Source organism: Aromatoleum sp., from assembly GCF_035254505.1.
Classification (GTDB): domain Bacteria; phylum Pseudomonadota; class Gammaproteobacteria; order Burkholderiales; family Rhodocyclaceae; genus Aromatoleum.
The window spans coordinates 55,425-110,801 of sequence record NZ_DATFAO010000064.1 but is presented as its reverse complement, the minus strand read 5'-3'; the positions used below and the strand labels follow the sequence as shown (position 1 = coordinate 110,801).

General features: G+C 67.6%; 52 protein-coding genes (1 of these 52 cut by a window edge). 16 read left to right on the top strand and 36 right to left on the bottom strand.

Annotation, left to right across the window (positions count from 1 at the left end; translation table 11 throughout):
• Positions 1-186: 186 nt before the first annotated feature.
• The 4 genes from ribBA to cutA all read right to left on the bottom strand — a co-directional run bounded on the left by ribBA (position 187) and on the right by cutA (position 4,541).
• Positions 187-1,275 (bottom strand): bifunctional 3,4-dihydroxy-2-butanone-4-phosphate synthase/GTP cyclohydrolase II, encoded by a 1,089-nt coding sequence (gene ribBA / locus VJ673_RS12920; protein ID WP_324126517.1) that lies wholly within the window; start codon positions 1,273-1,275, stop codon positions 187-189.
• Complete coding sequence (locus tag VJ673_RS12915) at positions 1,272-1,877, bottom strand: riboflavin synthase (protein WP_324126516.1); 606 nt, start codon at positions 1,875-1,877, stop codon at positions 1,272-1,274. Before VJ673_RS12915 ends, ribBA begins: the two co-directional genes overlap by 4 nt.
• A gap of 326 nt (positions 1,878-2,203) precedes the next feature.
• Positions 2,204-4,048: a protein-disulfide reductase DsbD gene (gene dsbD / locus VJ673_RS12910; protein ID WP_324126515.1), complete on the bottom strand. Its 1,845-nt coding sequence runs from the start codon at positions 4,046-4,048 to the stop codon at positions 2,204-2,206.
• 136 nt (positions 4,049-4,184) lie between these two features.
• Positions 4,185-4,541, bottom strand: a complete 357-nt coding sequence (cutA, locus tag VJ673_RS12905; RefSeq protein WP_324126514.1) for a divalent-cation tolerance protein CutA — start codon at positions 4,539-4,541, stop codon at positions 4,185-4,187.
• 167 nt (positions 4,542-4,708) lie between these two features.
• On the opposite strand from cutA, the gene VJ673_RS12900 reads away from it, so the two are divergent.
• Positions 4,709-5,764: a porin gene (locus VJ673_RS12900; RefSeq protein ID WP_324126513.1), complete on the top strand. Its 1,056-nt coding sequence runs from the start codon at positions 4,709-4,711 to the stop codon at positions 5,762-5,764.
• 92 nt (positions 5,765-5,856) lie between these two features.
• Here VJ673_RS12900 and VJ673_RS12895 read toward each other — a convergent pair whose 3' ends face one another.
• Positions 5,857-6,927, bottom strand: a complete 1,071-nt coding sequence (locus tag VJ673_RS12895) for a PA0069 family radical SAM protein (protein ID WP_324126512.1) — start codon at positions 6,925-6,927, stop codon at positions 5,857-5,859.
• 92 nt (positions 6,928-7,019) lie between these two features.
• Entirely contained in the window at positions 7,020-8,144 is a 1,125-nt protein-coding gene (locus VJ673_RS12890) for an ABC transporter substrate-binding protein (protein WP_324126511.1), read from the bottom strand.
• A gap of 115 nt (positions 8,145-8,259) precedes the next feature.
• On the opposite strand from VJ673_RS12890, the gene VJ673_RS12885 reads away from it, so the two are divergent.
• From VJ673_RS12885 to VJ673_RS12870, 4 genes are all read left to right on the top strand, one after another.
• Positions 8,260-8,937, top strand: coding sequence for a response regulator (locus VJ673_RS12885; protein ID WP_324126510.1), 678 nt, complete (start codon positions 8,260-8,262; stop codon positions 8,935-8,937).
• A gap of 13 nt (positions 8,938-8,950) precedes the next feature.
• The gene (locus VJ673_RS12880; protein ID WP_324126509.1) at positions 8,951-10,342 is read left to right on the top strand and encodes a sensor histidine kinase; all 1,392 of its coding nucleotides are present in this window, start codon (positions 8,951-8,953) and stop codon (positions 10,340-10,342) included.
• A 69-nt stretch (positions 10,343-10,411) separates the two neighbouring features.
• A complete protein-coding gene (locus VJ673_RS12875) occupies positions 10,412-10,957 on the top strand; it encodes a DUF2946 family protein (RefSeq protein WP_324126508.1) in 546 nt (181 codons plus the stop codon).
• Positions 10,958-10,971: 14 nt separating this feature from the next.
• Complete coding sequence (locus VJ673_RS12870) at positions 10,972-11,712, top strand: Mut7-C RNAse domain-containing protein (RefSeq protein WP_324126507.1); 741 nt, start codon at positions 10,972-10,974, stop codon at positions 11,710-11,712.
• Positions 11,713-11,789: 77 nt separating this feature from the next.
• Here VJ673_RS12870 and VJ673_RS12865 read toward each other — a convergent pair whose 3' ends face one another.
• Together VJ673_RS12865 and VJ673_RS12860 are read right to left on the bottom strand one after the other, a co-directional pair.
• Positions 11,790-12,902, bottom strand: coding sequence for a DUF3108 domain-containing protein (locus VJ673_RS12865; protein WP_324126506.1), 1,113 nt, complete (start codon positions 12,900-12,902; stop codon positions 11,790-11,792).
• Between the two features lie 160 nt (positions 12,903-13,062).
• Complete coding sequence (locus VJ673_RS12860; RefSeq protein WP_324126505.1) at positions 13,063-13,974, bottom strand: LysR family transcriptional regulator; 912 nt, start codon at positions 13,972-13,974, stop codon at positions 13,063-13,065.
• A 120-nt stretch (positions 13,975-14,094) separates the two neighbouring features.
• Between VJ673_RS12860 and VJ673_RS12855 the strand changes: the two genes are divergently transcribed.
• The gene (locus VJ673_RS12855; RefSeq protein WP_324126504.1) at positions 14,095-14,733 is read left to right on the top strand and encodes an NAD(P)-dependent oxidoreductase; all 639 of its coding nucleotides are present in this window, start codon (positions 14,095-14,097) and stop codon (positions 14,731-14,733) included.
• A 32-nt stretch (positions 14,734-14,765) separates the two neighbouring features.
• Here the strand turns inward: VJ673_RS12855 and VJ673_RS12850 are convergent, their stop codons facing one another.
• The 3 genes from VJ673_RS12850 to VJ673_RS12840 all read right to left on the bottom strand — a co-directional run bounded on the left by VJ673_RS12850 (position 14,766) and on the right by VJ673_RS12840 (position 16,749).
• Positions 14,766-15,134, bottom strand: coding sequence for a hypothetical protein (locus tag VJ673_RS12850; protein WP_324126503.1), 369 nt, complete (start codon positions 15,132-15,134; stop codon positions 14,766-14,768).
• Positions 15,135-15,281: 147 nt separating this feature from the next.
• The gene (locus tag VJ673_RS12845) at positions 15,282-15,548 is read right to left on the bottom strand and encodes a MoaD/ThiS family protein (RefSeq protein ID WP_324126502.1); all 267 of its coding nucleotides are present in this window, start codon (positions 15,546-15,548) and stop codon (positions 15,282-15,284) included.
• A gap of 79 nt (positions 15,549-15,627) precedes the next feature.
• Positions 15,628-16,749: a WD40/YVTN/BNR-like repeat-containing protein gene (locus tag VJ673_RS12840; protein WP_324126501.1), complete on the bottom strand. Its 1,122-nt coding sequence runs from the start codon at positions 16,747-16,749 to the stop codon at positions 15,628-15,630.
• Between the two features lie 126 nt (positions 16,750-16,875).
• Between VJ673_RS12840 and VJ673_RS12835 the strand changes: the two genes are divergently transcribed.
• Entirely contained in the window at positions 16,876-18,081 is a 1,206-nt protein-coding gene (locus VJ673_RS12835; protein WP_324126500.1) for an MFS transporter, read from the top strand.
• 48 nt (positions 18,082-18,129) lie between these two features.
• On the opposite strand, the gene VJ673_RS12830 is transcribed toward VJ673_RS12835, so the two are convergent.
• Together VJ673_RS12830 and VJ673_RS12825 are read right to left on the bottom strand one after the other, a co-directional pair.
• A complete protein-coding gene (locus tag VJ673_RS12830) occupies positions 18,130-18,447 on the bottom strand; it encodes a hypothetical protein (RefSeq protein WP_324126499.1) in 318 nt (105 codons plus the stop codon).
• A 163-nt stretch (positions 18,448-18,610) separates the two neighbouring features.
• Positions 18,611-19,387 (bottom strand): ferredoxin--NADP reductase, encoded by a 777-nt coding sequence (locus VJ673_RS12825; protein ID WP_324126498.1) that lies wholly within the window; start codon positions 19,385-19,387, stop codon positions 18,611-18,613.
• Between the two features lie 185 nt (positions 19,388-19,572).
• Here VJ673_RS12825 and VJ673_RS12820 point away from each other — a divergent pair, with 185 nt between their 5' ends.
• Positions 19,573-21,141 (top strand): SagB/ThcOx family dehydrogenase, encoded by a 1,569-nt coding sequence (locus VJ673_RS12820; RefSeq protein ID WP_324126497.1) that lies wholly within the window; start codon positions 19,573-19,575, stop codon positions 21,139-21,141.
• Here VJ673_RS12820 and VJ673_RS12815 read toward each other — a convergent pair.
• From VJ673_RS12815 to VJ673_RS12800, 4 genes are all read right to left on the bottom strand, one after another.
• Entirely contained in the window at positions 21,138-23,507 is a 2,370-nt protein-coding gene (locus VJ673_RS12815; RefSeq protein WP_324126496.1) for a penicillin-binding protein 1A, read from the bottom strand. The two genes, VJ673_RS12820 and VJ673_RS12815, sit on opposite strands and share 4 nt — an antisense overlap.
• 111 nt (positions 23,508-23,618) lie before the next feature.
• On the bottom strand, positions 23,619-24,074 hold the full coding sequence (locus VJ673_RS12810) for a ferritin-like domain-containing protein (RefSeq protein ID WP_324126495.1): 456 nt from the start codon (positions 24,072-24,074) through the stop codon (positions 23,619-23,621).
• Positions 24,075-24,164: 90 nt separating this feature from the next.
• On the bottom strand, positions 24,165-24,605 hold the full coding sequence (locus tag VJ673_RS12805; protein WP_324126494.1) for a universal stress protein: 441 nt from the start codon (positions 24,603-24,605) through the stop codon (positions 24,165-24,167).
• Positions 24,606-24,616: 11 nt separating this feature from the next.
• The gene (locus VJ673_RS12800; RefSeq protein WP_324126493.1) at positions 24,617-25,360 is read right to left on the bottom strand and encodes a TerC family protein; all 744 of its coding nucleotides are present in this window, start codon (positions 25,358-25,360) and stop codon (positions 24,617-24,619) included.
• A 181-nt stretch (positions 25,361-25,541) separates the two neighbouring features.
• On the opposite strand from VJ673_RS12800, the gene VJ673_RS12795 reads away from it, so the two are divergent.
• The 3 genes from VJ673_RS12795 to VJ673_RS12785 are packed head-to-tail and all read left to right on the top strand — an operon-like array spanning position 25,542 to position 29,450.
• On the top strand, positions 25,542-26,636 hold the full coding sequence (locus tag VJ673_RS12795; protein WP_324126492.1) for an ABC transporter substrate-binding protein: 1,095 nt from the start codon (positions 25,542-25,544) through the stop codon (positions 26,634-26,636).
• Positions 26,633-28,372, top strand: a complete 1,740-nt coding sequence (locus tag VJ673_RS12790; RefSeq protein ID WP_324126491.1) for an ABC transporter permease — start codon at positions 26,633-26,635, stop codon at positions 28,370-28,372. Before VJ673_RS12795 ends, VJ673_RS12790 begins: the two co-directional genes overlap by 4 nt.
• Positions 28,365-29,450: an ABC transporter ATP-binding protein gene (locus tag VJ673_RS12785; RefSeq protein WP_324126490.1), complete on the top strand. Its 1,086-nt coding sequence runs from the start codon at positions 28,365-28,367 to the stop codon at positions 29,448-29,450. The genes VJ673_RS12790 and VJ673_RS12785 overlap by 8 nt, the downstream gene beginning before the upstream one ends.
• 16 nt (positions 29,451-29,466) lie before the next feature.
• Here the strand turns inward: VJ673_RS12785 and acuI are convergent, their stop codons facing one another.
• Together acuI and acuR are read right to left on the bottom strand one after the other, a co-directional pair.
• Complete coding sequence (acuI, locus tag VJ673_RS12780; protein WP_324126489.1) at positions 29,467-30,450, bottom strand: acrylyl-CoA reductase (NADPH); 984 nt, start codon at positions 30,448-30,450, stop codon at positions 29,467-29,469.
• A 58-nt stretch (positions 30,451-30,508) separates the two neighbouring features.
• On the bottom strand, positions 30,509-31,144 hold the full coding sequence (gene acuR / locus VJ673_RS12775; RefSeq protein ID WP_324126488.1) for an acrylate utilization transcriptional regulator AcuR: 636 nt from the start codon (positions 31,142-31,144) through the stop codon (positions 30,509-30,511).
• A 144-nt stretch (positions 31,145-31,288) separates the two neighbouring features.
• Between acuR and VJ673_RS12770 the strand changes: the two genes are divergently transcribed.
• Positions 31,289-31,603 carry a DnaJ family domain-containing protein gene (locus VJ673_RS12770; protein WP_324126487.1) on the top strand — a complete coding sequence of 105 codons (315 nt, stop codon included), beginning with the start codon at positions 31,289-31,291 and terminating at the stop codon, positions 31,601-31,603.
• Between the two features lie 3 nt (positions 31,604-31,606).
• On the opposite strand, the gene VJ673_RS12765 is transcribed toward VJ673_RS12770, so the two are convergent.
• The 10 genes from VJ673_RS12765 to VJ673_RS12720 all read right to left on the bottom strand — a co-directional run bounded on the left by VJ673_RS12765 (position 31,607) and on the right by VJ673_RS12720 (position 39,646).
• Positions 31,607-32,404 (bottom strand): ABC transporter permease, encoded by a 798-nt coding sequence (locus VJ673_RS12765; RefSeq protein WP_324126486.1) that lies wholly within the window; start codon positions 32,402-32,404, stop codon positions 31,607-31,609.
• Positions 32,405-32,408: 4 nt separating this feature from the next.
• Positions 32,409-33,401 (bottom strand): ATP-binding cassette domain-containing protein, encoded by a 993-nt coding sequence (locus VJ673_RS12760; protein WP_324126520.1) that lies wholly within the window; start codon positions 33,399-33,401, stop codon positions 32,409-32,411.
• 14 nt (positions 33,402-33,415) lie between these two features.
• A complete protein-coding gene (locus tag VJ673_RS12755) occupies positions 33,416-34,027 on the bottom strand; it encodes a glutathione S-transferase (protein WP_324126485.1) in 612 nt (203 codons plus the stop codon).
• Between the two features lie 28 nt (positions 34,028-34,055).
• Positions 34,056-34,703, bottom strand: coding sequence for an alpha/beta hydrolase (locus VJ673_RS12750; RefSeq protein ID WP_324126484.1), 648 nt, complete (start codon positions 34,701-34,703; stop codon positions 34,056-34,058).
• Complete coding sequence (locus tag VJ673_RS12745; protein ID WP_324126483.1) at positions 34,700-35,020, bottom strand: (2Fe-2S) ferredoxin domain-containing protein; 321 nt, start codon at positions 35,018-35,020, stop codon at positions 34,700-34,702. The genes VJ673_RS12750 and VJ673_RS12745 overlap by 4 nt, the downstream gene beginning before the upstream one ends.
• A 61-nt stretch (positions 35,021-35,081) precedes the next feature.
• Entirely contained in the window at positions 35,082-36,170 is a 1,089-nt protein-coding gene (locus VJ673_RS12740; protein WP_324126482.1) for a VanZ family protein, read from the bottom strand.
• A 106-nt stretch (positions 36,171-36,276) separates the two neighbouring features.
• On the bottom strand, positions 36,277-36,786 hold the full coding sequence (gene ubiT, locus VJ673_RS12735; protein WP_324126481.1) for a ubiquinone anaerobic biosynthesis accessory factor UbiT: 510 nt from the start codon (positions 36,784-36,786) through the stop codon (positions 36,277-36,279).
• A gap of 23 nt (positions 36,787-36,809) precedes the next feature.
• Entirely contained in the window at positions 36,810-37,706 is an 897-nt protein-coding gene (locus VJ673_RS12730) for a U32 family peptidase (protein ID WP_324126480.1), read from the bottom strand.
• An 8-nt stretch (positions 37,707-37,714) separates the two neighbouring features.
• A complete protein-coding gene (gene ubiU, locus VJ673_RS12725; RefSeq protein WP_324126479.1) occupies positions 37,715-38,728 on the bottom strand; it encodes a ubiquinone anaerobic biosynthesis protein UbiU in 1,014 nt (337 codons plus the stop codon).
• Between the two features lie 96 nt (positions 38,729-38,824).
• Positions 38,825-39,646: an ABC transporter substrate-binding protein gene (locus VJ673_RS12720; RefSeq protein WP_324126478.1), complete on the bottom strand. Its 822-nt coding sequence runs from the start codon at positions 39,644-39,646 to the stop codon at positions 38,825-38,827.
• Positions 39,647-39,995: 349 nt separating this feature from the next.
• Between VJ673_RS12720 and VJ673_RS12715 the strand changes: the two genes are divergently transcribed.
• The 3 genes from VJ673_RS12715 (at position 39,996) to VJ673_RS12705 (ending at position 44,356) form a co-directional block, all read left to right on the top strand.
• Positions 39,996-40,613 (top strand): TetR/AcrR family transcriptional regulator, encoded by a 618-nt coding sequence (locus tag VJ673_RS12715; protein ID WP_324126477.1) that lies wholly within the window; start codon positions 39,996-39,998, stop codon positions 40,611-40,613.
• Positions 40,610-43,141, top strand: coding sequence for a PEP/pyruvate-binding domain-containing protein (locus VJ673_RS12710; RefSeq protein ID WP_324126476.1), 2,532 nt, complete (start codon positions 40,610-40,612; stop codon positions 43,139-43,141). Before VJ673_RS12715 ends, VJ673_RS12710 begins: the two co-directional genes overlap by 4 nt.
• A gap of 111 nt (positions 43,142-43,252) precedes the next feature.
• On the top strand, positions 43,253-44,356 hold the full coding sequence (locus VJ673_RS12705; RefSeq protein WP_324126475.1) for a substrate-binding domain-containing protein: 1,104 nt from the start codon (positions 43,253-43,255) through the stop codon (positions 44,354-44,356).
• Positions 44,357-44,362: 6 nt separating this feature from the next.
• On the opposite strand, the gene VJ673_RS12700 is transcribed toward VJ673_RS12705, so the two are convergent.
• The 7 genes from VJ673_RS12700 to ubiB form a co-directional block, all read right to left on the bottom strand.
• On the bottom strand, positions 44,363-45,358 hold the full coding sequence (locus VJ673_RS12700; protein WP_324126474.1) for an XdhC family protein: 996 nt from the start codon (positions 45,356-45,358) through the stop codon (positions 44,363-44,365).
• Position 45,359: 1 nt separating this feature from the next.
• Positions 45,360-46,346 (bottom strand): 4-hydroxybenzoyl-CoA reductase subunit beta, encoded by a 987-nt coding sequence (hcrB, locus tag VJ673_RS12695; RefSeq protein WP_324126473.1) that lies wholly within the window; start codon positions 46,344-46,346, stop codon positions 45,360-45,362.
• Positions 46,346-48,733, bottom strand: a complete 2,388-nt coding sequence (gene hcrA / locus VJ673_RS12690; protein ID WP_324126472.1) for a 4-hydroxybenzoyl-CoA reductase subunit alpha — start codon at positions 48,731-48,733, stop codon at positions 46,346-46,348. The genes hcrB and hcrA overlap by 1 nt, the downstream gene beginning before the upstream one ends.
• The gene (gene hcrC, locus VJ673_RS12685) at positions 48,730-49,206 is read right to left on the bottom strand and encodes a 4-hydroxybenzoyl-CoA reductase subunit gamma (RefSeq protein WP_324126471.1); all 477 of its coding nucleotides are present in this window, start codon (positions 49,204-49,206) and stop codon (positions 48,730-48,732) included. Before hcrC ends, hcrA begins: the two co-directional genes overlap by 4 nt.
• A gap of 215 nt (positions 49,207-49,421) precedes the next feature.
• On the bottom strand, positions 49,422-50,912 hold the full coding sequence (locus VJ673_RS12680) for a high affinity choline transporter 1 (protein WP_324126470.1): 1,491 nt from the start codon (positions 50,910-50,912) through the stop codon (positions 49,422-49,424).
• A 144-nt stretch (positions 50,913-51,056) separates the two neighbouring features.
• A complete protein-coding gene (gene rocD, locus VJ673_RS12675) occupies positions 51,057-53,210 on the bottom strand; it encodes an ornithine--oxo-acid transaminase (protein ID WP_324126469.1) in 2,154 nt (717 codons plus the stop codon).
• Between the two features lie 89 nt (positions 53,211-53,299).
• Positions 53,300-54,829: a ubiquinone biosynthesis regulatory protein kinase UbiB gene (gene ubiB, locus VJ673_RS12670; RefSeq protein WP_324126468.1), complete on the bottom strand. Its 1,530-nt coding sequence runs from the start codon at positions 54,827-54,829 to the stop codon at positions 53,300-53,302.
• A gap of 124 nt (positions 54,830-54,953) precedes the next feature.
• On the opposite strand from ubiB, the gene argS reads away from it, so the two are divergent.
• Positions 54,954-55,377, top strand: partial view of an arginine--tRNA ligase gene (gene argS, locus VJ673_RS12665; RefSeq protein ID WP_324126467.1) — the beginning only. It continues 1,340 nt past the right edge of the window; the window shows 424 of its 1,764 coding nt (coding positions 1-424); the start codon lies at positions 54,954-54,956; the stop codon falls past the right edge of the window.

The window sequence follows — 55,377 nt, the reverse complement described above, 5'->3', positions numbered from 1 at the left end:
CAGGCCTTCGCACACGTCCTGGTTGAAGCGGCTCATGACGATGCCGACGCGCAGGCCGTGGCCGTTCAGGTCGGGTTCGAATTCGGTGATGTTGTCGTAGCGGGCCATGTTCGGTTCTTTCAAAAGCAAAGAGGCCGGAAGCCCATTGCGGGGCTTCCGGCATGTCAGGTTGTCGAGCTTATCACCTCAGACGGGTTCGACGAAGCCCGTGATCTCGAGACCGAAGCCCGCCATGCTCGGGATCTTGCGCGGGCTCGCGAGCAGCCGCATCTTGCCGACCTTCAGGTCGCGCAGGATCTGGGCGCCGACGCCGAAGAGACGCGCGTCCCATTTCGCCGCCGGGCGGCCGTCGCCACGCAGGCCGGCGAGCAGTTCCGAGCCCGACTGCGGGCGGTAGAGCAGCACGATGACGCCTTGCTCGGCTTGCGCCAGTTGCGCGAGGGCCTGGTTCACGGGGAAGCTGTGGCTGCCGCTTTCGGGGTCGAGGAAGTCGACGACAGAAATCGGTTCATGCACGCGCACCAGCGTTTCGCGTTCGGGGCGGATCTCGCCTTTCGACAGCGCGAAGTGCACTTCGCCGGTCGTCTTGTCTTCGAAGGCCGATAGGCGGAAGCGTCCGTGCGCGGTCTCGACTTCCTTGTCGGCGACGCGCTCGACGAGGTGTTCGTTGGCCGAGCGGTACTGGATCAGGTCGCGGATGGCGCCGATCTTGAGACCATGTTCCTTGGCGAATTCGACGAGGTCCGGAAGCCGTGCCATCGTGCCGTCGTCCTTGAGGATCTCGCAGATCACGGCCGCCGGTTCGAGGCCGGCGAGCGCGGAGAGATCGCAGCCGGCTTCGGTGTGGCCGGCGCGGATCAGCACTCCGCCGTTTTGCGCCATCAGCGGGAAAATGTGGCCGGGCTGGACGATATCGCTGGGCTTGGCGTTGCGCGCGACGGCGGCTTCGACGGTGCGCGAGCGGTCGTGCGCCGAGATGCCGGTGGTGACGCCTTCGGCGGCTTCGATCGAAGTCGTGAAGGCAGTGCCGTGCGGCGAGCGGTTGTCGCGCACCATGAGGTGCAGGTCGAGTTGCTTGCAGCGCGCTTCGGTGAGCGTGAGGCAGATCAGGCCGCGGCCGTACTTGGCCATGAAATTGATGGCTTCGGGCGTGACGTGTTCTGCTGCGAGGACGAGGTCGCCTTCGTTTTCGCGGTCTTCTTCGTCGACCAGCACGACCATGCGGCCGGCGCGGATTTCATCGACGATGTCGGTGATCGGGGACAGTGCGGTCATTGTGCGGCTTCCTCGCGCCAGGCCAGCAGGCGTTCGCAGTAACGGGCGATCAGGTCGATCTCGAGGTTCACGCGGCTGCCCGCCTTGAGGTGCTTGAGATTGGTGACCGCGACGGTGTGCGGGATCAGGTTGATCGAGAATTCGCGGCTTTCGACGCGATTGACGGTGAGGCTCACGCCGTTGATGGTGACGGAGCCTTTGCGCGCGATGTAGCCGGCGAGCGCGGCCGGGGCGCGGATCACGAGGTCGTGGCTTTCGCCGATCGGCGTGAAGCTGACGACTTCGCCGACGCCGTCGACGTGGCCGGTGACGAGGTGGCCGCCGAGGCGGTCTGCGAGGCGCAGGGCCTTCTCGAGGTTGACTTCGTTGCCGACGGCGTCGAGGCCGGCGGTGCAGTTGAGCGTTTCGCGCGAGACGTCGAAGATCGCGCGCGGGCCGTCGAGCGCGACGACGGTGAGGCAGACGCCGCTGTTGGCGATGCTGTCGCCGATCTGCACGTCGGTGAGGTCCAGCCCGCCGGTGTCGACCGTCAGGCGCACCCCATCCTGCAGGGGGTCAATGCGTTCGATTCGGCCGCAGGCGGCCACGATTCCGGAAAACATGAGGCGGGTCCGGGGAGTAGGGAAGGGGCAATTGTAGGCGAAATGCGGTGAAAAGCGGCGATTCGTGGCGGTTGGTGCGGGGGCGGCGCTCGTGCGGGTAATTCGCACGCTGGCGCCTGCACTCCCTCCGGGCAGGCGCTCGCGGCCTTCGGCTACCCGGCCCATGACGGCCGACGGGGGCGGCGACGCAAACTCGGGCGCTACGCGCCCTCAGACATGCGTCGCCTTGTTTCCCCCGTCGCCCGCCACGGCCCGGCGCTCGCGGACAGCCCGGAGGGAGTGCAGGCGCCAGCGTGCTGCTCTGTGCTGGGTTCGTGGCTGTCTTTTTAGCGTAGAGCGCGGTCGAGGACGGTTCCAAAGGCGTCGGCTTTCATAAAGCCGACGACGCGCAGACCGTTGCGTTCCTTGCCCTGGCCGTCGAAGAAGATGATCCCCGGGGGGCCGAAGAGGTTGAAGCGTTTGAGGAGGGCCTTGTCGTCATCGTTGTTGGCGGTGACGTCGGCTTGCAGCAGCAGCATGCGGTTCATGCGGCCAGCGACGGCGGGTTCGCTGAAGGTGAGGTGTTCCATCTCCTTGCAGGAGACGCACCAGTCGGCATAGAAGTCGAGCATCACGGGGCGGTCGGCGGCGGCGATTTTCGCTTCGAGGTCGGCGATCGAGGTGACGCGCTGGAAGGTGGGTTGCGCGGCCGATTGCAGGCCAGGGGCGGCCGTGGCTTCGGAGCGGAGCACGGCGAGCGGCTGCAGGGGGTCGCGCGAGCCGGCCAGGGCGCCGACGAGGATGGCGCCGCCGCCGATCAGGGCGACGATGCCGATGCCTTTCCAGAAGCGTTGCCAGCCGCGGGCATTGGTCGGCAGGGGGTCGAGGGCGCGCAGGAAGACGCCGGAGAAGAGGAGCAGCGCGCCCCAGGCGATCATCGGTACGAGCGGCGGGACGACGGGGGTGACGAGCCAGATCGCGACACCCAGCAGCATCACGCCGAAGGCTTTCTTGACGCCGTCCATCCAGGGACCGGCCTTGGGGAGCACGCTGCGCGCAGCGACGCCGACGGCGATCAGCGGGGCGCCCATGCCGAGGGCCATCACGAAGAGGGCTGCGCCGCCGAGCAGGGCGTTGCCGGTCTGGGCGATGTAGAGGAGCGCGCCGGCGAGCGGGGCGGCGACGCAGGGGCCGACGATCAGCGCGGAGAGCACGCCCATCACGACCACGCCGCCGAGGCTGCCGCCTTTCTGGTGGCTCGCGGTGTCGGAGAGGCGGCTTTGCAGCGCGGTGGGCAGTTGCAGTTCGTAGAAGCCGAACATCGACAGCGACAGCACGATGAAGACGAGCGCGAAGCTGCCGAGGACCCAGGCGTTCTGCAGCGCGGCCGACAGCATGGTGCCGGACATGCCCGCGGCGACACCGGCGAGCGCGTAGGTGACGGCCATCCCGAGGACGTAGGCGAGCGAGAGCAGCAGCGCGCGGCCGCGCGAGATGTGGTGGCCGTGGCCGACGATGATGCCCGACAGGATGGGGATCATCGGGAAGGTGCAGGGCGTGAAGGCGAGCAGCAGGCCGAAGCCGAAGAAGCTGACGAGGATGAGCGGGACGCTCGCGTCGCGCAGCAGGCCGGCGATGCGTCCGCTTTCGTCGCCTTCGAAGTTTGCGGTGCTGCCGGTGCTCATGGCGCCGGTCGTGCTCGCCGTCTTGTCGCTGCCGAGCAGACCGTCGAGGAAGTTGCCGCCGGTCTTGACCGGTTTGGCGAGGAGATCGATGTCCGCGCTCTGCGAGTTGGGCGGGTAGCAGATGCCGCCGTCCCAGCAGCCCTGGCTCGTCGCGGTGAGGCGGAATTTGGTGACGCCTTGCGGGGCGGCGACGGGCAGCAGGATGGTCACCGACTTGCGGTAGGTCTCGACTTCGCCGAAGAACTCGTCCTTCTTGACCTTGCCGGGCGGGCGCTGCGCGGGGCCGAACTCGACGCCGTCCGCTTCGGCGCGGAAGCGGAACTTGTCGCCGTAGAGGTAGTACTCGTCGGCGATCTTGTAGGTGACTTCGATGGTCTGCGGATCGAGCGCCTGGGCCGAGAGTACGTAGGCTTCTTCGGGGCGCATCGGGGAGCCGGCGGCGTGCGCGGCAGGGGCGAGGGCAAGCAGGCTGGCGACGAGCGCGATCAGTGACAGGAGACGGTGCATGGAGCGGTGATGTCGAGGGGATGTTCGGAGGTTCGCTGCGCAGCGGACCGGCACATTATCGGTGCATTGTAGGGCGGCGGGCACGCGCCGCCTTCGACATCGGTCAAGTCATTCGCTTTCTTCTTGCTTCTTGCATTCATTGGGCAGACGGGGGCGGCGCACCTTCGGTGGGTGCCAGTGCCGTCTCTGCAGCGACCCAGTCGAGATACGCCGGCAGTCCCCGCATTACAGGGACAGCAACAATCTCGGGAAGTTCGTAGGGGTGCTCCGCGCGGATGGCGGCTTCGAGCGCGGGGTAGCGCTCGGCGGTGGTCTTCATCAGCAGCGGGATCTCTTCGGCGCGCTCGACCGCGCCCTGCCAGCGGTACACGGAGCGGCAGGAGGCGAGGACGTTCACGCAGGCGACGAGCCGCGCTTCGACGAGGCTCGTCGCAAGCGCGTCGGCCGCGGCGGCGTCGGGCAGGTTCGTCAGCACGATCAGGGTGTCGGTCATCGCAGGGCTCCGCGTTCGGTAAACGGCGATTTTCCCAGAGTCCGCACGAGCGGGCGAGGACCGAAAGCCGATCGAAAGCTTCTTTGCGTCCAATCGCCTCGTCGGCGCCGCGATCTGTCCCGCGCGGCGAGACGCGCAATCCACATTCCAAGATGGGAGGAGGCTTCATGCAAAGGAATACCTTGACGGCACTCGCGCTGGCGCTCGCCGCGGCCGCGCCGCTGGCCGCGCAGGCGCAGTCGAACGTGACGATCTACGGGCTGATCGACATCAACCTGTCGACCGAGCACTCGGGCGACCAGCGTTTTCAAGGGCTCGCGCACAGCGAGCTGAACGGCACGCGCTGGGGTTTGAAGGGGAGCGAGGATCTGGGCAACGGACTGAAGGCGATCTTTACGCTCGAAAGCGGTTTCAACCCCGGGACCGGCACGTCGGAGCAGGGCGGGCGGCTTTTCGGGCGTCAGTCCTTCGTCGGCCTGGAAGGCAACTGGGGGCGCTTCACGCTCGGCCGCCAGTACTCGCCGGCCTATGTCGCGATCGACCCCTTCGATTCGACAGGGAGTTCGGATCGCAGCGCCGGCTTGCTGTCGCGCAAGACGGGCGGCGTGAAGCCGGCTTATGAGCCACGTTTCGACAACATGGTGAAGTTCCGTTCGGCCGACTACTCGGGCTTCTCGGTCGATACCGGCTACTGGTTCGGGGAAAAGCCGGAGAACGCGGCGGGCGACGCGTCGCAGCGGCGCGAGGGCGACGGTTACGGTATTACCGGCCTGTATAGCAACGGCCCGCTGTCGGCGTCGCTCACGACGCAGACGGTGTTCCGCGACAAGACGAGCGGCAAGGTGCGCACCAACGGACTGGGCCTGTCGTGGGACTTCGGCCCGGCGAAGGCTTTCCTCGCTTACACGCAGGACCGCGAGCTCGGCAGCCAGGGCGAGGGCAAGGCGCGCACCTACGACGTCGGCGTCGCGATCAAGGCCGGCTCGCAGGGCACGGTCGCGGTCAGCTACGCGAATCGCAACGAATCGAACGATCCGGCGGCCGAGGACGCGCATGGCTGGTCGCTGTACTACATGCATGACCTGTCGAAGCGCACGACGCTGTACACGGGCTATTCGCAGCTCAGCAACAAGGACGACGCCAACTACTCGATCGGCAACCTGACGCCCGTCGCCGGCGACGATCACCGGGTGATCATGGCGGGCATTCGCCACAAGTTCTAAGCACCCCAGTTTCTCCTCTGCGGCCGCGAGGCGGTCCGCTTGATCGACCCCGAGCGGCCGCTGCGGCTGTCGTTCGGGGTCGTTTTTCCTTGTCAGAACAGCGCGAGCTGGGGCGAGGGCGGGGCCGGCCGGTGGAAGAGGTCGGTGCGCAGATCCAGCGCGCGCTCGTTCAGCCCGTGGCGGCGGCATGCGAGCTGGAAGCGCTGGCGGATGAGATCTGCGTAGTTGCCGGCGCCGCTCATGCGGCTGCCGAAGCGGGCGTCGTAGTCGCGCCCCTCGCGCGCCTGTCGCACGAGGCTCATCACGTGGTTCGCACGATCGGGGTAGTGCTGCTCCAGCCACTCGACGAAAAGGTCCCGCACTTCCCGCGGCAGGCGCAGCAGCACGTAGGCAGCCTGAGAAACGCCGGCTGCGGCGGCCGTGTCGAGGATGTGCTCGATCTCATGGTCGGTCAGCGCGGGGATTATCGGCGCGACGAGCACGGCGGTCGGGATGCCGGCCTCGGCCAGCCGACGCAGGGTCTCGACGCGGCGATGCGGGGCGGTGGCGCGCGGTTCGAGGCGGCGGGCGAGTTCTGGATCGAGGGTCGGCAGCGAGATATTCACCTGCGCGAGCCCTTGCGCGGCCAGGGGCGCGAGCAGGTCGATGTCGCGTTCGACGAGCGCGCCTTTCGTCGTCACGGACACCGGGTGCTTGAACTCGGCCAGCACTTCGAGGATCTGGCGCGTGATGCCGAGTTCGCGCTCGAAGGGCTGGTAGGGGTCGGTCGCGGCGCCGAGCGCGAGGACGCCGGGGCGGTAGCCGGGCCGGCTGAGCTCCCCGCGCAGCACGGCCGCCGCGTCGCGCTTGACGAAGATCCTAGTCTCGAAATCGAGGCCGGGCGAGAGGCCGAGGTAAGCGTGCAGCGGCCGCGCATAGCAGTAGATGCAGCCGAGTTCGCAGCCTTTCGCGGGGTTCACGGACCGATCGAAAGGGATGTCGGGCGACTGGTTCCAGCTGATGACGGTCTTCGCGCGGTCATCGAACAGCGCCGTCGGCACGCGGCCTTCGGGCGGTATGTCGTCGTTGGGCTCGGCTTCGCGCGTCCATTCGAGAAAGCGCGACGGGGCGTTCGATGCGGCGCCGCGTCCGCGCATTCCCAGCCCCGGTTTGTCCTTGTCCACGTGTTTCCTTTGCCGCTCGTCTCCTGCCTGAGACTCTCGGGCGGGTTTCCGGTTCGACTTCCTGAGTCGGCCTCACCCCGGGCTGGGACGATTCATCGGGGAGACGGCGTGGCGGACCTCCCTGTCGATGAGGCGGCGCTCGGGCGGCGCATCGCGTCGTCCCATTCGTGCAGGAAGTCGCGGCGCTTGATCTGGTCGAGGTAGGCGAGGAGCGACGTGCCCAGCGCGATCGGCCGGAACGCGCTGCCCAGTTGGTGGCGCAGGCTGGAGGCGGCCTTGCCGGGAGCGTCCTCGCGCACCGTGAAGAGGCCCGCGCCCTGCGCGAGGATCTCCTGGCCGTGGGCCGAGAGCAGGAAATCGAGCCACAGCCGGGCCGCTGCCGGATGCTGCGCCTTGCGCGCGATGAAGGCGACGCGGCTCAGCACCAGCGTGTAGTCGCGCGGCCACACGACGCCGATTGCCGGATCGCGCTGCGCCCGCGACTGGGCGTAGGAGCCGAGGAGGTTGTAGCCGATCAGGACTTCGCCCGAGGAGATGCGGTCGAGCATCGCCGAAGTGCTCATATGGCGCTCGACGCCTTCGCCGCCCATCGCGCGGACGAGCTGCCAGAAGGCCGTCGGATTCGCCTGCGCGTCCTGGCTGTGTAGCAGCAGGCCGAGACCGGAGCGCTCGGGGTCGTAGGTCGCGAGCCGGCCGCGGAAGCGTGCGGGCTGTTCGGTGAGCAGCCGGATCAGCGCGGCGTGCGTGTCCGGTACTTCGTCGGGGGCAAGGGCACGCTTGTTGTAGACGATGGCGGCGGGCTCGTAGGTCGTCGCGAAGGCCTCGTCCTTCCAGGTCGCCCACGCGGGCAGGGAGGCTGTCTCGGGGGAGCGCCAGGGCTGGGCGTAGCCGTCGTTGACGAGCTTCACCTGCAGGTCCATCGCCGAACTCCATAACACGTCGGCGCTCGCGCCGCGTTCGCTCTCGGTGATGACGCGCTGGTAGAGCTCGGCCGAGTTGATGTCGTGGTAGTCGACGTGCAGGCCGCGGTAGCGGGCCTCGAAGGCGGCGATGACGGGCTGCACGACGTCGCGGTCGGTCGCGCCGTAGACGACCACCGTGCCGCCTTCGCGCAGCGCCGCCCCGAGACGGTCGGGCGTGACCTGCGCCCCGGCCTGTACCGCCAGCGCCATCGTCGCGACGATCGCGGTGCGCAGCATCCGTCGGATCCGGCTCATGAGGTCTCCCGTTCTGTCATCGTGCCGTCTTGGCTTGGCCCGGTCGGCGTTTTACGACAATAATCGTCTTCCAAGCTTTCGATTCACTTTCTTTCGATCCACTCCCGAGCCACCCATGCGCCTGCTGCTAGTCGAGGACCACGCCGAACTCGCCGAATGGGTCGCGAAGGCCCTGCGCCACGCCGGCTATGCGCTTGACGTGCTGGACCGCGGCGACCATGCCGACCATGCGCTGAAGAGCCAGAGCTACGATCTCGTGATCCTCGATCTGTCGCTGCCGGGCCTCGACGGCCTCGAAGTGCTGCGCCGCCTGAGGAGCCGCCAGCAGGGCGCACCGATCCCAGTGCTGGTGCTCACCGCCCGCGGCACGACCGAGGAGCGCGTCAAGGGCCTCAACCTCGGCGCCGACGATTATCTGCCGAAACCCTTCGAACTGGCCGAGCTTGAAGCGCGCATCAAGGCGCTGCTTCGGCGCAGCGGCAACCTCGTGCCGATGGTGCGTATCGGCCGGCTGGAGTTCGACACGACGACGCGCATGGTCGCCGTCAACGGCAAGCCGCTTGCGCTGACGCCGCGCGAGCTCGCGGTGCTCGAGGCGCTGCTGTCGCGCGTCGGGCGCCCGGTCGCACGCGAGGCGCTGTTCGAGAAGGTGTTCGATTTCGATGCCGAGGCGCGCGTCGAGGCGATCGAGATCTACGTTTCGCGTCTGCGCAAGAAGCTCGAAGGCTCGGGGGTGGCGATCAGCACCTTGCGCGGCCTCGGCTACGTGCTCGCCGAGCTGCCCGCCGCTTGAGGCCGGGCGTCCGATGAAGCCGCGCTACAGCCTGCGCCGTCGGGTCGGCTGGTGGCTGTTGCCGCCGCTCTTGATCCTGCTCGTGATCAACGCCTTCTTCGCTTACCGCAGCGCGCTGGAGGTCGTGAATCGCGCCTACGACCGTTCGCTCACCGCGTCGATCAAGGCGGTCGGCGAGCGCACGCATTCGCTCGCGGGCGAGATCCACGTCGACATTCCGTACTCCGCCTTCGAGGCCTTCGAGGACAGCGCGCAGGAGCGGCTCTACTACGCGATCGTCGCGCCCGATGGCGCGCTGCTGACCGGCTACCCGGATCTCGCGCCGCAGGAGCTGCCGCCCGAAGGTGGCGAAGTGAAGATCGCGAACGCCGATTACCGCGGCTACGAGGTGCGCCTCGGCGCGATGCGCAAACGCCTCTACGACCCGGCGCTGAAGGGCGGCGACGCCGTGCTGATCGTCTTCGCCGAGACGACCGGCGCCCGCAACCGCCTCGCGCGCGATCTCTTCTTCGACAGCCTGCGGCGCCAGCTCGCACTGATCGGCGTCGGCGCGGTGCTGATCGTGCTCGCGCTGCGTTCGGCTTTCCGCCCGCTGGTTGAACTGCGCGATGCGATCCGCAGCCGCGACGACGAGGACCTCACGCCGGTGCCCGGTGGCAACGTGCCGAACGAGGTCGCGCCGCTGATCGACGCGATCAATCATCACATGGAGCGACTGTCGGCGATGCTGGTCGCGCGCCGTCGCTTCCTCGCCGATGCGGCGCACCAGATCCGCACGCCGCTCGCGGTGCTGACGACGCAGGCCGAATACGGGTTGCGCCAGGAAGATCCGGCCGAGGTGCGCCGGACCCTTGCGAGCCTGCTGGCGAGCATCCACTCGACGCGGCGGCTCGCGAACCAGATGCTCGCGCTGTCGCACGCCGAGGCGGTCAACGGCGTGATCGGCGAGCGCGCGCCGGTCGAGCTCACGGCGCTCGTGCGCGACGTCGCGATGGACCTCGTGCCGCTCGCGCTGAAGAAGCAGATCGAACTCGCCTATGAGGGCCCCGATGCGCCGATGACGATGCAGGGCAACGCCGCGATGTTGCGCGAGATGGTCGCGAACCTGATCGACAACGCGATCCGCTACAGCCCGCCGCAGTCGCAGGTCCTCGTTGCGATTGCGGCCTGGGGCGATGAGGCGGTGATCAGCGTCAGCGACGAAGGGCCGGGTATCCCGCCATCGGAGCGCGAGAATGTCTTCAAGCGCTTCTACCGTATCCTCGGTCAGGGCGACAGCGAAGGCAGCGGGCTGGGCCTCGCGATCGTGCGCGAGATCTGCTGGGCGCATCGCGGCAAGGTCACGCTGAAGGATGGCGAAGGCGGGCGCGGGCTGTGCGTGGAGATCGAGCTGCCGCTCGCGTGATGCGGGTGGGGCTGCGCGCGAGGGCAGGAGCGCGCTATCCTGAAGCTTTCTCACGCACCTGACCTGCACATGGACACCTCTTCCGCCTCGGCCTTTGCGCGCTGGCCTGACGTGCCGGCCTGCTACGACTGGCTGTCACTCGACCGACGCGGGAGCTGGCGCCTGCAGGGCGAGCCGGTCACCCACGGCGGGCTGCTGCGCTTTCTCAACATGCACTACGGCCATGACGACGCCGGCAACTGGCTCGTGCACAACGGTCCGCAGCGTGTCTTCGTCACGCTCGACTACACGCCCTGGGTGCTGCGCCTGCAGCCCGACGGCAGCCTCGTCACGCACACCGGAGCGGCGGCGGGCACCGTCGACGCCGCGCACCTCGACGACGAGGGCAACGTGCTGCTGCATGCCGGAGTGGGAATCGGCGTCCTCGACGACCGTGACCTCCAGGCCTTCCTCGCCGCCTGCGTCGGCGCGGACGGCGCTTCCGTCGAGGACGAGGGCTGGATCGCGTTGATGGCGAGCGAGGGCGAGGTGTTCTGGCAAGGGCTGCGGATCGCCTTCGTCGAGCGCGCCGAGGTCGCGTCGCGCTACGGCTTCCGGCCGCGGCCCACGCCCTGACGCGAGCCGCGGCGATGGCGACGGCGAGCTTCCGCTTCTACGAGGAACTCAACGACTTCCTCGCCCCGGACCGCCGTTACCGCGAATTCCAGGCCGTCTGTGCGAGCGCGGCGACCGTCAAGCACATGATCGAGGCCTGCGGCGTGCCGCATACCGAGGTCGAGCTCGTGCTCGTCAATGGCGAATCCTCGGGCTTCGACCGTCTCCTGCGCGACGGCGACCGCGTGTCGGTGTATCCCAAGTTCGAGGCGTTCGACATCACGCCGCTCCTGCGCGTGCGCGAGCATCCGCTGCGCCACGTGCATTTCGTCGCCGATGCGCACCTCGGTGGACTCGCGCGGTTGCTGCGGATGACCGGCTTCGACACGCTCTACGACAACCATTTCGCCGACGACGCGATCGAGGCGATCGCCGCCGCGGACGGCCGCATCGTGCTGACGCGCGATCGCGAACTCCTCAAGCGCCGTACGATCACGCACGGGTGCTACGTGCACGAGCTCAAGCCCGAGCGCCAGCTGCATGAGATCTTCGGTCGTCTCGACCTCGCCGGAGCCGCGCGTCCCTTCACGCTATGCCTCGAATGCAACGCGCCGCTGCATGCGATCGACAAGGCGCTCGTCGAAGACCGCCTGCCGCCCAATGTGCGCGAGCACCATCAGCGCTTCAGCACCTGTGACGTGTGCCGGCGCGTGTTCTGGGAAGGCTCGCACTGGGTGAAGATGCGCGCCCTGGTCGCACGATTGCTGGGCGGCTGAGCGGCGAGCGGGGGCGCCGAGCTTGCGCCGGGACTTCGACAGGCCGGCGCGCGCTCGGACTACGGCGGCGACGTTCGTCAGCGCGCCGGCATTTGCGCGACCGTATCCCGGCTGATGCGAATGTCGTTCGCGAGCAGGTAGTAGATCACGCCCTTCGGGTCGATCGTGCGGATCTGCACCGGCAGGCTGAAGTGCTCGATCGCGATCCACACATCTGTCATCTCGCGCCCGGTGCCGTAGGACGCGCGCAGGTGCAGCGTGCGCCAGACCTGGCCCCAGGGCATCTGCAGCGGCTCCTCGCCGATCTGCTCGAGGCGGTAGGACTGCAGCGGCCCGCCCGTCGTCACCGCCATGTCGCCGGCGCCGACCGCTCCGGGATAGCCGATCTGGTACAGGAAGGACAGCGTGTCCTGCGCGTTCTCGGGCAGCGGTGCGGTGCCGGCGGCGCTACGGATCTCGCCTTTGTTCCAGTCCATCTCGACCGCGAGTTCTCCGGGGCGGCCTTCCTGGCGTTCGACGAAGCGGTCCGGGCGCAGGCCGGCGGCCGTGAAGTGGCCGGTGCTTTCCCATAGCTTGCGGCCGGGCTGGAACCACGGGATTGGATTGACAGTGACCGGCTCGGACAGCGCCGAGAACTCGTAGCTGCCATCCTCCTTGATCTCCCACTGGTGCGTGTTGCGGCCCATCGGGTAGCGACGCTCGCCCATGAAGGCCGCGTAGCCGATCCGCCCCGCGCGTGGCCAGGCGCTGCTGCCACCGGGGGCGGCGTCGGGCGAGGGCGTCGTGGCGGCGGCCGCGCTGTCCGTGGGGCCAGCGGGCGTGTCTGTCGTCGCGACGTTTTCGGGCGCCGCCGCCGTTTCGGCTGCCGGTTCCGGCTTAGGCGGCTCGGCGGGCGGTTCCGGCGCCTCGATCGGCTTGTCGGTGATCGCGGCCTCGGGTTTCTTCGGCGGCGGCTTCGGGTGCGACGGCTTCTTTTCCGCGGCGGGAGCGGGTTGAGCGGTTGCGGCGAGCGGTTCAGGCTTCGGCAGTGTGCGCACGAGCGTCACGTCGAGCGGCTGCAGGTCCGGTGGCGGGCGCAGGTCGAGGCGCGTGCCGACGAAGAGCAGCGCATGCAGCAGCAGCGACAGTCCGAGGGCGATCAGCAGGCGGCGCGGGACGGCGGGGGAGCGGTACGGCTTGGATTCGTGCATGGATCAGCGCCTGTGCGCCAGTGGAGGTCAGGGCATTCCGGCGCGGGCCGCTATTCTACCGCGACGCGCCCTTCGCTTCAGGCTGCGAGGAAATGCCGAATGCAAAAATCGTATTGTCATGGACGCGGACAGATTTGCTCAAGTCGACCGTGCGCGCGGCTCATGCGGCCGAAGCGTGCAGCGTCGTGCGGTAGAAATCGACGAAGGCCCGCACGCGGGCCGGCAGATGGCGTCCGGGCGGGTAGACGGCATACACCCCGCCGCGCGCGAGCGACCACTCGGGCAGCAGGCGCACGAGGCGCCCGTCGGCGATCGCCCCTTCGGCGCTGAACTGGTCGAGCGCCGAGACGCCCGCGCCGCTCTCGAGCAGCGCCCGCAGCGTCGCCGCCGAGTCGGCGCGCAGGCGGCTGCGCATGCGGACGCTACGCACTTCGCCGCTCGCCGACGTGAACTGCCACGTGAGCGGCGAGGGCAGCAGACTCAGCGCGACCCAGGGGTGGTCGGCGAGCGCTTCGGGTTCTTCGGGGCGCGGCGCACGGCGCAGGTAGTCCGGAGACGCGACGACGCACTGATCGAAGTCTGTGAGCTTCACCGCGCGCTGCGTCGAGTCGCGCAGCCAGCCCATGCGAAAGCTGACGTCGATACCTTCCTCGACGAGATCGACGACGCGGTCGCTGGTGCGCAGTTCGATATGCAGGCCCGGGTGCAGTGCCGTGAACGCCGCGACGACACGCCCGAGCGATTGCACGGCGTGATCGACGGTGCAGCCGATGCGCAGCGTGCCCGTGAGTTCGGCCGGGCTGCTGCCGAGCTGGGCGAGCGCGTCCTCGATGCCGCGCAGGCGCGGCGCGCACTCGTCGTAGAGCATCTGTCCGGCGCCGGTCAGCGCGACGCGGCGCGTGGTGCGTGAGAAGAGGCTCGTGCCCAGACGGGTCTCGAGCCGTCCGATTTCGAGGCTGACCTTGGCCTTCGCGACGCCGAGGCGATCGGCCGCCGCGGTGAAGCCGCCGGCTTCGGCGACTGCGGCGAAGATCGATAGCGCGTTGAGATCGATACGGTCGGAGACGCCCATTTCAATTGTCCAGAATCGGAAAACAGTGAATTTTCACTGTTGCGGTTTTTCTCTGCAATCGGGACTGCGATGATGGCGCCGTTCCAATTTCAAATTGATCCTCCACGAAAGGTGATGCAGATGAAGATTGCTCTGATCGGTGCTTCCGGTTACGTCGGTTCCGCGCTATTGAAGGAAGCGCTTGCGCGCGGGCTGCAGGTCAAGGCCTTGGTGTCGAACCCCGCGAAGATCGCCGCGCAGGCGGGTCTTGAAGTCGTGAAGGTCGATGTCCAGGATACGGCAGCGCTCACGGCGCAGCTCGGCGGCGTCGATGCCGTCGTCTCAGCTTTCAGCGGCCATGCGCAGACCGACGTGTTCGGCTACTACGTGCAAGGCATCCGGTCAGTGATCACTGCGGCGAAGGAGGCCCGTGCGCCGCGCCTACTGGTGGTCGGCGGTGCCGGCAGTCTCGAAGTCGCGCCGGGCGTGCAGCTCGTCGATACGCCGGAGTTCCCTGCGCAGTGGAAGGGCACGGCCGAAGGCGCGCGCGAGGCGCTGAAGCTCCTGCGTGCCGAGGCGACGCTGGACTGGACGATGCTGAGCCCCTCGGCCCATCTCGAACCGGGCGAGCGTACAGGGAAATTCCGCCTCGGCGGCGACCAGTTGCTGATCGACGCGCAGGGCGAGAGCCGGATTTCAGTCGAGGACTATGCGGTCGCGATGATCGACGAAGTCGAGCAGTCCGTGCACTCGCGCCAGCGCTTCACGGTGGCTTATTGAGCGGACCGTAGGCTAGATCGCCCTCGGCGCTTCTATAGACTGCCGACGCAGCCGATCGCGGCCCTGACCGAACTATTGATCGCGGTCGCGTCGTCCAGCTTCGGCTTCGACGCGCCCGCGAGGGCGGTAGCGGTATTCGAGACGTCCTCGAGCTTGTCGATCGCGTCCGCATATTTCTGCAACAGGATCTTGGCTGCGGCGGCGTCAAGCTTGGCGAGCAGGTTGCCCTGGTCTCCGCTCGCATTCTTGCCGAGGAAGAGTCCGGCCATGATCGCGGCCTCCACGGCGTTGAGTTCCGTTCCGCACGCGACGGTGTAGTGGGTCGCGTGCGCCTGCCCGGCGGCGATGGTACCGATCGCGGAAATCAATGCAGCGGCGAGGGTTCTCTTCGCGAATGACATGGTCTTCCTCCTGTTTGGGGTCGATGCGGACACAGCTTTCCCAATATAGGAAGGGATAGTTAAAAACACTACTCAAAGTATGGGTATGTCGCCGCTACGATCGTGATCGGTGTCACGGGCGGTCGGCGACTGAGCGGACGCGGCGGCCTAGCCGCCGCTGAGCGCACCGACAATCACGAGTTCGTCACCCGTCGCCATCGCGTGGGAGAGCGAGCGGGCGTCGGTGCGGTTCACGAAGAAGCGCACGTGTGGCCGGATCGCGCCGTGTTCGTCGACGACGCGAAAGCGCAGCCCGGGGAAGCGCCGGTCGATGTCGTCGAGGACTTCGTCGAGCGTCGCGCCCTCGGCTTCGAGCTGCGACTGGCCGCCTGTGTAGCTGAAGAGCTGGCCGGGGACCCGGACCTGGATGCTCACTTGACTACCCTCCTGGCGCTACGCGACATCCTCCCCGAGGAAAGGTGAGTGCGCCCTTCGGGCGGCCGGCCGGAGGCGCTCATGTGGGCCCCAATGCCGCTTCGACCGAGAAGATCTCCGGCAGGTGCTCGGCGATGCGGCGCCACGAAGCGCCTTCGTCCGTGCTCGCCCACAGCTCGCCGCTGGTCGTGCCGAAGTAGAGCCCGAGCGGATCGCCGGCGTCGGCGCAGAAGGATTGGCGCTTGACGGTCCACCAGGCCCGCTCCGACGGCATCCCGCTGTCCTGGCGCTTCCAGCTCTCGCCGCCGTCGCGGCTGCAGTAGGCGGCAGGACGCCCGCCGGGCGAGGTGCGCGGCCAGTTCTCGGTGCCGTCCATCGGGAACACCCACAGCGTGTCCGGATCGCGCGGATGCAGCACGACGGGGAAGCCGATGTCGCCGATCTCGCTCGGCATCGCCCGGCCGATGCGCTGCCAGGTGTCACCCGGGCGGTCGAGGCGGTAGATGCCGCAGTGGTTCTGCTGGTACAGGCGGTCCGGGGCGAGCGGGTGCAGCGCGACGCGGTGCGGGTCGTGGCCGAATTCGGCGTCGGGGTCGGGCAGGAACTCGGCCGCGACCCCGCGGTTCAAGGGGCGCCAGCTCGCGCCAGCGTCGGTGCTCTCGAAAGTGCCGCCCGAGGACACCGACACGTACAGGTGCTTCGCGTCGCGCGGGTCGATCAGGATGGAGTGCAGCGGCGGGCCGCCCGGAATCGGTCCGACCGCTTCGCGGATGACGGGCATCAGATCGCGGTTGAAGCCCGCGACTTCCTGCCAGGTGTCGCCACCGTCTTCCGAGCGGAAGAGGCCAGGCGGAACGGTGCCGGCGTACCACACGCCCGGTTCCGAGGCGTGGCCAGGCGTGAGCCAGAAGACGATGTCGACGCTCGGCGCCTTCGGGTCGTCGGACGCTGCGAAGGCTGGGGGCTTGGTCGCCTCCTGCCAGGTGTCGCCGAAATCGGTCGAGCGGAACAGGCTGGGGCCGAGGTGGCCGGGGCGCGTGCCCATCAGCAGCGTCTTGCGGTCGCGCGGATCGAGCACCATGTGATGCACGGCCGAGCCGAGGAAGCGGGGACCGGCGAGTTGCCAGTGCTGCCGAGTGGCGTCGCCGCGGAGGAAGAATGCGCCTTTGCGCGTCCCGATCAGCAAAACGACGTGGTCCATGCGTTTGCCCTCCAAGAACTATCAGAATAGAGAGTCTGCCACTGGAAACAAGGCGCCCAGAGGCGGGGCGACACTGCGTTACACTTGGCAGCCGCGCTTCCCGCGTTCCGATTCCCCGAATCCGACATGTCTCACGCCTCCGATCCGCAACACTGGCGGGCCGTCGCCCTGCTTTCGGTCGCCGCATTCGCGAGTGGCGCATCGGCGCGGCTATGCGACCCGATGCTGCCGGATCTCGCACGTACTTTCGGCACGACGGCGACGGCCACCGCGCAGGTCGTATCGGCCTTCGCCGTCGCGTACGGCGTGCTGCAGGGCTTCTTCGGCCCGCTCGGCGACCGCATCGGCAAGTACCGGCTGGTCGCGCTGACGACGCTCGCCTGCACGGTCGGCACGCTCGGCTCGGCGTTCGCGACTTCGCTCTCGATGCTGATCCTCTTCCGCCTCGTGCTCGGCGCGTCCGCCGCCGGCATCATCCCGCTGTCGATGGCGTGGATCGGCGACACCGTGCCCTACGAGCAGCGCCAAGCGACGCTCGCGCGCTTTCTCGGCGGACAGATCCTCGGTGTGATCGGCGGCCAGTTCATCGGCGGCGTGTTCACCGACACGCTCGGCTGGCGCTGGGCCTTCGGCTTCATCGCGCTCGTCTACCTCCTCGTCGGGCTGACGGTGCTCGCCGAATCGCGGTCGAATGTCACCACGCATCACCGCCCCGCGTCCGACGCCCCGCGTGCCGGGATCGTCACGCAAATCAGGAGCGTGCTCGGCATCGGCTGGGCGCGCGTGATCCTGTCGGTCGTCGCGCTCGAAGGCCTGCTGGTGTTCGGCGCACTCGCCTTTGCGCCGAGCTATCTGCACGAACGCTTCGGTCTGTCCTTGACCGCGTCGGGTGGGCTGATGGCCTTCTTCGGGCTCGGCGGCCTGTCCTATATAGGCTTCGCGCGCCACTTCGTGCGCCGCTTCGGCGAAGTCGGGCTCGCGCGCATCGGCGGATCGCTGCTCGGCGCAGCATGGCTCTTGCTCGCGGTGGCGCCGTCATGGATCTGGGCGGCGCCGGCCTGCTATTTCGTCGGGCTGGGCTTCTACATGCTGCACAACACCTTGCAGACCAACGCGACCCAGATGGCGCCGCAGGTGCGCGGCACGGCCGTGTCGCTCTTCGCGTCGGCCTTCTTCCTCGGGCAGTCGCTCGGCGTCGTGCTCGCCGCGGTGCTGCTCGCCGGCATCGGCGCGAACGGCGTGTTCGGACTCGCGGCCTTGCTGCTGCCCGCGCTGGCGCTCGGATTCGGGCACTTGCTGCGCGCGCACCACCGGCTGCGTACCGCGCCGTAAACGAAAAATGCCGGCGCGCGGCCGGCATCGTGGCGCAGTCGGAAGGACTTACTTGGCGGCCTTGGCGTCGGCCATGCACTTCTTCATGAACGAGTTCTTCGCGGCGCCGGCGAGCGGCTTGCCGTTCTTGTCCATGGCCTTCGTGGCGCAGTCGTTCTTTGACATCTTCGACATTTCGCCATGGCACTTTTTCATGAACGAGCTCTTCGCGGCGCCGGCCAGCGGCTTGCCGTTCTTGTCGACCGCCTTCGCCTCACAGCTCGAGTCCGGCGAGGCCTGGGTGGCCGGTTCGGCCGCGGGGGGTTGCGCGAAGGCGCTGGAGGCGACGAAGAGGGAGGTCAGAAGGACTGCGGTCAGGCGGGACATGCGGATTCTCCTTTGTGGTTTGAGTGCGTGTCGCGAAACGGCTGTCTTGCGAGCGGCAATATAGCGCGCTCTTACCCGAATGGGGTAAGGATGTTTCCACACGACACCAAAAAAACAGGGGGCGCCGTAGCGCCCCCTGGTGTCGGAGTGTTGTTCGTCGGTCTTACTTTTCGACGAAGGCGTGCTCGATCACGTAATCGCCCGGCTCGCCGATGCGCTTGGACATCTTGAAGCCGCGGCGGTCGAGGAGCTCACGCGAGCTCTTCAGCATCGCCGAGCTGCCGCAGATCATCACGCGGTCGACCGCGGGGTCGAGCGGGGGCAGGCCGATGTCTTCGAAGAGCTTGCCGCTTTCGATCAGGTCGGTGAAGCGGCCCTGGTTGCGGAAGGGCTCGCGCGTCACCGTCGGGTAGTAGATCAGCTTTTCGCTCACGGCTTCGCCGAGGAACTCGTGCTGCGGCAGCTCGTGGGTGATGTAGTGCTCGTAGGCGACTTCGCTGACGTAGCGCACGCCGTGGATCAGCACGATCTTTTCGAAGCGGTCGTAGACGTCGAGGTCGCGGATCACACTCATGAACGGCGCGAGGCCGGTGCCGGTCGAGAAGAGGTAGAGGTTCTTGCCGGGCAGCAGGTCGTGCAGGACCAGCGTGCCGGTGGGCTTGCGCGACATGAGGATCTCGTCGCCCGGCTGCACTTTCTGCAGGCGCGAGGTCAGCGGGCCGTCCTGTACCTTGATGCTGAAGAACTCGAGGTTTTCCTCGTAATTTGCGCTGGCAATCGAGTAGGCGCGCATCAGCGGGCGGCCATCGACTTCAAGGCCGATCATCACGAACTGGCCGTTTTCGTAGCGCAGCGCGCGGTCGCGCGTGGTGGTGAACGAGAACAGCGTGTCGTTCCAGTGGTGGACACTGACGACCTTTTCGGTGATGTAGGCTGCCATGGCTTTATCTGCGATGATGGAAAGATTGATCGGACGGCGCGCATTGTACTGCTGCGCCGCAGCGACCGGGGCTATATATTCTGGCCAAAAAGTTATATGCAAGGCGCCGTAAGTGGCGAATTCGGCACAAAGAATTGCCGGTCCGCGACCAGCGGCGACCCCCTGCATCGGGCGGATTTCTCATAATGGATATCCCCAGCTACCACCAGCGCAGCAAGCACCGGCTCGACGCCTATGCGCCGGGACCTGGCCGGCTCGACTGGGCGAACCAGCCGGACCCGTGGCGACGCTTCGAGGGCGCGCCGCGCGTGCAATTGCCCTTCGGCGCGGACGGGGTGCAGACGCACTACGAGGACGTCCGGCAGGGGCTTCGGCCGCCAGTCGCTGCGCTGACGCTGCCCAATCTCGCGGTGCTGTTCGAGTTGTCGCTCGCGCTGTCGGCGTGGAAGGAGTTCCAGGGCTCGCGCTGGGCGCTGCGCTGCAATCCGTCGAGCGGCAATCTGCATCCGACCGAGGCCTACCTCGTCGCGCCCACCTTGCCTGGCCTTGCCGGCGGCGTGCATCACTACCTGAGTCGCGACCACGTGCTCGAGCAGCGCACGGCGGGCGGCACGGATTGGGATGCGGCATTCGGCGAGGGAGCGATACTCGTCGCGCTGAGCTCGATTCACTGGCGCGAGGCGTGGAAGTACGGCATGCGCGCTTACCGCTACTGCCAGCACGATTGTGGACACGCGATCGCGGCGATCTCCGTCGCGGCGGCTGCGCTCGGGTGGGCTGTCCGCGTGATCGATCACGCGAGCGACGACGACATCGTGCGGCTCGCCGGGCTCGATCGGGATGCGGATTACGGTGATGCGGAGCGTGAGGCGCCGGACGTGCTGCTGCAGGTCGGCGATGCCGCGGCTCGGGTGGATATCGACGCATTGCTCGCGCTCGCGGCCGACGCGCGATGGCAGGGGCAGGCGAATCGGCTCAGCGAGTCGCACGTCGAGTGGCGCGACATCGATGCCGTCGCGGCGGCCGTGCGCAAGCCTCGTAGCGCACCGGCTGCCGCACCCGCTTGCCCTGCCTTGCCGGCCCCGGCCGCAACGGTACGCGACCTGTCCGTCGCGACGCTGGTCCGGCAGCGCCGCAGCGCAGTGGCCTTCGACGGCGTCACGACGATGAGCTCGGATGCCTTCTTCGCGATGCTCGATGTGCTGCTGCCACGTTCCGGCGTGCCTCCTTTCGACGCCTGGCCCGAGGCGCCGCAGGTGCATCTCGCGATCTTCGCACACCGCGTGACCGGGCTGGAGCCGGGCCTTTACCTGCTGCTGCGCGATGCGGCCGCACTCGACGAGGTGCGCGCGGCGCTGCGCGAGGACTGGCTCTGGGTGAAGACCGGGCCGGCGCATCTGCCGCTGTATCTGCTGATTCCCTACGACCTGCGCGCCTCGGCCGAGCTCGTGTCCTGCCACCAGGAGATCGCGGCCGATTCCTGCTTCGCGCTCGGCATGCTCGCGCGCTTCGGGCTTGCGCAGCGCGAGGCGTGGCGCTATCCGCAGCTCTATCGCGAGTGCGGCATGGTCGGCCACATGCTGTATCTCGAAGCGGAAGCGGCCGGCCTGCGCGGGACCGGCATCGGCTGCTTCTTCGACGACGTGATGCATGAACTCTTGGGGCTTGCCGGCGACGAGTGGCAAAGCCTCTACCACTTCACCGTCGGCGGGCCGGTCGAGGACAGCCGGCTGAGCTCGCTGCCGCCGTACTAGTTCGGCTCTTTCCCAAAGGGCATCAGGGGGGTGCCGGATGTCGCGGGCGTTGGAGCGGGCGACGCCGCGTTTGACGCCGTCGCTGGCGCTTCCATGTCGAGTTCCTTGACCCCGCCGTCAGCGGAAAACTCTTCGTACGTCCAGTCGCCCGTGACCTGGGTGAGACCGGCGGGGACGCTGCGTTCGGCCACCGGTTTGTTGGCGAGCGCCTGGCGCATGTAATCGACCCAGATCGGCAGCGCGAGCGTCGCGCCGAACTCGCGTCCGCCGAGCGAACGCGGCGTGTCGTAGCCCATCCACGCGACGGCGACGACGTCCTGAGCATAGCCGGCGAACCAGCCGTCCAGCGCATCACTGGTCGTCCCGGTCTTGCCGGCGAGATCGGGGCGACCGAGGCGGGAGGCGGCGGCACCGGTGCCGCTGCGCACGACTTCGCGCAGCAGGCTGTCCATGACGAAGGCGTTGCGGGGATCGATCACCCGCTGCTCGTCCGTCCGCGGCGGGGAAGGGGGTGTTTCGACGAGGACCTGTCCGCGCATGTCGGTGATCTTCTGGATCAGCCAGGGCGTGACGCGATAACCGCCGTTGGCGAAGACGGCATAGGCGCCGGCCATCTGCAGCGGTGTGACCGAGCCGCTGCCAAGGGTCAGCGTCAGGTTGTCAGGATGCTTGGAGATGTCGAAACCGAAGCGTTCGAGATAGTCGCGCGCATAGGACGGCGTGATCGCCCGCAGGAGGCGGACGGCGACGACGTTCTTCGAGCGCGCGAGCGCACGGCGCAGGCTGATCGGGCCGTCGAAACCGTCGTCGTTCTGCGGCTCCCAGTCGTCGCCGGCACGGCCGCCGGGCAGCGACAGGGGAGCATCATTGACCAAGGTCGCCGGCGAGAACCCCTTTTCGAGTGCCGCCGAATAAACGAAGGGCTTGATGCTGGACCCCGGCTGTCGCCATGCGCTGGTCACGCGGTTGAAGGGCTTGCGTCCGAAATCGAAGCCGCCGACGAGGGCCCGATACGAGCCGTCCTCGGCGTTGAGCGCGACAAACGCCGCATCGACTTCGGGCAATTGCGCGATCATCCAGTGGCCGCGGGCGTCGCGGCTGACGCGGATGACGGAACCGGGGCGGATCTTCATGTCCTGCTTGGCGTTCGACTGCAGGGCGGCGGCCGCGAATCGCAGTCCGTCGCCGGTGATCTCCACGGTGTCGCCGAAAGCCGGCTCGGCGACGACGCGCTTCGGGGACACCTCGGTCGCCACGGCCGAAATCAGGTTGTCGCTGTTCGGATGGCGCGCGAGGATGGCGTCGATGGCGTCGTCCCGGTCATCGGCGGCGTCGGGCAGGCTGAGGAAATCCTCGGGCCCGCGATAGCCGTGGCGTTGGTCGTAGGCGAGCACGTTGCGGCGCAGCGCCTCGTAGGCAGCGTTCTGTTCGGCCTTGATCAGCGTTGTATAGACCTTGATGCCCTTGGTGTAGGTATCGACGCCGAATTTGGCGAAGACGTCCTGCCGGACCATTTCGGCGACGTAGTCGGCATGGACCTCGAACTGCTGGCTCGCGCCGACTTTCAGCTTTTCATTGATCGCCTGGGTGTATTGCGGCTGCGTGATGTAACCGAGGTCGAGCATGCGCTTGAGGACCAGTTCCTGGCGTTTCTTTGCGCGCAGCGGATTGACGCTCGGGTTGTGTTTCGCCGGATTCTGCGGAATCCCCGCGAGCATCGCGGCTTCGGCAATGGTCAATTCGCCGAGCGGCTTGCTGAAATAGGTACGCGCCGCGCTCGAGAAACCGTAGGAGCGCTGGCCGAGGTAGATCTGATTCATGTACAGCTCGAGAATCTGATCCTTCGACAGCGCGCCTTCCATGCGATAGGCGAGCACGATCTCGGTCAGCTTCCGCTTCAGCGTCTTGCTTTGCGAGAGGAAGAAGTTGCGCGCGACCTGCATCGTGATGGTCGAGGCCCCCTGGCGGTATCCGCCGGCGAGGTTTGCCAGCAGCGCCCGCGACACGCCCCGATAGTCGATGCCGCCATGCTCGTAGAAGCGCGAATCCTCGATCGCCAGCAAGGCATCCTTCAGGACTTTCGGGATCTCCGCGATGGGTACGAAGTCGCGATGTTCCTCGCCGAATTCCCCGAGCAGCGCGCCGTCCGCGGTATAGACCCGCAAGGGCACCTTGGGCTGGTAATCGGTGGCGCTATCCAGCGATGGCAGGTTCGGCAGGATGCTCAGCAGCGTCGCGCCGATGATGGCGGCGGCGACCAGCGTGGCGTCCACGCCGGCTGCGACGAGCGTTCGAAGGAGGCGTTCGCGGTAGTTGGCGACGGCCAGCGGCAGCGCGAGAAACTTGAGGGCGGAGAGAAGGCTCACGAAGCGGCGGCCAAATTGCGCATGGTACACGCATGCGAGTCGGCCGTTACATCTCCCGCGGAGCCGAGTTGACGGCTCGCGGAAGAGGACGCTTTGAACGCAGCCGCCGAACTAGGGCGCGAAGGCCTGCAGATCGCCCGGCTTGCGCAGCATCTTGTCGACTTCGGCGAGGTGGGTTTCCTCGATGCGGATCATGTTGCGTGCGTATTCCTCGAGCGCCACAGAGCGGTCGACGACCACTGCGAGGAGATCGCGGTAAAGCTGCAACGCGGCACGCTCGGATTCGAGCGATTCGCGCAGCATTGCGCCGATGTCGTGCTGGTGTGAATCGAGCAGCTGGCCGATCGCGAGCGAGGGATGGGCGCCGAGCGTCGTGACCCACTCGCCGGCGGTGCGCGCGTGCATCAGGGATTCGTCGGCCTGGGCGTTGAGCCAGGACACGATCGGGATGCGGCCGAAGCCGAAGACCAGGAAGGAGTAATGGGTGTAGCGCACGACGCCGGCCAATTCCGCTTCGAGGATGCGGTTTAGCGCGGCCACCGTTTGCGCCTTGTCGAGTTCCGCCATGGCGAGTCTCCTATGCCGTTTGGTTCCCCCTTTGAGGAAAACAGCCTCGCTTCACTGTAGTTCATGGCGGCCGGACGTGCCGACGCGTGATCAGGGCTTGGGGTCGGGCTTGACCAGCGTCACCGGGACGGGCGAACGCTCCAGCACGGCCTTGGCGACCGAGCCGAGCAGCGTCTGCAGCAGCCCGCCGCCACCATGCGTGCCCATCAGGATCTTGTCGAAGTGATGTTCGGCCGCGTAGCGGACGATGGTGTCGGCGACGTGACCGACGGCGATGTGGGGCGTGTAGGGGATGCCGGCCGCGTCGAGCCGGGCACGTGCGCTGGCGAGCGCCTTCTGCCCTTCCTCGCGGTGCCAGCCTTCGATGTCGTCATGGCTCACGAACATTCGCGCGTGGCCTGAGTCGATCGGGATCTGCACGTTGAGCAGATGGATGTCGAGCTCGCTGTGGTTCGCGTGCAGCGTCAGCAGGTGATCGAGCGCCCGGTTGCTGTTGTCCGAGCCATCGATCGGTACCAGGATCTTCAGCATCGTCTTCTCCCTTACTCGCTGTGGCGGCGGCTGTTGCTGGGGTTTTCGACGGCGAGGTCGACGAGTGGCGCCTCCTCGGCCTGGCGTTTCGCGATCCATGCACCGACCGCGACGACGAGGACCGCGCCGACGACCGAGGTCGCGTAGTGGAGCCAGCCCGGCGCGTCGTCGACAATGTCCTCCAGCGCCGCGTCGCCGACCAGCATGCCGCCGGCGATCCAGCCGAGGAGTGCGGCACCGAAGGTGATCACGACCGGGAAGCGGTCCATCAACTTGAGCACGAGCTTGCTGCCCCAGACGATGATTGGAATGCTGACGACGATGCCGAAAACCACCAGCATCAGGTCGCCCTTGGCCGCGCCGGCGACCGCGATCACGTTGTCGAGGCTCATCACGGCGTCGGCGACGACGATGGTCTTGATGGCGCCGAGCAGATTGGTGCTGCCCTGGATGTTGCCGTGGCCATCGTCGTCCTCGGGCTGCATCAGCTTGACGCCGATCCACAGCAGCAGCAGTCCGCCGACGATCTTTAGAAAGGGCAGCGCGAGGAGCTGCAGCGCGAAGAAGATCATCACGATGCGCAGCGCGATCGCACCGACCACGCCCCAGGCAATGCCCTTGTTGCGCTGATGCTCGGGCAGCTTGCGGCACGCGAGCGCGATCACGACGGCGTTGTCGCCGCCGAGCAGGATGTCGATGGCGATGATCTGGGCGACCGACACCCAGAAGGCGCCGCTCATCATCGTTTCAAGCACGGGCAAATCTCCATTCATAGCGCGGCCCCGGCGGCCGTGCCCTCCATTGTCGCAAAGATCGCTGGCCCCGGCACTGAAGGCTTATTGAAAGCTTCTTCGCCCAATCTTGCGACCGTGGCGAAGCGCTCGGATTCAAAAAACCGGAAAGCCGCCGCCAATTTCACAGACCGAGGAGACCCAGATGAAACCCCTGAACCGCTTGCTTGGCGTCGCTTTGTTCGGAACCGCCTGCGCGGCTTTCGCCCAGGTACCCGCCAGCTACCCGGCCGACTATTCGAAGATCGTCGACGCGGCCAAGAAGGAAGGCAAGGTCGTCGTCTATGGCGCGACCGACACCAACGCCGTGGCCCCGCTGATGAAGGACTTCCAGGCGCTCTACCCGGGCGTCACGGTCGAGTACAGCGACATGAACACGACCGAGGTCTACAACCGCGTGATCAGCGAGCAGGCTGCCGGCGCCGGCTCGGCCGACGTCGTCTGGAGCTCGTCGATGGACTTGCAGGTGAAGCTCGTCGGGGACGGCTACGCGCTCACCTACGCCTCGCCCGAAATCCCCAAGCTCCCCGACTGGTCGGTGTGGAAAAACGAAGCCTACGGCATCACCTACGAGCCGATCGTCTTCGCGTACAACAAGCGCCTCCTGAAGCCCGAGGAAGTGCCGCAGTCGCACGCCGAGCTCGTGACGATGCTCAACGCCAACGCCGAGCGCTTCAAGGGCAAGGTCACGTCCTACGACATCGAGAAGTCGGGCGTCGGCTTCATGCTGGTCACGCAGGACGTCAAGGCCAACCCGAATTTCTGGGACATCCCGAAGACTTTCGGCAACGTCGGTGCGCGTTTCCAGTCGAGCTCGGGCACGATGATGGAACGCCTCTCGTCGGGCGAGAACCTGCTCGCCTACAACCTGATCGGCACCTACGCGATCCTGCGTGCGAAGAAGGATCCGAGCATCGGCGTCGTGATGCCCAAGGACTACACGCTGGTGATGTCCCGCGTGATGTTCATCTCGAAGAGCGCGAAGAACCCGAACGCAGCCAAGCTGTGGCTGGACTACCTGTTGTCGCAGCGCGGCCAGAAGATCATAGCGAACCAGTCCGACCTCGGTTCGATCCGTAGCGACGTCGAAGGCGAAGTCACCGCGGCCGGCCTGCAGAAGACGCTCGGCGCGAGCTTGAAGCCGGTGCCGGTCAACCCGACGCTGCTGACCTACCTCGACCCGGCCAAGCGCCTCGACTTCCTCAAGCAGTGGCAGTCGGCCGTCAAGGGAACCAAATGATGTCCGCCCCCGCACAACCGACCATGGTGGCGGGGCCCGTGCCGGCGCCCGCCCGGCGGCCGGCGCGTAGCGGCGGGCTGCCTCGCTACGCCGTGATCGGGCTCACCGCGCTGCTGGTCTTCCTGCCGCTCGGCCTGATCCTGTTCCAGAGCCTGCTGGATGCGCCTTTCTTCGCGCCTGCCAAGCACTTCGGGCTCGGCGCCTTCGAGTTCATCTTCGCCGATTCCGACTTCTGGTTGGCTTTCCGCAACTCGATGGTGATCGCGCTGGGCATGACGCTGATCGCGGTGCCGACGGGCGGCGTGCTCGCCTTCATGATGGTGCGTACGGACCTGCCGGGACGCGCCTGGATCGAGCCGCTGCTGCTCGTACCGGTGTTCGTGTCGCCGATGGTGCTCGCGTTCGGCTACGTCGTCGCCGCCGGCCCGGTGGGCTTCTACTCGGTGTGGTTCAACGGGATCTTCGGCGGCGTGCCGTGGAACGTCTATTCGCTCACCGGGATCGCGATCATCGCCGGCCTCACGCACGTGCCCCATGTGTACCTATATTCGGCCTCCGCGCTGAAGAGCCTGGGCTCGGACGTCGAAGAAGCCGCACGGATGACGGGTGCGAGCCCGCTGCGGGTCGCGCGCGACGTCAGCCTGCCGATGGTCACGCCCGCGGTGCTGTTCTCCGGCGTGCTGGTGTTCTTCCTCGGCTTCGAGATCTTCGGCCTGCCGCTGGTGCTGGGCGATCCGGAAGGCCACCTCGTGCTCGCGACCTACCTCTACAAGCTCACGAACAAGCTCGGCACGCCGTCCTACCACCTGATGGCCGCGGTCGCCGTGTGCCTGATCGCGGTGACCTTCCCGCTGGTGATGCTGCAGCGCTATCTGCTGCGCGGTGCCTCGAAGTTCGTCGCCGTGAAGGGCAAGGCCGGACGCCAGCGTCCGCTACCGCTGGGCGCGTGGCGCTGGGTCGCGGTCGCGATCCTCGGCCTGTGGCTCTTCCTGACGGTGTTCGTGCCGCTGTCGGGCATCACGCTGCGGGCTTTCGTGTCCTTCTGGGGCGAGGGCGTGAACATCATGGAGGTGCTGACGCTGGATCACTTCCGCGAAGTGTTCGAGCAGCCGGCGCTGGTGCGCGGGATCATCAACACCGTGTTGATCGGCGTCATCGGCGGCGCGCTGGCGGTCGCCTGCTACACGGCGCTGGGGCTGGCGACGCACCGCAAGGCCGACGGCTGGACGCGCTTCGTCGATTACCTGGTGCTCGTGCCGCGTGCCGTGCCCGGGCTGCTTGCCGGTCTCGCCTTCCTGTGGGTGTTCCTGTTCTTCCCGCCGTTCCAGCCGCTGCGCTCGACGATGGTCAGCGTTTGGCTCGCGTACTCGGTGGTGTGGCTCGCCTACGGCATGCGCCTCGTGTCGAGCTCGCTGCTGCAGGTCGGTCCCGAGCTGGAAGAAGCCGCGCGCAGCGTCGGCGCGAGCCGCGGCCAGGTGAGCCGCCACGTGACGCTGCCGCTGATCCGTTACGGCCTGATGGGCGCCTGGCTGCTGGTGTTCATGATCTTCGAGCGCGAGTACTCGACTGGCGTGTATCTGCTGGCGCCGGGTACCGAAGTGATCGGTTCCCTGCTCGTTTCCCTGTGGGCCACCGGTGCGAGTGACATCGTCGCCGCCTTGTCCGTCATCAACGTCGCGCTGGTCGGGGTCGGCCTCACCGTCGCGCTGCGCTTTGGAGTGAAACTTCATGATTAAGCTGAATGTTGAGGACCTGCACCTCTCCTATGGCTCTGGCGACGCAACGAACGCCATCCTCAAGGGCGTGTCGATGCAGTTGAAGCGCGGCGAAGTGGTATCGCTGCTCGGGCCTTCGGGGAGCGGCAAGACGACGCTGCTGCGCGCGGTCGCGGGCTTGGAGGCGCCGCACAAGGGCCGCATCCGCATCGACGACAAGGCCGTCTTTGACGGCGCGACCGGCTTCGAGCTGCCGGCCGAGAAGCGCAACCTGGGCCTGGTGTTCCAGTCCTACGCGCTGTGGCCGCACAAGACCGTGTTCGACAACGTCGCCTACGGCCTGAAGCTGCGCAAGGCGTCGTCGAGCGAGATCGCGCCGAAAGTCACCTCCGCGCTGAAGAATCTCGGCCTCGGCCATCTCGGCGACCGCTTCCCGCACCAGCTCTCGGGCGGCCAGCAGCAGCGCGTCGCGATCGCCCGGGCGTTGGTCTACAACCCGCCGGTGATCCTGATGGACGAGCCGCTGTCGAACCTCGACGCGAAGCTGCGCGAGGAAGCGCGAGCCTGGCTGCGCGAGCTGATCCTCGAACTGGAACTGTCGGCGCTGGTCGTCACGCACGACCAGGGCGAGGCGATGGCGATGTCCGACCGCATCCTGTTGTTGTCGGAAGGCCGCATCGAGCAGCAGGGCACGCCGCAGGAGATGTACGGCAACCCGCAGACGCTGTTCACCGCGGACTTCATGGGCAGCAACAACCGCATCGCGGGCGAAGTCGCCGAAGTTTCCAATGGCATGGCGGTGCTCGCGGGCGCGGGCTGGAAGCTGCGCGGACAGGCGCGCGGTTCGCTGAAGAGCGGCGCGAAGTGCACGGGCATGATCCGGTTGGAGCGCGTGCGCGTCGCCGAAGGCCCGGGCGACAACCGCCTGCGCCTGCCGCTGGTGACCTCGATGTTCCTCGGCGACCGCTGGGAGCATCTCTTCCACCACGACAGCATCCGCGTGCGCGCCTTCGGCCCGACGCCGCTCGCGAGCGGCGAGCACTGGGTGGAACTCGCGCCCGAGGATGTGTGGGTGTTCCCGGAGAAGGCGGCAGCCTGATCCGGGTATCGCCCGGTCAGCCGCCGATCTTCACGACGACGCGCCCGCGCACCTGCCCGGCGAGCAGCTTGTCGGCGACCGGAATGGCGTCGGCGAGCGCGATCTCGCTCGTGATCGCATCGAGTTTCGAGGGATCGAGGTCGCGCGCGAGCCGCTCCCAGGCTTCCTGCCGCACCGCCTGCGGCGCCATTACGCTGTCGATGCCATACAGCGTCACGCCGCGCAGGATGAAAGGCGCGACGGTCGCCGGGAAGTCCATGCCGCCCGCGAGTCCGCAGGCCGCAACCGCGCCGCGGTAGCGCGTCGTCGCGCAGGCATTGGCCAGCGTATGGCTGCCGACCGTGTCGACGACGCCCGCCCAGCGTTCCTTGCCGATCGGCTTGCCGGGCTCGGACAGCTCCTTGCGGTCGATGACGCTCGCGGCGCCGAGGCCGGTGAGGTACTCGGATTCGGCGACGCGCCCGGTCGAGGCGACGACCGTGTAGCCGAGCTTCGCCAGCAGCGAGATCGCGACGCTGCCGACGCCGCCGTTCGCGCCGGTCACGAGGATCTCGCCGTCGCCCGGCCGGATGCCGTGCTTCTCGAGCGCGAGCACGCACAGCATCGCGGTGTAGCCCGCCGTGCCGATCGCCATCGCCTGGCGCGTCGTGAAAGCCGCCGGCAGGCGCACCAGCCAGTCGCCTTTCACGCGCGCGAGCTCCGCGAGGCCGCCGCAATGCACTTCGCCGACGCCCCAGCCATTGAGCACGACCTGATCGCCCACCTTCCAGGCAGGATGACTGCTGCTTTCGACCGTACCGGCGAAGTCGATGCCGGGGATCATCGGAAAGCGCCGCACGACCGGCGACCGGCCCGTGATCGCGAGGCCGTCCTTGTAGTTCAGCGTCGACCACGCGACGCGCACCGTCACATCCCCTTCCGGCAGCATGCTTTCGTCGATGGCCTGCAGCTTGGCTTGGTAACCCGAGTCGTCCTTGGTGATCAGAATGCCCTGGAACATCGTCGTCTCTCCTTGTCTGGATAAATAGACTAATCGACTACAAATAGTCACAAAAAAATCAACGCAGTGCCGCCATGAAAAACCGGAAGAACGCGCGCATCGGCTCGGTCGAGCGCATCAGCCGCGCGCGCAGGATCGCGCCTTCCCAGCCGATCCAGAACGCATGCGACATCGCCGCGCAGTCCGTGGTGGCCGGCAATTCGTCGGCCGCGACCGCAGCCTGCAGGCAGTCCGCCACGCGCGCTTCCCAGTCGAGGAAAATCTCCTCCAGCCGCTGCTGGATCTTAGTGTCCAGGCAGCCGACCTCCTGACCGAGGTTGCCGACGAGGCAGCCTCGCGCGAAGGCGTGGCGCTCCACGCCGTCACAGGCGTCGTCGACAAAAGACTGCAGGCGCGCCAGCGGAGCGAGCTTCGCGTCGCCCAGATGGCGGTCGAGCTTGCGCGACAGGTAGGCCGCGTAGGAATCCAGCGTGGCGAGGACGAAGGCGTCCTTGTTCGGGAAGTAGTGGTAGAAGGACCCCTTGGGCACGCCGACTGACTTCAGCACCTCGTCGAGGGCCGTTGCGCTGACCCCGCGCTCCGTGAGCAGCTCCGTTCCGCGACGAATCAGCAGTTCGCGCGTGTCGGCGTAGCTGTGCCCATGCCGCGGCGGGCGACCGCGCGGGCGACGGGGGAGGGGGGCGGGTTGATCCATGGATCGATATTAGACCGAGTGCTTATTAATCTCAAGGGCGAGCTGGCCCAATGTTCCACGCGCAGGAATTCGGGGCCCGGCGGAGCGATCGACGCCGCGGCCGGTCGAAGCTCAGACAGCGTCAGCGCGATATCATTCACGGCCATGGCCTCGATCTTCGACATCCTCGCCGAGCAGCGCATCTCCGACGCCATCAAGCGTGGCGAACTGGACGGCTTGCCGGGCGCGGGACGGCCGCTCGTGTTCGACGACGAACCGTTCTTGTCGCCCGAGCAGCGCATGACGAACCACATCCTGAAGAACGCCGGCTTCGTGCCGCAGGAAGTGTTGTTGCGTCGCGAGATCGCGACCTTGCGGCAGCAACTCGCCGCAAGCGGGTCGGACGAGGAAGAACGCGAGCGCGTGCGCCGCCGCCTGGGATCGCTGATCGCGACGCTCGGGAGCTTGCTCCGCCGTTGAGGCTCAGCTGAGCAGCCGCCGCCGCGTCAGCCCGAGGGCAATCCAGAATCCCGTCACGCCGTACGCTACCAGCACCGCGAGATGCAGCGCGATGTCGTGCGGGATTTCGCCGAGAAGCAGCGGGCGGGCCAGCGCGATCGCATGCGAGAGCGGCAGCGCCTGCGCGACGAGCTGCACCGCGGCCGGCAGCTGTTCGGCGGGGAAGAACACGCCCGAGATCAGCGTCATCGGCGTGATGAAGAGCGTGAAGTAGTACATGAAGAAGTCGTAGCTCGGCGCGAGCGCGGTGATCACGAGACCCAGCGCGCCGAAGCTCAGGCCGACGAGGAAGACCAGCGGCGGCAGCCACAGCACGTAGCGCACATCGACGAGACCAAAGGCGGAGATCACGACGAGGATCGCGAGGCCGGACAGCAGCGATTTCGACGCCGCCCACACGAGTTCGGCGAAGACGACGTCGTCGAGTTCGACCGGCGCATTCATGATCGCCTCCCAGGTCTTCTGCACGTGCATGCGCGAGAAGCCCGAGTACAGCACCTCGAAGGAGGCGCTGTTCATCGTCGACGAGCACACCATGCCCGCCGCGAGGAAGCTGATGTAGGACACGCCGCCGATCTTCGGCACGAGCATGCCGATGCCGAAGCCCAGACCGAAGAGGTAGATCATCGGGTCGGCGAGGTTGCCGAGCACCGAGGGCAGCGCGAGCTTGCGCCAGACCATGAAGTTGCGCCGCCACACCGGCAGGAAGCGGCGCGACACGCGCGGCGGGTGGAGCAGCGAGGAGAGCAGGGCAGTGGTCATCGTCTCAATCCCGCAGTTCGCGCCCGGTGAGTTTCAGGAACACGTCTTCGAGGTTCGCCGGCCGGCGCAGGTAGCGCAGGCCGGGCTGCTTGGCGAGATGCGCGAGCAGCGGCGCCGCGTCGTCGAGGTAGCAAAAGGCGGTCTCGCCGCTGACTTCGTAGCGCCGCGAGAAGCTCCCCGCGTGCGCCTCGGCCCAAGCCTGCGCGCCGCTGACACCCGCCGAGCCGTTGGCGCCGCTGCCGTTCCAGTCACCATAGACCTCGACGACCTGCGGTTCGATCTGCGCCGCGATCACCTCGCGCGGACTGCCTTCGGTCAGCATGCGACCGTTGTCGAGGATCGCGAGCCGGTCGGCGAGGCGCTCGGCTTCGTCCATGAAGTGGGTGGTGAGCAGCACCGTCGTGCCGCCGCGGATCAACTGCTTCAGGCGGTCCCAGATCAGGTGGCGCGCCTGCGGGTCGAGACCGGTCGTCGGTTCGTCGAGGATCAGCAGTTCTGGGCGATTGACGAGCGCGCGGGCGAGCGTCAGGCGCCGCTTCATGCCGCCCGAGAGCGTCTGGATGCGCGCCTCGCGCTTGCCTTCGAGGCCGGCGAAGGCGAGGAGTTCGGGGATGCGGCCCTTGATCGTCGCGTCGTCGAGGCCGAAGTAGCGGCCGTAGACGAGCAGGTTCTCGGCGCAGGTGAAGTCCGGGTCGAGGTTGTCCTGCTGCGGCACGACGCCGACGCGCATGCGTGCCTCGCGCGCGCGTTCCGGCACGGGGAGGCCCGCGAGGTGGATCTCGCCCGCCGAGGGCGCCGTGAGTCCCAACGCGCAGCGCAGTGTCGTCGTCTTGCCGGCGCCGTTGGGGCCGAGCAGCGTGAAGCACTCGCCGGCGGCAAGCGCGAGGTCGATGCCGGCGATGACTTCCTTCGTGCCGTAGGACTTGCGCAGCCCGCGGATCACGAGCGGCGCAGGCTGTTGCGCACTGCGGGCGCCCGCGGCGAGATCGTCCGGCATGCTGCGCACGATGTTCAGCTGACCGGCGGTTTCGTCGTTGCGAAGCTCGGGCGCGCGAACATGTGCGCGGCGAGTGCCGCCAGCGCCGGGTGGGCACTGCGCCATTCGTGATCCGGGAAACGCAGGTCGAGATAGCCGAGCGCGACCGCGACCGAGATGTCGGCGAGGCTCATCGTGTCGCCGTGCATCCACTCGCGGCTCGCGGCACGCCTTTCGAGTTCGTCGACGCTGCGGTCGACCTTCTCGATCTGGCGGTCGATCTCCATGTCGCTGCGCTGACCGGTCGGGCGGCGCGATTCGAGCACGGCGAGCACCGCCGCATCGATCAGGCCGTCGGCGAGCGCTTCGATCTGGCGCACGCGCACGGCCTGCAGCGGATCCTTCGGGAGCAGTGGCAGGCCGCTGTCCAGGGTCTCGATATAGGCTGCGATCACCGGCGAATCGAAGAAGGTTTCGCCGTCATCCGTGACCAGCGCCGGCACCTTGCCGAGCGGGTTCACGGTCGGGATGCGGGTGTTCGCCTCCCACGGCGAATCGACCACGAGTTCGAACGGCAGGCCTTTCTCGGCGAGCAGGATGCGGATCTTGCGTGCGTACGGACTGGTGAGCGAGGCGAACAGCTTCATGCAGAACTCCTGTGTGGGGACGGGCCGCTCAGAGCGGGTCCCAGTGGCGGGTGATGATGTCGCGGATGATGTGCAGCTTGCCGTGGAAGAAGTGATCGGCGCCGGGCACGACGACCACGGGCAGCTCCTGCGGCCGCGCCCAGTCGAGCACGTTCGCGAGCGCGACGGTCTCATCGACTTCGCCGTGGATCAGGAGCGTGCCCTTCGGTACCGGACCGGTCGGGTAGCTGCGCGCGCCGGTCACTTCGCCCGCGGCGGTGCCGACGAGCACGACGCGATGCGGCGCCATCACGCCCTCGCCCAGGCGGGCCGCGACGCGCGTCTGCACGTAGGCGCCGAACGAGAAGCCGCCGAGCGCGAGCGGCAGGCAGCCCCAGCGCGACTGCGCCCACGCGATCACCGACAGCATGTCCTCGGTCTCGGCGACGCCGTGATCGTGCTTGCCTTCGCTCTTGCCGACGCCGCGGAAGTTCGGGCGTACGACCGCGTAGCCCAGCTCGCGGAAGCTGCGGGCGAGCGTGTGGGCGATCTTGTTGGTGTTCGCGCCGCTGAAGAGCGGGTGCGGGTGACACACCAGCGCAATGCCGCGCACGTGCTCGGGCGTGTCGATCAGCGCATCGATGGCGCCGTCCGGCCCGCGCAGCAGCACGGATTCGGTGGGGGCGGGGCGGTTCATGGGTTATCCGGGAGACGCAGGCGGGTCACGATGCGGCCATGGACGAGATGCTCCTGGATGATCTCCTCGATGTCCTCCTGATCGACGTAGGTGTACCAGACGTTGTCCGGGTACACGACGAGCACGGGGCCCTCGTCGCAGCGGTCGAGGCAGCCCGCCTTGTTGATGCGGATCTTGCCGCGGCCCTTGAGGCCGAGCGCGCGGATGCGATCCTTGGCATAGGTCTGCATCGCACTCGCCTTGTGGTCGTTGCAGCAGGTGTCGCCGGGTTCGCGCTGGTTGCAGCAGAAGAAAACGTGGTGCTTGAAATAGCTCATTCAGGGGCTCCGCATGGCCGGACCGGCGCGCCGCCGCTCCGTATCCGGCCGATTATAGCCGTCAGCCGCCCGGCCGCTTCGCGAGATGCTCGCCGCGCCACAGGCCCACCGCTGACAGGTAGGCGAGCGCGGCGAAGGGCCACAGGCTTGCCGTCAATTGGGTGAGTCCGTGGAAATTGAGGAAGTTCCCCTGCAAGAGCAGGCGGTGGCCGGCCTGGAAGTAGGGGTTGTCGGGCAGCAGGTTCGTGAGGCTCGTCGCCGCGAGCATCGCCATGCCCGCCATCGCGTGCTGGAAGACGCGCGGCAGCACCAGCGTCGCCGCGAGCGCAGGCAGTCCATAGAGCAGGCCGCGCTGCGTGCCCGGCGTGAGCCACAGCAGCGGCGCGCCCGGGTCGAAGAAGGACGCCGTCGCGAGCGTCTTGGCACCGAGCCCGAGTACGAGGAGGAGCGCGATCGCCGGCAGGCTGACGCTGGGCATCATGCAGCGCGCGAAGAGGCCGACGCCGACGAGCGTGATCGCGACCTGCATCGCCTCGAGCAGGATGAAGCGTTCGACTTCGAAATGCAGCGGTGTCGGCAGCCCCAAGAGCTGGCGCAGGTCGCCGCTGACGAAGAGCACCCTGTCCGGCGTGAGCTGCGCCAGCAGCCACAGCGCGAGCAGGATCAGGCCGAAGTCGCCGATATGCCCGGGGATGATGCGTAGCGTGCGCCAGCGGTGAAGCCAGCCGCGTTCGTCGAAGAGCGGATGTCCCCACCACGCGCCGAAGATCGCACCGACCAGCCCACCGAGCGTGTTGGAGCCGAGATCGACGTTCGAGGAGACGCGCGTCGGCAGGAAGTTCTGCGTGACTTCCATCGTAAAGCTGAGAGTCGCGGCGATCAGCGTTGCGACGGCAATGTCGCCGACGCGCCCGAATCGCTGCGGCAGCGCCGGCGCGAGCACAAAGCCGAAGGGCAGGAAGCCCAGCACGTTGAGGACGATGTCCGCACTGCGGTAGTACTTCGGCCACGGGGCGGTGAGGAAATCGAGCAGCGGCAGCCCGGTGACGCGCCAGCCGGTGAGCGGGTGGAGGCAGGCGTAGACGATCAGCAGCCCGTAGGCGATCGTCAGGGTGCGCGGCAGGGAAGAAACGGCACGCGCGGGAGGCATCGGCGGTCCGGGCGGTTGGGGAAGGCCCGATTTTACCGCGTCAGGCGCTCCCACCGGGCTTTCGGCGGCGTCGCAGCAGGCGCGCGACGCCGTCGCACGACCGCTTTCAGCTACCGATCGCGATGCGCGAGTGCTCGCTCGCGCGGCGCGAGGTCGGGAGGAAGCGGCTCAGGACCTTTGCCGGCGCGTATTCCTTGACGAGCGCGTCCCAGTCGACGGCGTCGAGCGTGTTCTTGACGAGCAGGCCGAGGTCGGTCGCACCTTCCATCAGCAGGCGGCGGCCGAAGAACAGCGTGTCGGCGTCCTCTTCGCGCAGTGCGAGCGCGATGTAGTCGCGCACGTTGGCGGTCAGTGTCAGGTCCGGCGTGCCCGAGCCCGACAGCGCGGAGAAGCCACGGGGCCCCAGCGTGAAGTCGAGCGTCAGGCCGGCGTCACGGACGCACATGCGCAGATGGCGACCGGTCAGGGGTTCGAGGTCGTCGCGCGACAGCACGCGGCCGAGCGCGAGGTTCAGCGCGGTCGTCAGCACGAGGGTGGGCGGGCGTTGCGGCAGGCGGGCGGCGAGACGTGCCAGCGGCGCGGGCAGCGTGAAGGCCGGGAGGCGGAATGAGCTCATCGGTCGGGCTCCAAGGGTGCGGTTCAGGATTTGACGAATTGTTCGACGCCGGGACGGCCGTGCCAGAAGCCGTTGCACGGGGCTTCGACCATCCATTCGGCACTGCGGCGCAGGGCGTCCTGCGGCGACACTTCGTCGGCGACGGCGTCGCGGAAGAGCTTCAGCACTTCGACGGTGTTGTCGCCCTGCGGGCTCACGCGCAGCACCTGCGCCGCGCGGCGCACTGAGGCGAGGTCGCCGAGCAGGTTATGCACGCGCGCCGACTGCGTCTGCACGCCGTTGAGCGTCAGGAAGGGCTCGCCTTCGCGCGTGCGCAGCACGAGGCCGTCTTTCATGCCGAGGCAGCGGAACTCGCAGGTGTCCTTCTGCAGGTTGTAATGGCGGGCGGTGAAGCAGCGTGCCGAGTGCGCGAGCGGCAGCCGGCCCCAGGCGAGGACTTCGGTTTCGATCGCCGGCGCGCCGCTGGCGAGGAGCTCGGTGAGCACTTCGCCCGACATCTCGGGCGGCGCCATCCAGCGCGTTGCACCCGATTCGGCCATCAGCGACAGCGTCTGCGGATTGAAGATGTTGAGCGTCGGACCGGCGATCCAGTCGCGGCGGCCAGCGGTGGAGAGCAGGTGCACGGCCGACATGTCGTTGGCCTCGACGCGGAACTCGGCCTTCGCGACGATGCGGCGCAGGGCCTTGAGGTCCGATTCGGATTCGATCAGCGCCTGCGAGGACATGACGACTTCCTTGCCGGCGGCGGCGAGTATCTCGCCGACTTCGAGCCAGTCGTCGAGGCGCAGTTCGTGGCGGCGCGAGCAGACGGTTTCGCCGAGATAGACGATGTCGGCGGCGCTTTCGGCGATCTGGGCGTAGAAGTCGAGGGTCGACTGGCGCGACCAGTAGTACAGCAGGGGTCCAAGAGCGATTTTCATCGGGGTCATCACTTCCACGGCCGGTAGTACGCGCCGAGCGTGTGGCTGCGGCCTTCGGAGACTTTGTCGAGCTCGGCGATCCAGGCCGGCTGCACGGTGAAGCTGTCGGCGTCGCGCATCACGCGGTCGAGCGCCTCGCGCCACACGCGCGTGACCTGGCCGGTGTAGGCGGGGCTGCGCTGGCGGCCTTCGATCTTGATCGCGCGCACGCCAGCGCGGGCGAGCTCGGGCAGCAGTTCCAGCGTGTTGAGGCTGGTCGGCTCCTCGATCGCGTAGTAGGTCTCGCCGTTCACGTCGAAGCGGCCCTTGCACAGCGTCGGGTAGCCGGCGCGTTCGCCGTCGGCGAAGCGGTCGATGAGGATGCCGTTGAGGCGCGTTTCCATGCCCTGCGGAGTCTGTTCCCAGCGCACGTGCTTGCCCGGCGAACAGGCGCCGTTGCAGTTCGGCGATTCGCCGGTGGCGTAGGCCGACAGCGCGCAGCGGCCTTCGACCATCACGCACAGGCCGCCGAAACCGAAGACTTCGATCTCGACCTTGGTGTTGGCGATGACGTGCTCGACCTGCGGCAGCGACAGCACGCGCGGCAGCACGGCGCGCTGGATGCCGAAGCGGTCAGCGTAGAAATTGATCGCCTCGTAGCTGGTGGCCGAACCCTGCACCGAGAGGTGCAGGCGCAGGTCCGGGTGGGTCTTGCGCGCGTAGGCCATCAGGCCGGGGTCGGCGACGATGATCGCGTCGATGCCGAGGTCGGCGGCGCGGTCGACGGCGGCGGTCCAGCCCGCCCAGTTGCTCGCCTGCGGGTAGGTGTTGAGCGCGAGCAGTACCTTGCGCTTGCGGTCATGGGCGTAGCGCACGCCCTCGGTCATCTGTTTGGCGTCGAAATTGAGGCCGGTGAAGTTGCGCGCGTTGGTCGCGTCCTTGAAGCCGAGATAGACACAATCGGCACCATGGTCGACGGCCGTCTTGAGCGCCGGCAGGCTTCCTGCCGGGCAGACGAGTTCGATTTTGGTATGGGAGGTCATGGCCGGGGTCGGGGAAAAAAGCTCCGCAACCATAGTGCGAGTCGTCCTGTCCCGCGTTGACGGCGGTCAAGGGGCCGGCCCGGCCGAGGTGCTTGCTTACTTTGCGGCGTTGGGGAAGAAGAGCTGTTCGCCGCCGATCTTGTAGTCGGCGATGGCCTTCTGGCCGACGGGCGAGACGAGCCAGTCGATGAACTGCTGGCCGAGTTCGCGCTTGACGTGCGGGTGCTTGGCCGGATTGACGAGGATCACGCCGTACTGGTTGAAGAGCCGCTTGTCGCCTTCGACCGCGATCACGAGATCCTGGCGGTTCTTGAAGGACAGCCAGGTGCCGCGGTCGGCGAGGATGTAGGCGCCGAGCGAGGCGGCCATATTGAGCGCCGGGCCCATGCCGGAGCCGGAATCGCGGTACCACGGCCCCTTCGCCTGTTCGATGTCGATGCCGGCGATCTTCCACAGGCGGAGCTCCGCGGCGTGCGTGCCGCTCTTGTCGCCGCGCGACACGAAGGGCGCCTTCGCAGCCTCGACCTTCTTGAGCGCCTCGACGATGTCGTGGCCGCCGGCGACCTTCGCGGGATCGCTCTTCGGCCCGACGAGGATGAAGTCGTTGTACATCACCTCCTTGCGCTCGACGCCCCAGCCTTCGGCGACGAATTTCTCCTCGGCCGCCCGGTCGTGCACGAAGACGACGTCGGCGTCGCCGCGGCGCGCGGTATCCAGCGCCTGCCCGGTGCCGAGCGCGACAACGCGCACCTTGATGCCGGACTGCTGCTCGAAGATCGGCAGCAGATAGCCGAAGAGGCCGGACTGCTCGGTTGAGGTCGTCGAGGCGACGGTGATGAATTTGTCGTCGGCGTGGGCGCCGGCGAGCCCGAGCACGCAGGCCAGGGTGATCAGCAGTGAGCGGAAGGGACGAGCCATGGAGAGTCTCCGTGAAATTCTTGTGGATCGGCGCAGGCGGTGACCGCAGCGAAAGCCGCGTCTGCGCAGGGTTTTACCAAAGCGGCGGCCGGCCGACCAGTGCGATGCGGAAAGGATGGCGACAACTTCGGCAATCGTTTGCATAAGTCTTCCGCGTGCCGTCCTCGCTTTGCTGGGATACCTAATGCAACGGCGTGGGACCTTCGAACGATTCGAATCTGCCCGGCGCTCGTGTTTCTCCTGACAAAAGTCCCAAGCATTTTTTGTTCGAGCTTTTTCGCACAGCCTTGCGGGGAAAACGTGAACGACGTACGATAATGAACGTCGTTCATTTTTAAGAGGCGGCATCATGTCCAGCCCTCCGATTGCCGACGGTCGCCGGGAGCGCAAGCGCCTGCAGACCATCGAGCATCTTGTCCACACTGCCTTCGGGCTCTTTGCCGAGCACGGCTACGACAAGGTCACGATGGAGCAGATCGCGGCCCGTGCCGACGTCGCGAAGGGCACGCTGTACAAGCATTTCCCGGTGAAGGAGGCGCTCGTCAGGCATCGCTTCCACGTCGAGCTCGCCGCGGCTGCGCCCGGGCTGCTTCAAGAGCTGCAAGCCTTGCCGGACTGCGTGTCGCGCTTGCGTGCGCTCATGCACGCGTCGGCTGCGTTCTCCGAACGTCGTCGGGAATACCTCGGCCCCTACCTGCACTATCGGCTGAGCGAGCCGGTGGACACGCTGGGGCGCGACAACCGCAGCGGTCTCGATCAGATCTATGCGCGGCTGTTGACGCAGGGGCAGGCGAGCGGCGAGATCACCGACGCGATGCCCGCGCAGCATCTCGCCGACCATCTGCAGTTCCTGCACCTGGGCGTGCTGCTGCGCTGGCAGTGCGAGCCGGAAACCTCGCTCGCGTCGGCCTTCGACACGATGCTGGCGCTCTTCCTCGACGGCGCGCGGGCGCGGAGAGCGACATGAGTGCCGATCCGGTCCTGATCCTCGACTTTGCCGCGGCGGCCGAGGCCGGTCCCGCCGTCGCAGGCGGAAAAGGCGCGCAACTCGGGCGCCTCATGCGTTACGGCTTCCCCGTGCCCGACGGTTTTGTGATTTCGACCTTCGCAGCCAGGTTCGCGATGGCAGGCGAGGGCGACGCGGCGCGTGCCGCGGGTGACGATCCTCACGCGCTCGCAGCGGTACGCGCCCGGATCGAATCGGCGTCGCTGCCGCCGGGGCTCAAGGACGTCCTCCACGCTGAACTTCGCCGTCGCGGCTGGGAAGAGGTGGCGCTTGCGGTTCGTTCGTCGGCGCCGATGGAGGACTCGGGGCGGGCGTCCTTTGCCGGCATCTACCGCAGCGAATTGGATGTCCTCGGCTTCGACGCTGTCGCGGCGGCCGTGAAAGCCGTGTGGGCCTCGTTGTGGACGCCGCAGGCGGTGGCCTATCGCGGGCGGGTCGGCGTGGCGGAGGCCGCGATGGCGGTCGTCGTGATGCCGATGGTGAAAGCGATTGCCGGCGGTGTCGCGTTCAGTTGCGAGCCGACGAGCGGGCGCGACGACCAGGTTGCGATCAACGCCGTCGCGGGACTCGCGGACGGCCTTGTCGCGGGGCGCGAAAGCGGCGAGGAAATCATCCTCGAAGCGGATCCGGTGACCGAGGACTACCGCGTCCTGCGCCGGCGCGGTGTCTCGTCCGGGCTGACGGACGCGCGCGCGGTCGAACTCGCGCATCTCGTGCGCGAAACGGCCTTCGCACTGGATTACGCTGCGCCGTGGTTCGACATCGAATGGGTGTGGGACGGCGCGCGTTTCCACCTGGTGCAGGCGCGCCCGGTCACGGCACGGCCTTGGCATACCTATCCCGCGCTCGCCGGACAGACCCCGCTGTGGTCCAACGGCAACACGCGCGACGTCGCGCCGCATGTGATGACGGCCTGCGAATGGGTGACCTGCCGTCGCTGGGCGAACCAGCTGCTCGAACTGGGTTGGCGGATCGCCGGCTACCCGGTCTTGTCCGGCGCACAGCGCGCCGCGCTCTTCCAGGGACGGCTCTACCTGAACGCTTCATTCATCCAGTGGGAGGGCTATGACGCGTTCGGCATCGCCCCGGCGGCGATGAACCGGCTGCTCGGCGGCCATCATTCGGAGATCGTGGTGCCGCCTCCGAGCTTGCGCGACCGGGCCGTGCGGCTGGGCCGCATGCTGCGCTATCTCGCGAAGTCTGGCGGCCAGCGGCGACTCGGACGCCGACAGGTCGACGAGGCGCATGCAACATGCGCCGTCTGGCGCGCGGAGGATCTGAGCCGGCTGAGCAACGCGGAGCTGTCGCGGCGGATCGCGTCGCTGGGGCTGCATTACCGTCGGCAGGACGGACTGATCTTCCTGCAGGGATCGAGCGGCGGCACGCTGTCGATGCTGCTCGATCTGATCGAACGCTATCTGCCGGGTGAATCGCACGCGCTGGCGGCGGCCTTGATGGCGGGTGGCGAACCGAGCGTCACGGCGCGCCAAGCCTACGAGCTGCAGACGCTTGCGGCGACCGCGTCTGTGGATCCGGACGTCGCGGCATGGCTGCGCAGCGACTCGGATGCGTGGCAGGACCTGTCGGAGGACGATCCCTTCCGCCGCGACTTCGCCGATTTTCTCGAGCGCTACGGCCATCGCGGCATCTACGAGTCCTATCTGCGCAATCCCCGTTGGCGCGACCATCCCGCCTACCTGCTGCGGCAGATCGCCGGGCTGATGGACTGCGATCCGGCTGCGATGCGGGCGCGGCAGGCGGAGGCGCGGGAGGCCGCCTGCGAGCGTCTCGCGGGAAAGATGCCTTTCTGGGCCCGCCGCTGGGCCGAAGCGCTCGCACGCACGGCGACGCGCGAATGCAACGACCGCGAAGCCGCACGCAGCGCCTTCACCGCCTACGGCGAGGTCGCCCGGCGCCTGCTGCTGGAAGCCGGCCGACGGCTCGTCGCGAGTGCGGACCTCGTGGCTGCGGAAGACATCTTCCACCTGACGCCGCCGGAGTTCGACGCGGCGCTCGCCGGGCAGCTCACGGGGGCGCCGCTGCGAAACCGCGTCGCAGACCGGCAGCGTCTGTGCACGGAATGGGAGGCGAACCCGGCGCCGGATGTCGTCGTGGAGGGCGCTAGCGCCTCCGTGGCTGCCGCCGCCGCCCCAGGGGGCGCTCGTCACGGCGACTGGCGTGGCACGGCGGTGGGCGCCGGTCTTGCCGCGGGTCCGGCCCGCCCGGTTCGCAGCCCCGAAGAAGGCGGGCGCCTGGCACCGGGCGATATCCTCGTCGCGCCCTCGACCGATCCGGCATGGACGCCGCTTTTCCTGAAGGCGGGCGGGCTCGTGATGGAGACCGGCGGCTACCTGTCGCACGGCGCGATCGTCGCGCGCGAATTTGCGATTCCGGCGGTCGTGAACTTGCCCGGAATCCTGGACGAGATCGGCGACGGCGCCCGGGTTGAGGTCGACGGGCGGCGCGGGACCGTGCGCCGCATCGGCTGAAGCGAAGGCGGTCAGGCTTGGGTCCATGTGTGTGGAATATTTCAGATCGGATTAGGCAAGCTGCAGCAGGACGGGAAATCTCCGCCGGCGATTTTCGGTTAAGCTTTTGGAATGAGCGTGAAACTCGATTACTGCTTCGTTCCGGGGGCTGCCGATGCGCTGCCGGAGCGGGTATTGCAGTTGCAGAATCCGCTTCTCGCGATGCTCGACGCGATCCACATGCACGGAACGCTGGGCAAGGCGGCGACCGAGCTGGAGGTGTCCTACCGTCACCTGTGGGGCGAGTTGAAGCGTTATGAGGCGAGCTTCGGGCAGGCACTGGTCGTCGGCGGTCAGGGACGGGCCGCCCAGTTGTCCGAGTTTGGCGAGCGCCTTTTGTGGGCCGAGAAGCGCATCCTCGCGCGGATGCTGCCGCAAGCCGAAAGCCTCGCCGCCCAGCTCGACCGCGAGCTGCTGCTGGCGGTCGATCCGAGCCTGCAGGTGCTGCCGGTCTGCGCGAGTCACGATCTGCTGTTTTCCGGCTTGCGCGACGCGCTGTGGCGTACGGCCGGCGTGTTGCTCGACGTCGATTACGTCGGCTGCACCCAGGCGCTCGAACGCCTGAATGCGGGCGCCTGCGTGCTTGCCGGCGTGCATCTGCCGTTCGAGGACGAAGAACTGTCCAGGCGCGGATCGCGAATCCAGCTCGCGCTGGGGCCAGAGTTGCGGCTCGGCGTGCACAAACTGATCCGCCTGATGGGCCGCGAGCAGGGCCTGATGGTGCGCCAGGACAACCCGCTCGACATCGCGTCGCTCGCCGACCTCACCCGGCCCGATGTCATCTTCGTGAACCGGCCCCGGGGATCGGGCACGCGTCTGATCCTCGACGAACTGCTCGCGCGGGAGGGCATCGCCCCGCAGCGGATCACCGGCTATGTGACCGAGGAGGCGACGCACCTCTCGGTGGCTGCGAGTGTCGCGGCGGGACTCGCCAACTGCGGTTTCGGGCTGCGCGCCGCGGCCGATTCCTTCCGCCTCGGTTTCGTGCCGCTCGTGCGCGAACAGTATTGCCTGGTGTGCCTGAAGGACGCGCTCGACAGCGAGCCCGTGAGGGTCGTGCTCGACTTCCTGCGCAGTCCCTCCTTCCGCCTCCTCGTCGAGACGCTGCCGGGCCATGACACCGAAGGCGCCGGCGAGATCGTGTCGTTGCGGCGCACCTTGCCCTGGTACAAGTAGCGCCGCTCACGCGAGCGTCGGGCAGGCCTCCGTGGACGTCGGGATGCGTTCCGCGGCCGCCGCGAGGACGACGCCGTTCCGCCGTGCCGTGATGTCCGCGAGGATCGCGAGTGCGATCTCTGGCGGCGTGCGTGCGCCCATGGCCAGTCCCACGGGGCCGTGCAGGCGGTCGACGTCGGCATCGCTCAGATCGAAAAGCTTCAGCCGCTCGCGTCGTCGTTCGCTGTTCGCACGCGAGCCAATCGCGCCGATGTAGAAGGCGTTGGTCTTCAGCGCGTCGATCAGCGCGAGGTCGTCGAGTTTGGGGTCGTGCGTCGCGCCAATGATCACGGTGCGGCGGTCGGGACGCATCGCGATCACCGCGTCGTCGGGCATCTCGGTCGTGATCGTCGCCCCGGGGACGGTCCAGCTGTCGCGATATTCCTCGCGCGGCTCGGAGATCGTGACCTGATAGTCGAGCGCGAGCGCGAACTCGGCGAGATAGCGCGAGAGCTGGCCCGCGCCGATGATCAGCATGCGCCAGCGCGGGCCGAAGGCGGACACCAAGGTCCGCCCGTCGAAGACGACGGCGGCGTCGGGCACGTCGCCGAGGAGGTCGACCGCACCGGTCGCGAGATCCAGGCTGCGTGCGACCATCTCGCCGCGCTCGATCGCAGCCAGCGTCTCGGCGAGCCGGTTGCCAGGGCCGACCGGCTCCAGCACGAGCTCCAGTTTGCCACCGCAGGGCAGGCCGAAGCGGCGCGTCTGCTCGGCGGTGATGCCGTAGGTGACGTGCTCGGGGACGGTCGGACGTTCGGCCCGCAGCCGGTCGAGGAGGTCGTCCTCGATGCAGCCGCCGGACACCGAGCCGACGAGCCGCCCGTCACCGGCGATCGCGAGGAGCGCCCCTTCCGGTCGCGGCGACGAGCCCCAGGTGCGCACGACGGTCGCGAGCGTGACCGGAATGCCGGCCTCGCTCCAGACTACGGCCTGGCGCAGGACTTCGAGGTTCACGCTGTCCATGTCAGGCTCCTTTCGCTTCGTCCCACAAGCGGCGGATGAGGCGTTTTGCGAGCACGGGCGTGGCGCGGCGGCGGTAGGGGACGCTCACGAGCGTCGTCTCCATCGGCTGCGTGCCGCGCTTGATCGCGCGTTCGATAGCCGCGACGGCCGCATCGTCGAGCGGCTGGCCGACGAGCTCGTCGAGTCCCGCGAGGAATTCCGGACGCGAGGACACGCCTGTGCAGGCAATGCGCAGCTCCGCGATTGCATCGCCCGCTCGCCGCAGCACGACGGCGACACCCGCGAGCGGGAAGTCGATCGCCCCGCGCACGCGCAGCTTTTCGTAGGCGCTTGAGCGACCGGAGACGAGCGGCACCGTCACCGCGACGAGGAGTTCGTCTGCGCCGAGGGCGAGCCACTTCATGCCGTCATCGACGTAGAACTCCTCGAGCGGCAGCCGGCGCAAGCCCTGGGGGCCGAGGATCTCGACTTCGGCGCCGAGCGCGAGCAGCGCCGGCGCGACATCGCCGCTGAAGGCCGCGTAGCAGCGGTTCGACTTCGGCGCGACGCGGCAGGTGTCGCCGTCGAGCTTCATGCAGAACTGATTGGCGGCGCGCCAGTGCTCGCTCTGGTTGAAGTACTGGCAGCGGGTTTCGAGGCACAGGTTGCCGCCGAGCGTCGCGGCGACCCGGTGCGTCGGTCCGGCGACGGCGAGTGCGGCCTGGGCGAGCGCGGGCAGGCGCTCGCGCACCAGCGCATCGCCCGCGACGGTCGCAAGCGAGACGCCGGCGCCGATGCGCAGGCGCGCGCCGTCCTGGCGCATCTCGCGGATCTCGCCGACGGCGGACAGGTCGATCAGCACCTCCGCGCCGACGAGCCCGCGACGCATGTTCGGCAGCAGGTCGGTGCCGCCGGCGATGAAGCGGCTCGCGGGATGTTCGGCGCGCAGGCGCACCGCATCGGCGGCACTCGCGGGCCGGAAGAAACGGAATTCGGACAGCGCGCCCATCAGGCTTCTCCTTTCGCGGTAGCCGTTGAATTTGCCGCGGCAGCGGCGGCCTTAGGTTTGCGATTCAGTGCGTCAAAGACGCGGTCCGGCGTGAAAGGCGTCTGTTGGATGCGCGCCCCGGTCGCGTCCTCGACCGCGGCCGCGAGCGCGGACATGAAGCCCGACAGCGGCCCTTCGCTGGCCTCCTTCGCGCCGAAGGGGCCGTTCGGGTCGATGCTCTCGACGATATGCACGTCGATCTCGGGCGACTCCGCCATTGTCGGCACGCGGTAGTCGAGGAGGTTCGCGGCCTTGTGGCGGCCGTTCTCGTACACCGTTTCCTCCGAGAGCGCCTGCCCCATGCCCATCCACACCGCGCCCTGCACCTGGCCTTCGACCGACATCGGGTTCAGCGCGAAGCCGCAGTCGATCGCGGCCCACACCTTCTCGATCGTCACCTGACCGAGCTCGGTGTCGACGCTGACTTCGACGACCTGTGCTGCGTACGAGAAGCCCATCGTCGAGCCGACGGCGCCGCCGCGCTGCTTACCGCCCTGGAATTCTGGCGGACAGGTGAAGGTGCCTTTTGCGGTGATCGTGCCGGTCGCAACCAAGGCCTCTTCGACGACGTCCGCGAAGGGAATTTGACGCGCGGGGTCGCCCGCGACCGCCGCCGCCTCGCCGAGCCAGTCCACTTCAGCCTCGCTCACGCCGAGCCGCTTCGCCGCCGCCGTCACGAGCACGCGCTTCAGATTCTGCGCAGCATCCAGCGCCGCATTGCCGACCATGTAGGTCACGCGCGACGAGTAGGAGCCGTTGTCCTTCGGCGTGATCGCCGAGTCGTTGGCGATCAGGCGTATGCGCGAGTAATCGATACCGAGTACTTCGGCAACGACCTGTGTGATGATCGTCGACGACCCTTGTCCGATGTCGGACGCGCCGGTCAGGATCGTCACGCTCGCGTCGAAATCGACCTTCAGCATGATCACCGCGTGCGGCTCGCCCGACCAATGCACCGGTTTTGCCGAGCCGCTGACGAAGTGCGAACAGGCCATGCCGAGGCCGCGCTTCACCGGTCCGTCGCCGCGCAGTTGGCCGCGACGCTCGCGCCAGCCCGACGCCTCCTCGACCCAGTCGAGGCACTCGGGCAAGCCGTAGCTCGTCACCTTCAGTCCGTTGATCGTCTCGGTCGGCGCCTTCAGCAGGTTCCTGCGGCGCACCGCGATCGGATCGAGTCCCAGTTCGCCCGCCATCGTGTCGAGCAGCGATTCGAAGGCGAAGCGCGCATTCACTGTGCCGTGGCCGCGCATTGCGCCGCAGGCCGGCGTGTTCGCATAGACGCGATAGCCGTCGTATTTGACCGCCGGGATGTCGTAGAGGCCGTTCAGCAGCGCCCCGGCGTACAGGATCGTCACGAGCCCGTAACCGCCGTACGCGCCGCCACGCTGCACGACTTCCGCCTGGCAGGCCGTGATGCGCCCGTCCTTTGTGAGGCCGAGCTTCATGCGGATCTCGCTTTCGGGCCGTCCGCGATGCGTCAGGAAGGTCTCCTCGCGCGTCTGCAGCAGCCGGACCTTGCCGCGCGCGGCGCGGGCGAGGAGCGCGCAGATCACCTCGAAGTTGAGCGCCTCGGTGCGATGCCCGAAGCCGCCGCCGACGAAGGGCTTGATGACGCGGATGTGTGCCGCTTCCATGTGCATGCAGCGCGCGAGCGTCAGATGCACGTAGTAGGGCACCTGGCTCACCGACCACAGCGTGAGATGTCCGCGCTGGTTGTCCCACTCCGCGAGCGCCGCGTTCGGTTCCATCATCGCGTGATGGACTTCGGCGCTCAGGTAGGTCTCCTCGCGCACGAGGTCCGCGGCCGCGAAGCCGGCGTCGACGTCGCCGAACGCGTTATGCACCTCGCGCTCGATGTTGCCCGGCTTGTTGTCGTGCAGCAGCACGGCGTCGGGCTTCCTCGCATCGGCGGCGGTGAAGTAGGCGGGAAGCTCCCTCACCTTCACGCGAATCAGCGCGATCGCGGCGTCGGCCGTAGCCTCGTCGACGGCCGCAACCGCCGCGATCGGATCGCCGTGGTAGCGCACCCGTCCGCGTGCGAGCGGGAATTCGTTTTGCGCGATCGGGATCACGCCATAGGGCATGTCACAGACATCGCCGGTGATTACCGCGCGTACACCTGGGAGCTTCTGCGCTTCGCTGATATCGACTTCCAGCAACTCCGCGTGCGCCCAGGAGCTGCGCAGGATGCGGCCGACGAGCGCACCAGCGGCGGGTAGGTCTGCCGTGTAGCGCGCCGCGCCGGTGACCTTTTCGACGCCATCGACGAAGGGGAGTCGCGCGCCGACGCCGCGCGGCTCGCCCGTGCCGCGTTCGATACGCGGCAGGCTGCGATCGGGGGCGTTCATGCCGTCACCCCCGCGCAAGCCGCGGCCGCCTCGACCGAATCGACGATCTTCACATAGCCCGTGCAGCGGCACAGGTTGCCCGCGAGCGCCGCGCGGATCTCGTCGCGCGAAGGCTGCGGAGTGCGCCGCAGCAACGCCTCGGCCGCCATGATCATGCCCGGCGTACAGAAGCCGCACTGCGTGCCGAGGTGTTCATGGAAGGCGCGCTGCAGCCGCGACAGGTTGCCTTCATGCGCGAGGCTCTCGATCGTCTCGATGCGCCGCCCCGCGACGCTGTGTGCGAGCGTGCTGCACGCGAGCCGCGGTTCGCCGTCGACGAGCACCGTGCACGCGCCGCATTCGCCGCCGTCGCAGCCCTGCTTCGTGCCGGTGAGCCCCAGCGTGTCGCGCAGGTAGTCGATCAGCAGCGCATTCCCGGCGACCGCGTCCTCACGCAACCGCCCATTTACCGTCAGTGTAAGCAGGGTCTTCACATGGCCTCCTTCGCCCGCTATTCCGCGCGTCCGACGCGGATGCGTGTCGTGATTCGTATTGTTTGACATCAAACAAATTAAATTAAAGCAATGTCGGACGCGTTTTGCAAATGGAAATTGCAACGGGGAAATGAAAATCGCCGCGGGGCGGGGAGCCCGGCGGCGATTCGAGGCGGCGCGGTCAGCGCCGGGAGGTGTGAGAAATGCGGGTTGGATCAGTGCTGATGGGGCGCAGATGCCACGTGATGGGTCTGCGCGGCGGCGTGGCCGTGACGTAGCATGTCGTGGATTTCATGATCGTGCGGGATCGCCTGCGGCAGCAGCGAACCGGCGACCATGCCGATCGCACTGGCGATCAGGCCGGCCAGCTGGGCGGGGATGAAGGGATCCTCGGGGCCGCCGATCAGCACCGTCAGCCAGGTGCTGACGCCGAAGAAGATCGACAGCAGCGCGCCCTGGTTCGTCGAGCGGCGCCAGTACACGCCGCACGCGAGCGGCACGAAGGCCATCACCAGCGTGATCTGGTAGGCGTTCTCGACCATTTTGAAGATGCTGGCCTTCGAATACATCGCATACAGCGTCACGAGCACCGTGAAGGACAGCGTCACGATACGCATCGTCAGCAGCATCTTGCGGTCGCTCATCTTGCCCATCATCGGCTTCAGCAGGTTCTCGGTGAAGGTCACCGAAGGCGCGAGTAGCGTCGCCGACGCGCAGCTCTTGATCGCCGACAGCAGCGCGCCGAAGAACATCACTTGCGCGAAGAGCGGCGCCTTGTCCATCACCAGACGCGGCAGGATCATCTGCGGGTCGGATTCGGTCAGTTCGGCGACCATCTCGGGGGTGATCAGCGTCGCCGAGTAGGCGAGGAACATCGGCACGAAGGCGAACACGAAGTACAGGCTGCCGCCGAGCACCGAGCCCCACACCGCGATCTTCTCGGTCTTCGACGACTGCACGCGCTGAAACACGTCCTGCTGCGGAATCGAGCCGAACATCATCGTGATCCACGCGGCAACGAAGCCGATGATCTCCTTCGCATCCATGGCCGGCCAGAACGCGAACTTGCCTTCCTCGGTGGCCTTCGCGATCACGACGTCGACGCCGCCGACCATGCCGCTCACTTCGCCGCCGATCCACAGCATGCCGAGCACGATCACGATCATCTGCAGGAAGTCGGTGATCGCCACCGCCCACATGCCGCCGAAAATCGTATAGATCAGGATCGTGCCCGAGCCGATCCACATCCCCGCGAGCCGGCTGATCTCGCCGCCCGACACGACGTTGAAGACGAGGCCCAGCGCGGTGATCTGCGCGCCGACCCAGCCGAGGTAGGAGATCACGATCGCGATCGTCGTCAGCGCCTCCGCGGTGCGGCCGAAACGCTTGCGGTAGAAATCGCCGATCGTCAGCAGGTTCATGCGATACAGCGGCGCCGCGAAGAACAGGCCGACGAGGATCAGGCACATCGACGAGCCGAAGGGATCGGACACGACGCCCGCGAGGCCGTCATTGAGGAAGGTCGCCGGGATGCCGAGCACGGTCTCGGAGCCGAACCACGTCGCGAACACGGTCGCGGTGACCATGTAGAAGGGCAGGTGGCGCCCCGCGACCGCGAAGTCCTTCGTCGTATGAACCCTGGTCGCGGCCCATAAGCCGATACCGACGGAAATGGCCCAGTAGGCGATGACGAACCAGAGCAGCATATACGTTGTCTTTTTAAGTGGTATGAAGAGAGGTCGCGGGGATCCAAAGCGGTTGAATTCGCGGGGAAATTCTAGCAATGAAACTCGCGCCGGAGGGGAGAAATTGCCCCCGGCGCGCGCACCATTGCGGTGCGGTAGAGTCGTTCAGGCTTGCAGCGGTTCGTGACGGCGGACGGCAGTGGCCGAGGCGAGCGTCTCGATGATGATGTCGGCCGCATGGTCGAGCGTGGCGTCGTCGATCACGAGCGGCGGCGCGAAGCGGATCACCGTGTGATGCGTGTCCTTCGTCGCGATGCCGTGGGCGAGCAGCAGTTCGGCCGCTTGCGGGGCCGGCAGGATCGCCGGGTCGAGCTCCACGCCGATCAGCAGCCCGCGCCCGCGCACGTCGCGCACGCAGGGCAGGCGCTTCTCGACGAAGCGCTTCATCAGGTGCTCACCCTGTCGGGCGGCGTTCTCCCATGGCCGCGTTTCCTGTAGCAGATCGAGCACTTCGAGCGCCACCGCCGCGCCGAGCGGATTGCCGCCGAAGGTCGAGCCGTGATCGCCGGGCTGGAATACGTCCATCACGCGCCCGTCGGCGAGGAAGGCCGACACCGGCAGCAGTCCCCCGCCGAGCGCCTTCCCGAGGATCAGGCCGTCCGGATGCACGCCTTCGTGGTCGCTCGCGAGCAGGCGTCCGGTGCGGCCGAGGCCCGTCTGGATCTCATCGACGATCAGCAGCACGTCGTGGCGCTTGCAGATCTCGGCGCAGCGCGCGAGATAGCCTTGCGGCGGCACGATGATCCCGCCTTCGCCCTGGATTGCCTCGACGAGGAAGGCCGCCGTGTCCGACGTGATCGCCGCTTCCAGCGCGGCCGAGTCGCCGTAGGGGACGCGCTTGAAACCCGGCGGGAAGGGGCCGAAGCCTTCGCGGTACTGCGGCTCCGAAGACATCCCGACGATCGTGATCGAGCGGCCGTGGAAGTTGCCCTCGCAGGCGATGATCTCGGCGCAGCCCGGGGCCACTCCCTTCACCGTGTAGGCCCATTTGCGTGCCGCCTTCAGCGCCGTTTCGACCGCCTCCAGCCCGGTGTTCACGGGCAGCACCCGCTCGTAGCCGAAGATCCCGCTCAGCCGTTCGAGCAGCAGCGGCAGACGGTCGTTGGAATATGCGCGGGAAGTCAGCGACAGGCGCTGCGCCTGGTCGATCAGCGCGCGCAGCAGGCGCGGGTTCGCGTGGCCGAAGCTCACCGCCGAGTAGGCGCTCATCATGTCGAGATAGCGCCGCCCCTCGACGTCCCACAGCCACACGCCTTCACCGCGATGGAAGACGACTGGCAGCGGCGAGTAATTGTGCGCGCCGAACTGGCGCTCCTTCGCGCGTAACAGATAGCTGCCGGGGCCGAGCGCGGCGGCGGCGAATTCGGCGATCCAGGTCGCGCCCTGGCCCGACGGATCGAGCGAAGGCACGTATTCGACGATCTCCAAGCCGGCGAAATCGCCACAGCTGCGCAGCGAACGCAGCGCGTCGCACAATTCGCTCGGCGCGATGCCCAACTCCTCCGGGCACAGCACGGCCGGGAATGCCGTCGGCTCGAGGACGTCGAGATCGATCGTGACGCCGAAGGCCGCCGTGCCCGCCTGTACGATCGCGAGCGCGTCGGCGAACACCGCAGTGAGCCCGCGTGAGCGCACCGAAAGGATGTCGAAGACCTTCACGCCGAGCCGCTGCAGGCGTTCCAGTTCCTCGGTTTCCCAGGCCCGTGCGCCGATGACGCAGACCTTGGCGGGATCGAAGGCCGGGCCTTCCATCGTGAGCGGCCCCGCGCCCTCGCCGAGCAGCGCCGCGAGCGGCATGCCGTGGATGTTGCCCGAATGCGTCGAGTGTTCGGTATGGCTGTCGAGGTGGGCGTCGATCCAGATCAGGCCGAGCGACCCGCGTGCCGCGACACGACGCGCGACGCCGCGCCAGGTGCCGATCGCGGTCGCATGATCGCCGCCGAGGATGAGCGGGAAGCTGTCGACGGGCAGCGCCGCCACGTGGTCCGCGACGCGGTGCGCGAGCTCGCCGACCGCCGCGAGGCGCTCGGCCATCTCGGCTCCCGCCGGTGGGATGCGGCGCGGCGTGATCGTCTCGTGCCAGTGTGCGGCAATGCCGAAGGCGTCGAGGCGACGAATCAGGTCGGCCGCCGATAGCGCGGCCGGAGCCGCGTCAGGACCAGCTGTGGGGGCGCCGAGCGCCGAGGCGACGCCGATCACGCTGACGCGCGTGTGGGGCGCGGCGTGGGGCGGCATGTGAAGCGGGGCCGAGTGCGTCATGGTCATCCTCCCAGCCCGCGCGCCGTGCGGGCGAATAACCGGTATGCGCCTTTAATTCGACGCAGCGCCGGTCCATTCGTTCGGGAGGATCAGGGGAAGAAGCGGAAATATTCCACAGCGGCGATACCGGCGAGCAGCAGCGTCAGCACGGCGAGGAGCCGGTTCTGCCACAGCTGCCCGACGCGCAGGCGTTCGATGTCCTCGCGCTGCGCCGCATGCTGGCGGGCCGGCTCGGACAGCGCGTGATGCACGAGCCGCGGCAGCTGCGGCAGCATCCCCGCCCAGCCCGGCGCCTCGTCGCGGAGGTTCTTCAGCATGCCGCGCCAGCCCATCTGCTCGTCCATCCAGCGCTCGAGGAAGGGCTTCGCCGTCTTCCACAGGTCGAGCTCGGGGTCGAGCTGGCGGCCCAGGCCCTCGATGTTGAGCAGCGTCTTCTGCAGCAGCACGAGCTGCGGCTGCACTTCCATCTCGAAGCGGCGCGCGGTCTGGAAAAGGCGCAGCAGCGTCTTGCCGAAGGAGATGTCCTTCAGCGGACGGTCGAAGATCGGCTCGCACACTGCGCGGATCGCGCCTTCGAACTCGTCGACGCGCGTCTTCGCGGGCACCCAGCCGGCTTCGATGTGGGCGCGCGCGACGCGGTTGTAGTCGCGCTTGAAGAAGGCGAGGAAATTCTGCGCAAGGTAGTTCTTGTCGACCTCGGTCAGCGTGCCGACGATGCCGAAGTCGAGCGCGATGTAGCGCCCGTCCGCATGCACGAAGATGTTGCCCGGGTGCATGTCGGCGTGGAAGAAGCCGTCGCGGAAGACCTGCGTGAAGAAGATCTCGACGCCCGCGCGCGACAGCGCCTTCAGGTCCGTGCCCTGCGCGCGCAACGCGTCGAGCTGCGAGATCGGCACGCCGTGCATGCGCTCCATCACCATCACCGACTTGCCGCACCAGTCCCAATGTACTTCGGGCACGACCAGTAGTTTCGAATCGGTGAAGTTGCGCCGCAGCTGCGAGCAGTTCGCCGCCTCGCGCATCAGGTCGAGTTCGTCGTGCAGGTACTTGCTGAATTCGGCGACCACTTCGCGCGGCTTCAGCCGGCGGCCCTCGACCCACAGCTTGTCGAGCATCATCGCCGCCGTCTCGAGCAGCGCGAGGTCGTGTTCGATGACGCGGTCGATGCCCGGGCGCAGGATCTTCACCGCGACCTCGGTCCCGTCGGGCAGCTCGGCGAAATGCACCTGCGCGACCGAGGCCGAGGCGACCGGCGTGCGCCCGAAATTGACGAAGACGTCGTCGACCGGCTTGCCGTAGAAGTCCTCCAGCACCTTCAGCGCCTGTTCGGTCGGGAAGGGCGGGACGCGGTCCTGCAGCAGCGCGAGTTCGTCGGCGAGATCAGGCGGCAGCAGATCGCGCCGCGTCGACAGCATCTGGCCGAACTTGACGAAGATCGGGCCGAGCGATTCGAGCGCGCGGCGCAGGCGCACTCCGCGGGACTCCTTCGGGTGGCGCCAGAAGAACACCGCGTGCCACAGCTGCACGAGCCGGCCCGTGGGATCGGCTTCGAGCACCATCTGGTCGAGCCCGTAGCGAAGGCCCACGGTGATGATCTTGGCGAGGCGGAACAGGCGCACGGGACGAGGCGAAGGAGGCAAAGGGACGACTTTAGCCCGAAAGCCGGTTGCGCGAAAGCCGCAATGCGCGGCCGAACGATGCCGATCCGTTATAATTCCCGGCTTTTACGCCACTCCGAGTGCCATGAGCGCCGATCCGAAAGTACTTCTTGCCGACCTGCTGCGCGCCGCGCTGAAGAGTGTCGCCCCCGACCTCGCCGATACCGCTATCCTGCTGGAGCGCCCCAAACAGGCCGGACACGGCGACTTCGCCACCAACCTTGCGCTGCAGCTCGCGAAGCCGCTGCGCCGCAGCCCGCGCGATCTCGCGAACATGCTGCTCGCGGAACTGCCCGCCTCGAAGCTCGTCGCGAAGACCGAAGTCGCCGGCGCCGGCTTCATCAATTTCACGCTCAACGCCGGCGCCAAGACCGCCGTCGTCGGCGAAGTACTCGCACGTGGAGCCGAGTTTGGCCGCGGCGTGCGCCGCGGCACCAAGGTGCAGGTCGAATTCGTGTCGGCGAACCCGACCGGCCCGCTGCACGTCGGCCACGGCCGCGGCGCGGCCT

Bases quoted from the DNA above. Each gene is read 5' to 3' on its own strand.
- ribBA (WP_324126517.1), bottom strand. From the start codon at position 1,275: ATGACCGCACTGTCCCCGATCACCGACATCGTCGATGAAATCCGCGCC.
- VJ673_RS12915 (WP_324126516.1), bottom strand. From the start codon at position 1,877: ATGTTTTCCGGAATCGTGGCCGCCTGCGGCCGAATCGAACGCATTGAC.
- dsbD (WP_324126515.1), bottom strand. From the start codon at position 4,048: ATGCACCGTCTCCTGTCACTGATCGCGCTCGTCGCCAGCCTGCTTGCC.
- cutA (WP_324126514.1), bottom strand. From the start codon at position 4,541: ATGACCGACACCCTGATCGTGCTGACGAACCTGCCCGACGCCGCCGCG.
- VJ673_RS12900 (WP_324126513.1), top strand. From the start codon at position 4,709: ATGCAAAGGAATACCTTGACGGCACTCGCGCTGGCGCTCGCCGCGGCC.
- VJ673_RS12890 (WP_324126511.1), bottom strand. From the start codon at position 8,144: ATGAGCCGGATCCGACGGATGCTGCGCACCGCGATCGTCGCGACGATG.
- VJ673_RS12885 (WP_324126510.1), top strand. From the start codon at position 8,260: ATGCGCCTGCTGCTAGTCGAGGACCACGCCGAACTCGCCGAATGGGTC.
- VJ673_RS12880 (WP_324126509.1), top strand. From the start codon at position 8,951: ATGAAGCCGCGCTACAGCCTGCGCCGTCGGGTCGGCTGGTGGCTGTTG.
- VJ673_RS12875 (WP_324126508.1), top strand. From the start codon at position 10,412: ATGGACACCTCTTCCGCCTCGGCCTTTGCGCGCTGGCCTGACGTGCCG.
- VJ673_RS12870 (WP_324126507.1), top strand. From the start codon at position 10,972: ATGGCGACGGCGAGCTTCCGCTTCTACGAGGAACTCAACGACTTCCTC.
- VJ673_RS12865 (WP_324126506.1), bottom strand. From the start codon at position 12,902: ATGCACGAATCCAAGCCGTACCGCTCCCCCGCCGTCCCGCGCCGCCTG.
- VJ673_RS12860 (WP_324126505.1), bottom strand. From the start codon at position 13,974: ATGGGCGTCTCCGACCGTATCGATCTCAACGCGCTATCGATCTTCGCC.
- VJ673_RS12855 (WP_324126504.1), top strand. From the start codon at position 14,095: ATGAAGATTGCTCTGATCGGTGCTTCCGGTTACGTCGGTTCCGCGCTA.
- VJ673_RS12850 (WP_324126503.1), bottom strand. From the start codon at position 15,134: ATGTCATTCGCGAAGAGAACCCTCGCCGCTGCATTGATTTCCGCGATC.
- VJ673_RS12840 (WP_324126501.1), bottom strand. From the start codon at position 16,749: ATGGACCACGTCGTTTTGCTGATCGGGACGCGCAAAGGCGCATTCTTC.
- VJ673_RS12835 (WP_324126500.1), top strand. From the start codon at position 16,876: ATGTCTCACGCCTCCGATCCGCAACACTGGCGGGCCGTCGCCCTGCTT.
- VJ673_RS12830 (WP_324126499.1), bottom strand. From the start codon at position 18,447: ATGTCCCGCCTGACCGCAGTCCTTCTGACCTCCCTCTTCGTCGCCTCC.
- VJ673_RS12825 (WP_324126498.1), bottom strand. From the start codon at position 19,387: ATGGCAGCCTACATCACCGAAAAGGTCGTCAGTGTCCACCACTGGAAC.
- VJ673_RS12820 (WP_324126497.1), top strand. From the start codon at position 19,573: ATGGATATCCCCAGCTACCACCAGCGCAGCAAGCACCGGCTCGACGCC.
- VJ673_RS12810 (WP_324126495.1), bottom strand. From the start codon at position 24,074: ATGGCGGAACTCGACAAGGCGCAAACGGTGGCCGCGCTAAACCGCATC.
- VJ673_RS12805 (WP_324126494.1), bottom strand. From the start codon at position 24,605: ATGCTGAAGATCCTGGTACCGATCGATGGCTCGGACAACAGCAACCGG.
- VJ673_RS12795 (WP_324126492.1), top strand. From the start codon at position 25,542: ATGAAACCCCTGAACCGCTTGCTTGGCGTCGCTTTGTTCGGAACCGCC.
- VJ673_RS12790 (WP_324126491.1), top strand. From the start codon at position 26,633: ATGATGTCCGCCCCCGCACAACCGACCATGGTGGCGGGGCCCGTGCCG.
- VJ673_RS12785 (WP_324126490.1), top strand. From the start codon at position 28,365: ATGATTAAGCTGAATGTTGAGGACCTGCACCTCTCCTATGGCTCTGGC.
- acuI (WP_324126489.1), bottom strand. From the start codon at position 30,450: ATGTTCCAGGGCATTCTGATCACCAAGGACGACTCGGGTTACCAAGCC.
- acuR (WP_324126488.1), bottom strand. From the start codon at position 31,144: ATGGATCAACCCGCCCCCCTCCCCCGTCGCCCGCGCGGTCGCCCGCCG.
- VJ673_RS12770 (WP_324126487.1), top strand. From the start codon at position 31,289: ATGGCCTCGATCTTCGACATCCTCGCCGAGCAGCGCATCTCCGACGCC.
- VJ673_RS12765 (WP_324126486.1), bottom strand. From the start codon at position 32,404: ATGACCACTGCCCTGCTCTCCTCGCTGCTCCACCCGCCGCGCGTGTCG.
- VJ673_RS12760 (WP_324126520.1), bottom strand. From the start codon at position 33,401: ATGCCGGACGATCTCGCCGCGGGCGCCCGCAGTGCGCAACAGCCTGCG.
- VJ673_RS12755 (WP_324126485.1), bottom strand. From the start codon at position 34,027: ATGAAGCTGTTCGCCTCGCTCACCAGTCCGTACGCACGCAAGATCCGC.
- VJ673_RS12750 (WP_324126484.1), bottom strand. From the start codon at position 34,703: ATGAACCGCCCCGCCCCCACCGAATCCGTGCTGCTGCGCGGGCCGGAC.
- VJ673_RS12745 (WP_324126483.1), bottom strand. From the start codon at position 35,020: ATGAGCTATTTCAAGCACCACGTTTTCTTCTGCTGCAACCAGCGCGAA.
- VJ673_RS12740 (WP_324126482.1), bottom strand. From the start codon at position 36,170: ATGCCTCCCGCGCGTGCCGTTTCTTCCCTGCCGCGCACCCTGACGATC.
- ubiT (WP_324126481.1), bottom strand. From the start codon at position 36,786: ATGAGCTCATTCCGCCTCCCGGCCTTCACGCTGCCCGCGCCGCTGGCA.
- VJ673_RS12730 (WP_324126480.1), bottom strand. From the start codon at position 37,706: ATGAAAATCGCTCTTGGACCCCTGCTGTACTACTGGTCGCGCCAGTCG.
- ubiU (WP_324126479.1), bottom strand. From the start codon at position 38,728: ATGACCTCCCATACCAAAATCGAACTCGTCTGCCCGGCAGGAAGCCTG.
- VJ673_RS12720 (WP_324126478.1), bottom strand. From the start codon at position 39,646: ATGGCTCGTCCCTTCCGCTCACTGCTGATCACCCTGGCCTGCGTGCTC.
- VJ673_RS12715 (WP_324126477.1), top strand. From the start codon at position 39,996: ATGTCCAGCCCTCCGATTGCCGACGGTCGCCGGGAGCGCAAGCGCCTG.
- VJ673_RS12710 (WP_324126476.1), top strand. From the start codon at position 40,610: ATGAGTGCCGATCCGGTCCTGATCCTCGACTTTGCCGCGGCGGCCGAG.
- VJ673_RS12705 (WP_324126475.1), top strand. From the start codon at position 43,253: ATGAGCGTGAAACTCGATTACTGCTTCGTTCCGGGGGCTGCCGATGCG.
- VJ673_RS12700 (WP_324126474.1), bottom strand. From the start codon at position 45,358: ATGGACAGCGTGAACCTCGAAGTCCTGCGCCAGGCCGTAGTCTGGAGC.
- hcrB (WP_324126473.1), bottom strand. From the start codon at position 46,346: ATGGGCGCGCTGTCCGAATTCCGTTTCTTCCGGCCCGCGAGTGCCGCC.
- hcrA (WP_324126472.1), bottom strand. From the start codon at position 48,733: ATGAACGCCCCCGATCGCAGCCTGCCGCGTATCGAACGCGGCACGGGC.
- VJ673_RS12680 (WP_324126470.1), bottom strand. From the start codon at position 50,912: ATGCTGCTCTGGTTCGTCATCGCCTACTGGGCCATTTCCGTCGGTATC.
- rocD (WP_324126469.1), bottom strand. From the start codon at position 53,210: ATGACGCACTCGGCCCCGCTTCACATGCCGCCCCACGCCGCGCCCCAC.